The organism is Streptomyces sp. NPDC003697, assembly GCF_053587115.1.
On record NZ_JBSFNN010000021.1, the window covers coordinates 1 to 57,671 of the forward strand.

The following is a 57,671-nucleotide window of genomic DNA, read 5'->3' on the forward strand; positions in this document are numbered from 1 at the left end:
TTCGCGATCTCCCAAAGTCCCTCCGGAACAATCCAACTCCATGTACCCCGCCCCATACCGAGGTCAACGACGCCTCACCACGTAGGACACGGTCTAAGCCCAGCATGACAAATGACGCGGGGCTTCGACGCAGGTCACGTCGTTTCGCTACGGGAGAATCCGCACACCGGGCTGCCGTGATGTCAACGGACAGCAACGGCCAAGCTGACCACGTAGTGCTCCTCGACTGTGCCGCTCGGGAACACTTCGGTCAGAAGGTCGCGCTCAGCGGACAGGAACGTCCTGGTCCCGTTCTCGCCGAGAACAAGGAAGTCGGAATAGCTGAGTGAGCCGGTGAGGTAGTAGCCGGCGCCGGTGTAGACCAGCGACCGCTCCGTGTCAGCGGCGAGCCGCCTGGACGAGTTGGGTCACGCGGAAGCGAGTGCGGCGTGTGACCGTCGTCTGTCCGGCTCGGCGGCTCATGGCGGAGCAACCGGAGCCTCACCGATCAGAAACCGGATGCCCGAAGCAGGGATGAGGTAGGGAAAACGGGGCGCGGACCGCTTAGCGGGGTCGGCTCTGCACTCAGATAGGTCACAATCAGACTCGCAGGGTTCTGGTGACGGAGGCCGCGAGGTCTGCGCGGACTTGCTTGGAGGAATATGCCTTATCTGCGAGCAGAGCGTCGGGCGTGGTGCGCGGCCTGCCGCGGCCGAGTCGCGGGACTCGGATGTCACCCAGCAAGAGGGGGAGGACCTGCGCGTCGTGGACCTGGCCCGGAGTGACTACGACGGCCAGCGGGCGGCCGTCGCCGTCTACGGCGTGATGGATTTTGGTTGTCAGGCCCCCGCGGGATCGACCTATTGCGTGGCCCTCTGGCTCACCCTCGGTCGCAGGAGCTTGGCTCTTGCTGCGGCGGGCGGCACCGGTGTCTATCTCAGGGCGGGTCGTGTTCGTGGCGTGCTGGTGGGCCCGGTTGATTGTCGAGTCAACTGAGACCGTCCAGTCGATTCGGCCGATCGAGTCCGCCTGGGCGGTCAGCTGTGCCAGAGCCGTGTCCCAGGTGCCGTCAGCCGCCCACCTGCGATGACGCTTCCATACCGTCTGCCAGGGACCCAACTCTTCGCGGGGTAGATCCCTCCAGGGGATTCCAGTTCGGTACCGGTAGATGATCCCTTCGATGATGCGACGGTGGTCGGCGAACGGACGCCCTGTCTTCCCCGCGTTGCGGGGAAGACAGGGCGCCAGGCGTGCCCACTGCTCGTCGGTCAGCAGGCGCATGCGCCCGCTCGTGGTCACCGCTGCTGGTAGGCGGTTGCCAGCACGGAGACGGTGACCTGATCAGGCAGGAAGCGGCCATCGTTCAGGTCTGCGCGGCTCACGTGACGTGCGCTCGGCGTCATCGCTACCAGGTCCAGGGCATCCAGCCTGGACAGGGTCACGGGGTACTCCACCTGTTCGGTGACAGCGGCCTCGAAGAAGGGGTCCAGCGCCCGGTGCAGGCGCTGTTCCTTGGCCGGGTCGATCGTGACCATCCCAGGCAACCAGCCGCGCAGCTCAGCCAGGTGCCGCCCCGTGGGACGGACCACGATCAACCGGCCGGTCGGGCGCAGCACCCGGTGGAACTCGGCCGGGTTGCGCGGGGCGAACACGTTCAGCACGGCATCGGCCGCCCCGTCGACCAGTGGGAGGGGGCGGAAGACATCCCAGGCCACCGCGGCGCCTCGCTCGTGGGCCCGGGCTGCCGAGCGCAGTGCGCGTACTGATGTGTCCAGGCCCAGACCGCGGGCGAGAGGCAGGTGGTCGAGTACGCCTGCCAGGTAATAGCCCGTCCCGCACCCTACATCCACAATCGTGGCCTGCTCAGACACGGCGTCGGCCGCCAAGCGGGCTCCGACTTCGCGGATGGGCGCGTAGGTGCCAGCGGACAGGAATCGGTCCCGGGCCTGGACCATGGCCGCGTCATCGCCGCTGGTGGCGGGGGTGCCCGTCAGCAGGCCGGCGTAGCCGTGGCGGGCGATGTCGAAGGTGTGGCCCACCGGGCAGCGCAGTGCGCCGCGGTCTGGGTGCAGGGGGCGCGTGCGGCAGGTTGGGCAACGCAGCATGTCGAGGGACAGCTCGAGGGCAGGGGGAAGCGACACGGGCACGAGGCACTCCTGGCAAGGGTGAAGGGAAGAGTCCGTGCCTGCACGCGCGCTCAAAGTGTCACTGCCTCAGGAAGGAGCGGGCAGCGTTGGGAACGTGGTTCACGCAGCAGGCACGCCAAGGAGGGCGACGCCGTCCGGCATCGCCCTCAGCGCCTTCCGATCACAGGAAGCAGCAGTGCGGGGTGCTCATGAATGCCACGTCATCAGTCTACGAGAATCGGGAAGCCCCTCATGCCCCACCGAAGTTGGGAGACACAACCTAGTCCTGTACGCCCTGACCGACGCCCTCGCTCACAACCACCTCCTGGTCGGCACCCTCGCCGCCTACCTCCAGCGCCAGGACCTCGACGCCGATTTGCTGTGCCGGTACCTGCAGTCCCCGGACCCCGACCGCTACATCACCGTTGAGGCCGTCCAGCACCTCGACGGCCTCACCGGCCGTGCCCCAGGAAGCGGCGGAGCCGGTCTGGACCACCATCGGTCGGCACATCACCCGCGACGGCAGCTGACAAGTGGACCGGGCAGGACATCCATGCTCACGCCGCTCCACGAGCAGCCTCTGTCCGGAGGCGGCGAACGCCTCGGCCAGCGCGTCCGCCCCGACCTCCTGCGCCCCAGGCAGATACCGGCGACCAGGTGCACCATGCTCCTGAAGCCCGGCCCCTCTGCCTCGACCGGCACGTCCCCATCGGTTACGCGCGCCGCGCGCACCACCGCGGGGTTCGCCGCCCCGGGGCCGGAGGTCCTTCGTGCTGTCGACCTCGACGATCATCTGGCGCTGGTTGCCGCTGGTGTCCTGCTTGACGATCTTGTAGTGCGGGGTCTTCGCGGCGGGTTTGTCGGTCTTGCTGCTGGTGTCTTTGCTGCTGGTGCAGGCGGCGAGCCCTGCGAGCGTGGCGGCGGCGCAGAGTGCGGTGAGGGTGGTGCGGGTGTTCATGGTCCCCCCATGGACGTGTGGTGTGTTCGGGGGGACGTTACGCCGGTTGCGTCTGGTTCCGGGCATGTCAGATCTGCGGCCGGGATGCGGCATGATCAACTGGATATCAAACAAGGTTGAGGTTCAGGCGAGCATGCCCGCACCGAGGATGTGCTGTCTGAAGCCCTCGCAGTCGTCCTTGGACTGGAACCGCAGTGGCAGGGCGAAGCATGCGCCGTCTGCTTGGAGGAACGGCTGCCACGGGTTCCGTGAGTCGCGGTCTTCCTCGTTGCTCAGGTCGGCGAACCATCCGGTGTCGTGCATGGGGTCATCCTCGCGCGCGTGGGCCCCGCCGCGACGGGGGACGTGACGGCGGGGCCTCGAGTTGCCGGGCGCTACCCGCAGCGCAGCCACCAGTGTGGCAGCTATGGCGTGTCGTCGAGCGTGTCCTCCAGCATCTTGCTCTTGTCGAAGCTCCCCTCGTCGTCCTTCCAGCCCAAGTCGTCCCAGGTCTGCGACAGCAGTAGGGGCGTTGTAGTTGTCCTCCTTCAGCCCCTCGCAGGCCTTTTGGCTTCGACTTGTCGCCCTCAGCCTGCTCCGGGGCACCCCCGCGTCGGCGAGGAGGACCGGGCTCTGTGCCTGGTCTCGAATTGGTGAAACTTCAACGGGCCGAGCTTGTTCAACATCATCTGGCGGTAGCCTGCCGCTCCATCTCATCCCTGGGGGGACCATGACCAACCTGCCCGAGCAGCCCACCACCCCGCCGCAGCCCGCGGACCCGCCCACTCCGGGCGTCCCGCCGCAGCCGCCCATCCCGCCCGGGACGGCGAAGAGTAGACTCAGCCCGCTCGCCGCCGGGCTCCTCGGCCTCACCGTCGGCGCCGGCCTGATGGGTGGCATCTGGGTCATCACCGCCAACAGCGAACCGGGGACGTTCACGCTGACGGGGACGTTCTCCCTCACCGAAGACGCCCTCACCCTTGGCGACACTTGCAGTGGCACCGGCGGCTACGACGACATCAGCGAAGGCACGTCCGTCACCGTGTACGGGGCCAAGGGGGACGTCATCGCCACTGGGCGGCTCGGCGACAGCGAGAAGACCGGCTACAACTCGTGCGACTTCGCCGTCGAAGTCCCCGACGTACCGAGAGGCGAGCGCTTCTACAAGGTCGAGGTCTCGCACCGGGGCACGGTGCAGCTCACCGCAGAAGAAGCCGAGAACGGGGAGTTCGGCGCCAGCCTCGGCTAAGGCGTGTCCGGTGGATCATGTTCGGAGCCAGAGGTGGATGGCTGCGAGGGTGACGGTGCCGTGGAAGACGTAGGCGCGTTTGTCGTAGCGGGTGGCCACGGCACGGAAGGCTTTCAGCCGGTTGATCGTCCGCTCGACCTCGTTGCGGCGTTTGTACAACTCCTTGTCGAATCCCGCGGGTCGCCCGCCCCTGCTGCCCCGGCGTCGGCGGTTGGCCCTTTGGTCCTTCGGTTCCGGGATGGTGTGCTTGATGTGGCGTCTGCGCAGGTAGCTGCGGATGCTGCGGGACGAGTACGCCTAATGGGCAGTGAAGCGGGGCACCGCCAGGCCCACCCCGGCCCGTCGAGGCCCTGAAAGAGACTGCGGGCCCCGCTTCAGCAAGCGCCACACATCGTGGTGGTGATCGGTGCCGGGAAGCCGCAGAGTACGCCTGGGCCGTCGAGCCGTTGGACAAGCGCCGGCCCCGGCACCGTTCACCACCACGAGACCGGACGCAACTACCGCATCCAGTCCGACGATCGGATCGTTGAAGTCCGTGGTCCGAGCCACCTGCGGGGATCACCTCTTACAAAGCCTGGAGCCGCCGAGCTCCTGAGCAGACCGAGGGCCCCGCGGGCCGCTGGGGTCACGAACGGCTAATCGGATGCTGGGCCATCGAGCCCTTCCATTAGGGAGACGCGTGTCCCCGCACGGCTGTGACCAGCAGCAACAAGCCCGTGACCGAGAGGACGAAAACGATACGATGACCGTCACCTGCGGGATCGACTGGGCCAGCGACCACCACGACGTCGCCCTGGTCGACCACGAGGGAACCTTGTTAGCCCGGGCCCGGATCACCGACGACGCCGCGGGCCTGCAACAGCTCCTGGACCTTCTCATTACTCACGGCGCCAGCGAGGACGCCCCGATCCCGGTGGCGATCGAAACCTCCCGCGGCCTGCTCGTGGCCTGCCTTCGAGCCACCAAGCGTCCCGTCTACGCGATCGCCCGATGGCAGCTGCTCGCTATCGCGACCGGCACGCGGTCGCCCGCAAGGAGTCCGACCACCTCGACGCCATGGTGCTGGCGAACATCCTGCGCACCGACAGGGCCGCCCACCGACCGCTGCCCGGCGACAGCGAACTCGCCCAGGCCAATGCCGTCCTGGCCCGAGCCCAGCAGGACGCCGTCTGGGACCGCACTCAGGCCGGCAACAAACTTCGCTCCCACCTGCGCGAATACTTCCCAGGCTTCCTCGCAGCCTTCCAGCCCAGACGTGAAGGACTGTGCTCGAAGGCAGCCCGCGTCGTACTGGCTGCCGCGCCCACCCCGGAACAGGCCGCCAAGCTCACCCGCACTCAGCTGTGCTCGCTCCTGAAGAGGGCCGGCCGCCAGCGCGGCATCGAGGCGGAAGCCGAACGGCTCCGCCAGGCCCTCCGGGTCCCGCAGATGCGGCAGCTTCCGCAAGTCGAACAGGCCATGGGCCGCCAGGCCATCGCTCTGCTGAGACAGCTCGACGCCGCCTGCACCAGCGCAGACGATCTGACGGCGTGCAGTCACTCTACAAGGGCGGGCGCCGCGTGCCACGCCTTACGGCGGCCACCAGCCAGGCCCCCCGGCAAGTCCGGGAGCTGTCGTACGCGATGCGGCTTGCGTCGGAAATCGGCACGGGAGCAGAAAGGACGACCCTGCTCTCACGTCTGTCATGCGAGGTGCTTTGCGTGTTTCATAGAGGTGTGGTCTGCGGTGCGCGACCATCGCGGCACAGCACATTTTCCAGCTGGTGGTCGCCGTGGCGCGCTGATTGTGTGGGTCGACGGGCTCGGCACCAACAAAGCCAACGACGTCAAGAGCGGCAACCGGCAGGCAGAACACCGAGGCAGGAAGAAGGACGGGCATGTCCGGCAGTGAAAGCGAGAATCCGGCAATCCCTTCACCGACGCCCACACCGACTCGGCGGCTCAGGACGAACCGGGACTGGTGGCCGAATCAGCTGGACCTTCAGGTTCTCCACCAGCACTCGCCACGATCCAGCCCGATGGACGAGGACTTCGACTACGCGAAAGAATTCGCGACCCTCGACGTCGACGCGCTCAAGCGTGACGTCTTCGAGGTGATGACGACATCCCAGGACTGGTGGCCTGCGGACTACGGTCACTACGGGCCGCTCTTCATCCGGATGAGCTGGCATGCCGCGGGAACGTACCGCATCGCGGACGGCCGCGGCGGTGGCGGAAGCGGCGCACAGCGCTTCGCCCCCCTCAACAGCTGGCCGGACAACGCGAGCCTGGACAAGGCGCGCCGTCTACTTTGGCCGGTCAAACAGAAGTACGGCCGGAAGCTCTCCTGGGCCGATCTTCTGGTCTTCGCCGGAAACTGTGCCATGGAGTCCATGGGATTCGAGACGTTCGGGTTCGGTTTCGGGCGAAAGGACATCTGGGAACCCGAGGAGATCTTTTGGGGTCCCGAGGACACATGGCTCGGAGATGAGCGCTACAGCGGCGACAGGGAACTCACCGGTCCTTTCGCCGCCGTGCAGATGGGACTGATCTACGTCAATCCGGAGGGGCCCAATGGAAACCCGGACCCGATGGCTGCCGCCCGGGACATCCGGGAGACGTTCGCGCGCATGGCGATGAATGACGAGGAGACAGTCGCACTCATCGTCGGCGGCCACACCTTCGGCAAGTGTCATGGTGCGGTCGAAGCCAGTTATATCGGCCCGGAACCCGAGGCCGCCCCCATCGAGCAGCAGGGCCTCGGCTGGCGGAACACATACGGCAGCGGCATGGGCCCCCACACGCTCACCAGTGGTCTGGAGGGCGCATGGACCACCGAGCCGGCCAAGTGGGACAACGGGTACCTGGACAATCTCTACGAGTACGAGTGGGAGCTGACGAGCAGCCCTGCCGGCGCCCACCAGTGGACTCCGTCGGATCCCGCGGCCAGGAACGCCGTACGCGACGCCCATGATCCGTCGAAGCGGCACGCCCCCATGATGCTGACGACGGACCTCGCGCTGAAGGTGGACCCGGTCTACGGCCCGATCACGAAGAGGTTCCACGAAAACCCGGACGAGCTTGCGGTGGCGTTCGCCAAGGCGTGGTACAAACTGCTGCACCGCGACATGGGACCCCTCTCGCGTTACCTAGGCCCGTGGATTCCCGAGCCGCAGCTGTGGCAGGACCCCGTTCCCGACGTCGATCACGAATTGGTCGGGGACGAGGACATCGCTGCCCTCAAGAGCAGGATCCTTGCCTCGGGCCTCTCCATCGCCCAGCTGGTCACCACCGCCTGGGCATCGGCGGCAAGCTTCCGCGGCACCGACAAGCGCGGCGGAGCGAACGGGGCACGGATCCGGCTGGCGCCGCAGAAGGACTGGGAGCTCAACGACCTCCCCGAGGTGACCGAGGTGGTGCGCACGCTCGAGCGCATCCAGCAGGACTTCAACGTCTCTCAGACCGGCGGAACGCGGGTCTCCCTCGCCGACCTGATCGTCCTCGGCGGGTGCGCGGCCGTCGAGCAGGCCGCGCGGAAGGCCGGGCACGACGTCACGGTGCCGTTCGCACCGGGGCGTACGGACGCCTCGCAGGAGCAGACCGACTCGGCGTCGTTCGCCGTGCTGGAGCCCAAGGCGGATGCCTTCCGCAACTACCTTCCGGCTGGCGAGAAGTTGTCGCCGGAGACCCTCATGCTGGACCGCGCCAACCTGTTGACCCTGACCGCTCCCGAGTTGGCGGTGCTGATCGGCGGCATGCGGGCCCTGAACACCGGTTTCAAGGGGTCCCCCCACGGGGTCTTCACCCACCGGCCGGGAGTCTTGACCAACGACTTCTTCGTCAACCTGCTCGACATGCGCACGGAGTGGAAGGCGTCGGCTACGGAGGAGAACGTGTTCGAAGGCCGGGATCGCGCCACCGGCGAGGTCAAGTGGACCGCCACCGCCGTCGACCTGATCTTCGGTGCGCACTCCCAGCTCCGAGCCGTCTCGGAGGTCTACGCGTCCCAGGATGTGGGAGAGAAGTTCGTACGTGACTTCGTGGCAGCGTGGAACAAGGTGATGAATCTCGACCGGTTCGACCTCGTCTGAGAGGTTCTAGCAAAATAGGGTATTCGCGCTATCTCGGATGTGCTGGTCCGGATCCGTCCTGGCCGGGGAGGTGCACGATGTCCCGCCCCAAGCCCTGGGAAATCGGCGACGACCTGTGGGCGCTGATCGAGCCGCTGCTGCCAGTGGTCGAGCGCCGCCCCCCGACCATCCGGGCCGCAAGCGACTGGACGACCGCAAGGCCCTGCAGGGCATCCTGTTCGTGCTGGCAACCGACATCCAGTGGGAGTGGCTGCCGCAGGAGCTGGGCTTCGGCTCGGGCATGACCTGCTGGCGTCGGCTGCGGGACTGGAACGAGGCCGGCGTCTGGCAGAGGCTGCGGGAGATCCTGCTGGCGAAGTTGCGTGGCGCGGACCAGCTGGACTTCTCCCGCGCTGCCATCGACGCCTCCCACGTGCGGGCCCTGCGGGGTGGCCCAAAACCGGCCCGAGCCCGGTCGACCGCGCACGGCCGGGCTCGAAACACCACCTGATCACCGATGCGCGCGGAACTCCGCTCGCGGTCTCGCTCACCGGCGGCAATCGCAACGACGTCACCCAGCTGATGCCGCTGCTCAAGGCGATTCCCACGGTCCGCGGCCGCCGCGGACGTCCCCGGTTCCGGCCGCGTCGGCTGTATGCCGACCGCGGCTACGACCACGACCGCTACCGCAGCAAGGTCCGCACCCTGAGCAATCACCCCGGTCATCGCCCGCCGGGGGCAACCCCACGGCTCGGGCCTGGGCGTCCGCCGGTGGGTGGTCGAACGTGGCCTGTCGTGGCTGCATGGTTTCCGGCACCTGAGGGCCCGTTGGGAGCGCCGGGACGCCATCCACGACGGCTTCCTGCAGTTGGCGGTCTGCCTCATCCTGTACCGGCGCGTCCGAGCACTCTGTTAGCCTCGATCTTTCGTGAGGGTCCGTCGACGGAGTCGGCGGGCCTTTTCGTTTTCCGGGGCGGGTGGTGGGCAGGCCGGTGGCCCGGCTGTCGCGTCGGGTGGGCGCCGGGTTCCACTGCCCGGGGGTCGGGTGGTGCTGTCGTTGGGACGGGGAGTGTGCTGGTCAGCCCGGGTTGGGCAGGAGCGCGAGTCGTTCGAGGGCGCCTGTGATCTCGCCTGTCCAGGGCCAGTGCTTGGTGAGGCGGAGAATTCTGCGCCGGCCGGTGGTGACGAGCTGTCCGGCCGCGGAGAGCAGGCGAAAATCGCAGGCGGCGGGGTTCCCAGAGTCGGGCTTTGCCGGTCAGGGCGAGCATGGGTATCCAAGCCAGCAGGTCGAGAGCGATCTGGACGATCTCCAGCCAGACCTTGTTCTGCGCGGTGTGGTGGAGGGGCAGGTTGCGTAGGCCGGTGGACCGGGCGGCCCGGATCCGGTCCTCTGCCCGGGCCCGCAGCCGGTGCCGGAGTTCAAGCGCTGCGATCGGCAGGTCAGGGGTGCTGGTTGCGAAGCAGGTGATCCGCATGCCGTGCGCGTCCGTGATTCTCAACTGGGCTCCGGGATGCCGTCGTTCTTTTCGGACGATCAGCCGCATGCCCTTCGGTCAGCCGTCCAGCAGCTTGCCCGTGAGTTCGGCAACCCACGCCCCGTCGCGGTTCGTGCGCCAGTACGCCGCGACCAGCAGAGCGCGGTCTTCCAGGGGAAGGCTCCACGGCCGACCCTTGCGGACCGCGTCCGCACCCTGGCGCCGCAGAACCGTCACCAGCTTGCCGAACTGTCGCAGGCTCAACCCGGTGAACGGGGCTATCCAAGACGGCTCCGACGCCGCGATCACACCAGCCACACCAAGATCATCCCAGACCGGTTAGGGTGCCTTCTTCGAGCGGACGGACTGGAGACGGACGATGGAACAGGACGAAGCCCTGCAACTCGCGGTGGCGTTTCTCGCCCGCAGCCAGCGCGATGACGAGCCGCCTCTCGCCATCGACGCAGAGCGGGTCCGTGAGAGCAACGGGCTCCTAATCGTGCCCTACAACTCTGTGCAGTACCTCGCCTCGCGTTCCCTCACCCCGGTAGGTGGCCGAGGCCCGGTGCACTGCCAGGCCGGTGAGGTAGGCGACAGACTGATCGTGGGCGGTGAGCAGGCCGATCAGCAGGGCGGCGCCACCATGGTTGAGGTCGACGGCACACGAGGGAGGCCGATCCGCTCGCCATCGAGGGGGCCTGCGTCCTCACCTCGGCCGCGGAAACCCAGCAGTCTCTCTGCCTCGCGGAGGGCAGCGTCTTCACGCTGGCCCTTGTTGAGGTGCTCCGGGACGGGCTGAGGGGCGTGCTGTCAGACGGTCGCCGAGGTAATGAGCAGAGCCACCTCAGCACGGCCGACGTCTTCGCAGCCGTCCGAGCCCGGCTCGCGGAACGCATCGTGCACGATCTGCCCGTTCCCGTGCCCCGGATGGCCACGCGGGGCGACGGCCACAAGATCCCCCTGGCCCGCAACCGTGCGTTCACCGGCCCTCCGGCCCGCCCCGTCAACATGGCCCCGATAGATCTGTTGGGGCGACCCGTCCCGGACCCACTGGCCATGGTCATCGGCCAACACACTTTCGTGCAGGGGTTGGCCGGCTACCAGAAGAGCCTTACCCCTGAGCACCTTCCCTTCGTGTCTCCCGGTCCGAGCCATCCCTCGGAACCCCATGGGCTCTTCTGCCGCCTGCGGGACGTCGACGACCGTGGGGTGCTGCTGGTCGGCGCGGCAGGCGCGGGTAAGACGCGGACCGGCCTCGAGGTGGGCTGGATGGCGCTGCGCGAGGGCTGGCGGGTGTTCCACGTCTGCCGCAATCAAGGATCGTCTCTCACCATGCGGTTGACCCCCGCGGTTTTGGCGGAGAAGAGCCCCGTCTTGGTTGTGATCCACCATCTCAACGAGCACCTCGTGGACGACGAGAGCAACGGCGCCCAGCTCGACCTGACCGCACTGCATCACCTACTCCTGCCCGAAGCCCGCCGTAGGAACATCCAGGTGGCCCTGCTCGCCTGCGTGCGCCCCGGCTGGCTGCGCAAGGCGCGCCACATCCAGCTCCATGACTTGTTCGACGAGGTCGAACTGCGGCAGGACGACGACTTCCAGCGGTTGATCGCCGACCACGCGGTGGCCACTATGGCCCCCACTCTGGTGGCGCGCCTCGGCATGAAACGAAGCCGGGAAATGGTCGGTTATCGCCCCACCATCGCCGTGCTGATGGCCCGGGAGTTGGAGCACCGGGCCGTCCAGGGGCTCTCGATCCCCGACATGATCAGGCTGCGTACTGGAGGCACCCTCTGGAGCTGGGCGAGAGGCCGGCTTGAGGGGGACGACCTTCCCGTCGACGACCCCCACAGAACCGCCTTTGACGAGGTCACCGCCGCGGACTGGCTGGTGCCTGCCGCCGCCGCCGCGGCGGCCTGTCCCCAGCAGAAGGCCGATGTGATCGCGGCAGCCAACGCTGCGCTGGCCCGAACGTCGGGCGGGTCGCCGCCCGCTGATGGCGTAGTGAACACCCTCATCGACTCCGGCTGGCTGGAATACGAGGGGGACAGCGGCCTCCTGAACACCGTCCACAACGTAGTCTGCGACCAGCTCGTCGAGTCCGTCCTCCTGCCGGCACGTGGCCGCACTGCGAACCACGAAGGCACGCGTGCCCTCCTCGCCGGCTGCCTGACTAGTGCGCGTACTATCGGCCGCTACACCACCGCCCTCGCCCGGCTCGTGAACGACCTGGCCCTGGACAACCGCGCGGCAGCCCTTTCCGTGGTCCTCGACGAGTGGTTCGCCGATCACGCCCAGGCCCTTGGCGACGTCATACGTCTGGATGCCCATACCGGCGGTTACGCCCTCGACGTGCTCTGCTCGGGGCCACCCTGGACCAATGCCATGGTGCCCAACTGGCAGAAGGTCGCAGGACCCTGGCTGGAAAGGTTCGGAGACGACGCCAACGCCCACAACGTGCTCCGGTATGGCCTATCGAACCTGCCCGCTGCCGGTGGTGGGCCCCTCGTCTCCGTGGCGCTGCGATGGGTCGAGACCCATGGATGGCGTCGCGAAGCAAGCCACGTGCTGGGTCCGCTGCTCCGGCGGACCGACCTGACGGCGAAAGTGCAGGAGTTGGTCTCGCGCAAGGCGATGGGCTGGCTATGGCGCAACAGTGAGCTATTGGAAGCCGGCGTCGTCCTGTGTCAGCTGCTGGCCCGGCCTGAACCGGACGAGAGCCAAATGCGGCAAGCCGTCGCATTCGCGTTCCGCTGGCTGGACAACCATGTGATCACGGCCGAGGCTCACTTCACCCTCCGCGCGCTACTTGAGCACCCCGGCCTCACCAAACAGGAGATCCGCCGAGCGGCCGGCTACACCAACCAGTGGCTGCAATACCACCCCGAGGCGGAAGAGGCCACCTTCCTGACCATTCAGCTGGACGGGCGCCCTGACATGACTGACGATGCGCCCGGGTAGAGGTCTTCCGCATCGCCCGGCACCGGCTGGCTGCACGCCGGTCTGCCCAGCCGAGGTCTCCCGGCAGACCATCTCCATCATCACCGACAAGGTCCTCGAGGGCATGGCCGAGTGGCAGAGCAGGCCCCTCGACCCGGTCTATCCGGTCGTCTTCATCGACGCCATCCACGTGAAGATCCGCGACGGCGCGGTCGCCAACCGGCCTGTCCATGTCGCTCTGGCCGTCACGGCCGAGGGCCGGCGGGAGATCCTCGGGCTGTGTGCCGGGGACGGCGGCGAAGGTGTCAAGCACTGGCCGCGCATCCTCACCGAGATGAAGAACCGCGGCGTCGCCGACGTGCTGATGCTGGTCTGCGACGGGCTCAAGGGCCTGCCCGAAGCGGTGGAGACGATCTGGCCGCCGACGACAGGACACGATGCCCAGAGCCGTGTCCGGCCGACAGTGCACGCACGGCGGCCTTGGTTTCGGAGCGCGTCGAGGGCCTGCTCGCACGTGGCGGGACGGCATCGGTCTACAAGATCCGGACGGGGATCTCCTGGCGTGACCTGCCAGAACGCTACGGTCCGTGGAAGACGGTCTACACCCGCTTCCGCCGCTACGCCCTCGACGGCATCTTCACCTGGGCTCTGCAGCAGATGCAGGCCCGGGCGGATGAGGCCGGAGACATCGACTGGCTGCCGCAACCGGGGCCGTGACGGCGGTCGCCCGCCGCGGTTCGACCGGGAGATCTGCCGCCGGCGCAACAGCGTCGAACGCTGCTTCAACCGGCTCAAGAGCTTTCGCGGCATCGCTACCCGATATGACAAGACCGCCACCTCCCCTATGAGGCAGCGGTCTCCCTTGCCTCATTCCTGCTCTGGGCAAGATCCGTTTGAAGACGGACCCTAGTGGCGGCCCTCGGCCCGGGTGACAGTCGCATCATCGCCGTCACCCGCAAAAACCGTGGGATCTGCGGCTGAGCGTGCAGCCGTAGCCACCGCGGGGTAATCTAAAGTTACGCAGGGGGGTGGGTGCAGTCGCGGGGTCGTGATCTCTGATGTCGATGCATCAAGGACTCCCTCTTTCCCTGGTGTCACTCTCTCCTCTCATGGCGAGAAGCACAGGTGCGTCCGATCTACGAATAGGTCTCGTAGACGGGCCGGTCATGGTCAGCCATCCAGGGCTTTCCAACGCAAGGATCGAGTGGTTCTGTCCACGGGATGTGGCAGTACTCGAAGCGGATGATGCCGCCGCTGTGCATGCCACCTCCACTGCAGGCGTACTAGTGGCGGGGCGCAAGTCAGGTGCTTTGGGAATCTGCCCCGGAGTCACGCTGGTCATCCGGTCTGTCTTCCGTTCCCCCCCTGCTCGTTCCGCCGGTGCCGCCACGGGGACAGAACTGGCTGAGGCGCTGGTGAAGCTTGCAGACGCCGGCACACACATCGTGAACATGAGCCTTACGCTGGCGACCGGTACGTCCGAGGGACACCGCGCTGTGCAGGACGCGCTCGACTACATGGCTGCTCGTGGTGTGATCGTGGTGGCTGCAGCCGGCAACGAGGGCGCGATCGACGGCACGGTCGTGACGCGTCACCGGTCGGTCCTGCCAGTCGTGAGCTACAACCTGGAGGGCTGGCCGGGGCGGATGACCAATGTGGGACGGTCCATCGGCCAGCGAGGCATCGGCGTTGTGGCGGACGGTTTAATGAGCCTCGGCCAGCACGGAAGGATCCGACCGTTCGGCGGTACCAGCGCGGCGGCAGCCGTCGTCACCGGTGCTGTGGCTCTCATCTGGTCCGAGCTTCCGAAAGCCGCGCCTGAGGAACTGATCTGCGCATTGAACGGGGGCCCGTCGCGTCGCACATCGGTTGTGCCGCCCCTGATGAACGCCTGGCGTGCATTTGTATCGCTGCTCGCACCACGAAGCTGATGCCGTGCTGGTTTCAGCACCGAACAGCAAAGGAGCACCGAGCTCATGGAAGAACCCACGGTATCCGCCGCGGAGCCGGCCCCCGATGCGCCCGATTCATCGGTCGAGCGTGCAACGCGTAGCGAAGCCACTGGCGAGATATCCGATCCTGATCTGTACCTTGCTTCGTCGAAGGGCGCCGAATCCGTGCAGCCCCACGACAAGCCACCATGTGGCTGCGGTGGTTGCGGTCGGGCCGTCCCTGCGGGCCCTTTCGGAGGGTACCCTCCGTTCGTCTATGCGGTGGGTCGGCTTGATCCCCGCATACCTAGCCTCGGGATAGAGAAGGAGTTCGCACAAGCTACTGGTCGCGCCGAGACAGCCAACCTGACGGACAGGCAGGCTATGCACGCCATTCTGTCAGATCCTAGGAGTCGTTACCTCGCCAAGCATCTGTGTTACATACTGGCGATCCAGGGGATTGACACCTACATCCTGCGACCGCGCGATACCGCGGACTATGACCTGCTCGTTGACGCGGTCGGTGCGTCACCACGGGCAAGTGATCTGCATGTGGTGATCGGCTTACGAGGCCCACTCGCCCCGCCCGACCTCTGCAACGGTCTCATGCTTCCCCTGGTGTCGTTCGATCAGGTCTACGCGTTCGACACAGACGCGCTCGTCGCGGGTCTGCCCAAACCGGACGATCTCGACGAGGAGTCGTTCCGGTCGGCCTCTCGGGAGCTCTTCGAGCGGTTGATACAGATCGCCGACAACGCCGGCTCGTCCGATGAGCATCGTGCTCTTAATTACTGCGCGGTGCGGTACGCCCAAATCTACGCACACACCGCTCATGCCTTCGCATCGGGACTCGCCCTGACAGCCATTGAGACGCGGCCATCGCGGCTCAGCGGCAGCCGGACCATTCAAGACGTGGTGCTCTCCTACACTAACCGGACAACCGACGTGACAGAGAAGTACTTTGTCCGAGTGGATGTAACGGAAGAGTTCCCCTTCCTCGTCACCAAGCTGTCTCCGTATTACGACCGGTGACGGCAGGAGGAGGTCGGTTGACATGCCAGCCCCCACGGCTACGGCGCAGGCCTCTCTGTACCATACGAGCGGCTCGTATCGATCAGTCCCCCGGCTGGGCCCCGGCTCTAACGTCTCTCTGGCCGGCAGCTGCTACGACGACTGCATGACGGAATGTGACCCGCAGGACCCGGTGGAGAAGCTCGAATGTCAGGCGCAATGCCATAATAAGTGCACCGGGCCTCCACCTTGTCTGGGAGAACTCTGCTTGTTCGGCCCGCAGCGCCGCTGCTGCCCCTACGGAGCCACCTGCTGCTATGGCTACGAGTACCCGTCAGCGCGCCAGGTCATCGGCTGCTGTTCGCCCGGATGGGAATGCTGTGGGGAAGGCAAGTGCTGTGAACCCGGGCACGCATGCTGTAATCCGACGGGGTTTGTCGGTCCGAGCAAGTGCTGTCCACCCGACCAGAAATGCTGCGACGGCGTGTGTTACACGCCAGGCCCAGGGACCACCTGCTCAGACGGAATCATTTGTACTGAGGGCCGCGTCGCCTGTGGCGCAGGATGCTGTGCATCAGGGGAGACATGCCTAAGCGGCAAGTGCTGCAAGCCCGGTGTTCTCTGCAATGGCAGGCGTTGCTGCGAGGGGGAGCGTTGTACGCCAACGGGTTGCTGCCCCCAGGACCGGTACAACACAGCGACGCAGGATTGCTGCCCCCAGGGACGGGTCGCGTGCAAAGTGCGCGTGTGGCCGCCATCGGGACCGGACGACGATCCTGAACCGTACATTGTGGAGCAGTGTTGCCCACTCGGTCACTCCTGCTTCCGTGGGGAGTGCTGCCCGCCCGGCGACTGCTGCGAAAAGAACGCGGACTGCTTCCAGGGAAAACACTGCGACAAGGGGAAATGCTGCGCTCAGGGACAGAAAGCCAAATTCAACCCGACCACAGGAAAGCTGAGCTGCACCTGACTGAGAACGACAATTGTTCGCGGATGAGAGCGACTCCGGAAGCGACCTCCGGAGCCGACTTTCGAGGTGATGCTACTAGTTCGTAACCTCGTAGTAGAGGTCGTAGTCCGATCCGTCGCCGTTCATGCTCTCTGCCAACTCTCCGTCGCCCACCTGACTAACGGAGACCCAAAATGAACCGATGAGGTCGTCTGGGCTGGTGCTGTCGTAATCCTTCACGACCACCTTCGCCTTATCCGTGAAGGAAACTGACTTTTTGAGCTCCGCCGAGTCCCCGGCGTCGAAATTGTGGTAGTGTCCGTAAGCGCCATCCGGGTAAATATTGCCACCGTCTACCTGAATGTACACATCGTCGGAGCCGGGGCCGCTGGTCGTGTCGTGGCATTGCAGCGTATTTAGATTCAGTTTCGCCATCTCTGCACCATCTCCCTTGGCGAGAAGCCGTGCAATAATTGTCCTGCGGTGATGCGCTGGCTGCAACTTGGCGCGATCTATGCAAATGAGCAACTGTTGACGTATCATTCACCACGAGAGGGAGTGACTGACGAGCCAATCGCCGATCTTGGTGGGCAGCACAACAACAACCGAACCGCCAATCATTCACGGTAAAGCCTTTTTTGTCGCAGCACGTCTATCCAGGCAGTGATGTAACGAGGAAGCGACCGGGCGAAGGACGGAGGTGGACAACATGGTGGATGGCGGAGCTAGTCGACATGATGCGACGCATAGGCCGCTGCGGGTTCGGCTGCCTGGTTTCATCGACAACGAACTCGGCCTGGGCGACGTGGTCAAGAAGGTCACTTACCGCGCCGGGCTACGACCCTGCAGTGGCTGTGAACAACGCGCTGGCACACTGAATCGCTGGGTCGTGTTCTCCGGTCGAACGAAGCCACACTGAGGACAGAGTTTCCCCGGGTGGATCTGCGTCGGCGGATGCGGGACTACGTCCGCGGTCTGCTGGCGCCGGTGGGACGCAAGAACAGCTGGCAGTTGGCCGAGTGGGCCGGCCGCCGCGACCCGGCAGGCCTGCGGCATCTACTGGCGGCGCCCTCGGCCGGGGGGTCGGCAGTACACCGGCACCTCGGGAAAGATTGTCCGCCGCCGCTCGCCGGGCGGCGGCGCGTGCGTTGTTGAGAAACAGCCCTACGCGATACCCCGGCGTAGGTGGCGTCCGCCGGGGCCAGGAGGTGCCCGTGCTTTTGCGCCCGTCCGCGGGCGGCGGCGAGTCCTTCCTTCCCGGGCGACGTTTTCGTGCGACCAGACCATGCCCAGGGCGTCGAGCTGCGCCACGCGCTCGAAATCCATGCTGCCGCGGGCGTAGGCCCTTGGGGCGTCGGCGGCCCATTGTCCTGGCGGGAAGGCGGTGGGGGAGGTGGGTCACCGCCTCGGGTTTCGTGGCTTGGTCCTTGATGCCGGGCACCCGGTTGGTGAGGGGCGTGCGCGGGTCGCTGTGGTGTGGGTGGTAGGGGGTGGCGGTTTTGATGCCGGGCCGCCGGTGGGCGTGTTCGGGGTTGAGGACGCGGGGGTCGATTTTGCGCGGCCGGTTGTGCGGGGTCGCGGGGGGTGGGGAACTTCAGCAGTTTCCGGGCCGGCCCTGACAGCCGGTCTGCTTTTCGGCGTCCGGGTGCCCGGGGCGGGTCTGTGCGGCTCTGACACGGCGTCGTGCCCGGGGGTTCGGCGAAGGGCTTCCACGGGGGCGGGCGTCGTGCGCTTGCAGTGGCTTGAGGAGCTTCGCGGGCCCGCCGTGCGCGCGCCTGGTGGGCGTGCTGTGCACGGTCTTGCCGGCGGTGTGCTGGTGGGGGCTGTCGTGTTCGGCGTTTGTGGGGTGGCTGGGTGGCGTCTCTTTTGGCGTGTGTGGCCCGGTTGGAGGTTTTCTGGTTGGGTCTTTCCGTGTCATGGGTGGGGTTCAGGCCGCCCAGGGCGCCATCGGGTACCAGATCAGCTGCCGGACGGCCAGGATCCGTACGTCCCAGTACAGGATGAGGAACACGCCTGCCGCCAGGAAGCCGGTTGCCGTCAGGGCCGACGTGCGGCTGGGCCGCTGCGCCGTCCACCGGTGCAGCCGTTCCCCGAACAGGCCGGCCATCAGCAGGAACAGCACCGACATGACGGTGATGTTGCCGATCGACTGAAGACCGAACGCGGCCGCCCCGTATAGCGGGTTGTGGCTCTGGGCGGCGTCCCGGAACAGTTGGCGGAACAGCGGGAAGGGGCGGCCGATGACAAAGGCGCCGATCAGGCCGCCCATGAAGTACATCGGCGCGCCCGGGAACCGCCGCGACAGCCGGGCCAGCGGATCACGTACCACGCCCAGGGCGGCCAGGCCCAGATACGTCATCAGCAGGCCGATCAGCCCGAAGACCACCATCGCCTGCACCAGACGTCCGGAGAGGCCGCCGCTTTGGCTGTCGTCGAACTGCGCCATGCCCGTGCCGGCGAGGGACGCCACCGCCCCGTACAGGGCGGACACGACGACGGCACCGACGGCGAGCCGGCTCAGCGGGCTCAGCGCGGCGGCCATCCGGCCCCGCCGGGAGGCGGCGGGGCCGCCGGTCAGCGGCGCTACCGCGCTGAAGACGGCCACGTTGCACGCGGTGAACGTACCCGCGACCCCGGTGGCCAGCGCGAACGCCAGCCCCGCCAGCACACCCGCGATGGGCGTGCCCTTGGCGGCATGCCCGAGGAGGGTGTCCGCGACGTTGTCACCGATGGTCCGGTCCACGAACTGTGCGGACCACACCACCGTCAGGGCGAAACCTATGAGAGCGGCGGCCACGCCGACCAGCGCACGGCGGCGCGGCGCATGGCCATTGAAGAAGAACGAGGACGACGCCGGACCGCTGTCCGCGGCCGGCCGCGCTCGGGAGGGGGAGGCGGCAGGCCGCGGTTTTGACTGCGCCATGAGATGTCGCCTTTCGGGCAAGGGGTCGAGGTCGAATGCCAAACTAGGCCCGTAGGCACTGGCGGTGGCGGTCCGGGCCCCAGGCGAGCACGGTGGAAGAAGAACCCGCACACACTTCGTGAAGTCGCCCCGCCCCGCACCGCCCCGCCCCGCACCGCCCCGCGCCGCCCCGCACGGCCCCGCCCGCGCCCCCACCGTCACCGCAGCGGCGGCTCCTCGTCCCCCGAACCGGCCCCCAACCGCCGCCCGCTGCGGTTCCCGGCCACGGCGCAAGCGGCCGGTCTGTGTCCGGCACACCGTCGGCTGCGTCCACCGGCAAGCACCTGGACCGGCGTGCAGCAGCCCGTCGAAGTCCCTGTGATCCGCGCCCGGGCCGCGAGCGGTCGCAACCGCTCCCGTGTGCCGGTACCCGCGCCGGCGTCGGCAGGGGGGTCCTGGCCCGGCCTGCGGCGGTCAGCCGAGGGCTGCCGTGTCCGGAGCCGGCAGCCGCGGCCGGCTTCTCCGGCTCCGGGGCGGGCGCGAACGCGTACCGCTGCCCGGTCAGTTCCTCCGGCTGGTCCCACAGCCGGGCCTGTACCGACCGCGTGGTGCGCCGCCCGGCTCGAGAGCCGCGGGCATCGGTGTCCCGCGGCTCTCGAACCGCCGGGCAGGCCCCAGGTTGCCGGCTTGGGCCGCCCGTATGCCGTCACCGACCGCGGCCTGGTCGCGGCCTGCTTCGGCTCCCGGCCGGGTCCGCCGATGTCTGCCCGGTGCGCGCGGGGGCCCAGACGGTGACGGCCCTTGGGGTCGGGTACCGGGGCCGTCGAGGTCGAGCAGCAGCCTTGTCAGCGCCAATCGGCTCCCGGCCGGGTCCGCCGATGCCTGCCCGGTGCGCGCGGGGGCCGAGACGGTGACGGCCCTTGGAGTCGGGTACCGGGGCCGTCCAGGTCGAGCAGCAGCCTTGTCAGCGCCAAGTGGCCGGGGGGGCCCGCCGAGGGGAGCCTCGAAGCCGTCCTGGGTGCGCCGGTAGGGCGGGAAGATCACCCCGGCGTTGTGTGGTCGGCAGGTCCGGACGTCTGTGCCGGCCACGCCTGCAGCGCTGCCTCACGCGCAAAGGCGAGCGAGGCCAGGGGGAGCCGGATGCCCTCCGTGCTGGCGTCGATGCGCGAGGCCGCGGCCCGGCCCCGCTCCACGCTGCGGCAGGCGGGCTCCACATGCGCCCCGCCTGCCGCCAGGAACCGGGCCGTCCACAGGCCGATGCCGGACGCCGGTGACCAGGGCGGTCCTGCCACCCTGATCGGGAACGTGTGCGGGAGGCCGGGCCGTGGTGCCCTCCTGGGTCGGGCAGCGCGCACGGTTGCGGTGTCAGCGCGCGGCGCCGTACCCGTGGTTGACGATTCTTTCGGCCGTCACGTCGTAGAAGGACGGGTCGGCCGGGACGGCGGTGTCAAGCCCGTTCACGTACCGGTTGAACATGGCGAACGCGGCCGCGATCAGGACCGTGTCGTGGATATGGGTGTCCGTCGCGCCTTCGGCGCGGGCCGCGGCGACAGCCTCGTGAGACACGGGGGCCGCTTTCGCCTGCACCTCGCCGGCCACCCTCAGCAGCGCTCGGAGCAGCGAAGTGATCGGGGCCGTGTCGACGTCGGTGAACACGGCCGCGACCAGCTCGGCGCCGCCCTCCAGCTGTGCGGCGGCGAAAGCGCTGTGCGAACCGGCACAGAAGGGCGTGCGGTTCAGGTTCGACACATAGGCGGCGATCAGCTCCCGCTCGCCCCTGCTGAGCGGTGACGGGCCACTGCGTAGGAGCGTCTCGGCGAGCTCCGACAGCACCACGGCGGTGTCCGGGCGCTGGACGAACAGCCCGCTGATCCCGGGCAGAGCGTTTCTGATCTCGATGTGGGGCACCAGCACGTCCTTCTTCCCTGGGCAACAGGCGGGTGCCTCATGGTCCACACCCGCAAGCCCGCACGGCAACTCCCCACATGCGCAGCCTACTTGAGGGTCAAAAGCGAGGATGGCAGGGGAGTCCGCCGGTGGCCGGAAGAGCCGTCGCAGAGGCCACCGGCACCGGCACCCCGGCCCGCCGCACCACCTGGCGCGAGCTCCCAGGTGAGATCGATCGCCTGCCGCCGGCGGCGCCAGGGCCCGGCCGGGACCGCCGGCACGCACCGCCGGTGGAAGGCCCCCGGTAGGCATGCCCGCTTGGCGGCACTGAACGACCAGAGCAGCGCCGCACGAACGAAGTCGGCCGAGTCATTTCGCGCCTGCCCACGATGAAGGGTCCGCACCCCACTGACCACCAAAGGACACTCCGGTGCCGCACATCGAGATCGCCGGCGACCTCCCGGGCATCAGGGGACTGATGACCGACCGCCCCGACACGGCCATCCCCCTCCGCCACCTCGCACACTGCGAACCAGGCGCACTGCCGCGCCGTCATTGCCACCGTCGCCGGCGACTTCACCGAGCCCTTCGCGACTGGCTCGGCTACGGCCTCTTCGCGCCCCTGCTCGCAACCCGGTTCCACCCCTCCGACGCCCTCCTCACCTGTCTCCCGGCTCCCTCGCCGCACCACAGCGCGCCGTCCGCGGCCGGGCCGTCGACCGCCGACAACCGGCCTTTGCCGAGCCTTTGCCCGACGGCAGCACCGAAGGCCCCGGCGGCACCCGGCCGCCCGGGGCCTTCGGGAACAGCCGCTGGCCGATGCCGGGCGGCGGCCTGCGGCAGGCGTCCTCGGACCACCGGCGTCGCCCCGATTTTGTCGTGCACCGCCCAATCCGCCGGCGTGATCGCCGCCCGTTCCTTCCACCGTGCTGTTGTCGAAGCCCGCGACCACTGCGCCAAGTCACACGAGTCCACCCGCCCCCTAGGGCTGGCACGATGGTCGTATGACCAGACCACACCCCAGCGGATCCTTCCTCTGTCTCGGGTCGAAGGACTCGATCCTGTCCATCGGCTCCGTGGGATCCGTCCTTTCCGTCGGCTCTGTGGGCAGCGTCCTGTCCGTCGGATCGGTCGGCAGCGTCCTGTCCGCGGGAGCCATCGGTTCCGCCCTCTGCCTGCTCTCCACCGCCTCCTGGCTCAGCACCGGCTCACTGCTCTGCGCCCACTCCCGCTGGTCCGTCCTCTCCTGGCGCTCCCGGCACGGCTTCAGGGCGGTGGCAGCAGGTGCCGCTCACGTGCTCGGCAGCACAAGGCGAGGGCTTCCGGCAGTGTCCCCGTGAGGGTGGCATCTTCTTCTGTCTCCCACTCCTCGCACCACGGGCGCCCGGGGGGTGGCTGTGTACAGCTTCGCCGCAATCCTGCCTGGGCCACGCTCGGTGGCAGTGGGCGCGAAGCCACCGGTGTGAACGAGGCTGTCCTGGTGCTCCGCGGGTCGAGGGGGGCCGGGGGAGGCCCGGCGGCGCCTGCGGGGTGCTCTGGACGCGCACTGCCGGATGGCCGGCTGCGCCGAAAGCGGCTGGGAAGTCCCGGGCAGGGGGGAGGAGTCCACGACGACCGCCGGCGCAGTCCGTGCGCCTTCATGGCCAGGCGGTGCCCCGGCGCCGAAGGCCACCGCCGCCTCGTGTGCGCCCCCGTCGCATCCGGCCGCTCCCGCTCGCGCGGGATGCCCGGGCAGGCTCGGCCATCGGTGAGTGTCGATCAGTTCGGGGCTTCCCGGAGGTCTTGGTGTGCATGGAATCCGTGGAGTTCGGCCTGGGGCCGCTTGCGTTGGGCGCGGGGGTGTTTCTGGCCGATCAGCTGGCCGCGCTGCTCACGGCCCGCCCAGAGGCGGGGGTCGTCGTCTGTGATGTGTCTGCTGTGGAGCAGCCGCGGGCGGTCGACCTTGAGCACCTCTCCCGCTTGCGGTTGACCGCGCAGCGCGCCGGCCGGGCCCTGGTGCTGCGAGGTGTCGGGCCACGGTTGGGGCTGTTGCTGGCGTTGATTGGCCTGGGCGAGGTGTTCGTGGGGGACGTGGACCGGCCGTCAGCTGCTGATGGTGCCAAGGGTCAGCCGCGTGGGTAAGTCTTCGTGGCGGCAGCGCTCAACTGGTGTCTGCTGTCCTGGAACCGGTGGGCCTGGGCTTGGCTGGGCTGGTCTGTCTTCGGGGCTGGGGGGCAGTCCTGCGCGCCGCGGTGGAGGAGCGCAGGGGGAATCTTCGACAGCCGTGGCGGCTGGTGCGTGGGGTCGTGGTCTCACGGGCCCGGGGGGTGTGGGGGCTTGGGCGGCCGGCTCTTGGCGTATCTGTTGTACCGCGGAAGGCCGGGGAGGGCCGCAACGGTGTCGTGCATCTCCCTGTGGGTGGCGACGGCACCGCGGACGGTTGTCACTTCTGGCTCTTTCGCCCTCTTCGTCCATGGTGTTGGTCGGTGTCGGCGATGGCGAGGTGTTCTGCGGGTTGCGGGGAGGGGGCGGCCGTGGTGGGCGGCCCGGTGTCGGAGGCCTCCCCGGCATCCGAGGGGTTCCTGCCGGATCTCGCCGGCCTGGGCCGTTTCCCGGGGCGGTGCACCGCCGCGGATGCGGTGTGCGCGGTCGTGGTGGTGGGGGTGGCTTGTGTGTATGGGGGGCCGTTCGGCGTGCTGGGGGGTTGTGCAGTGGGCTGGTCTTGCCGGGGCGGTGGGAGGCCGGGAGTATCGCCCAGATCGTGGGTGGTGACTGTCTGGTAGATCTGGAACAGATGGCCGAGCAGGTCGCGCACGGTCCAGCCCAGGCAGGCGGGTACGGGAAGGTCCGTGTCCGCCGGGTGTTGCCGTGCATGGCTGGTCATGTTGATGCGGGCGGTGCGGTAGGGGGGTGGGGGGAGGGAGTCGGGTTGATGGGCCTCGGTCATGGGGAGGGGCCTTCTTCGGAGTCGGGAGCAATCGCAAAGGGGAGGGTCCTCGGTTCCGCAGCCGGTGGTGCTCGCCGCGCCGGCTCGCCGTCGCCCTGTCTGTCGGTCTCGGGCCGGTGGATGGTGTCGCCGATCGTGGCCGCCCGAGGCCGGGCCGGCGCGCCGCCCGGCCAGGCGCTCTCGGCCAGGGGCGTGGCGTAGGCGCGGGTGCAGACCGCGCCGTACTCGGCGGGGATGTGCCGGGGCTGCCTCTGGTGCCCGGGTCCGTGCGCCGCGCGAGTGGCGCCAGCAACGGCCCGGAAGGAAGAACGTGAGGGGTGTGCGGCCCGTGACCTCGCGGGCCGTGGGGAGGTGAGCGGGCGTCGTCGGGCAGTGGTGCGGGCCGCAGTGCCGGCCTTGTCGCCTTGCCGAGGTCGTGAGGGGGGCGGGCGCGGGACGCGGCGGTGTCCTGAGCCTCGCCGATCGGAAGGCTGCCGCGCTCCGCAGGGCAGCAGCCTCCATGGCTCGTCGCGCAGGCGTGTGTACTGGTCGTCGTCGACGGAGCGGAGGGCCGAGCGGCAGCGGGCGGGCAGCTGATCACCGCCACGAAAGTCCGCCTCCTGAGGGGCGTCGCGCGGTCGTCTCTGTGGCTGCTGTGGTGGCCGGGCAGGTCGCCCGGGGGGAGTGAGTGGAGTCCTCTGGTGAGGGGCTTTCGGGGCGGGAAGCTGGGGTGCGGGGTTGGGGTTCGGCTCGGTGGCCTGTGTGGTGGTCGTGCGTGTTCTGCTGTGTCTCGTGGTGCTGGTCGGGCGGATCGGCGTAGCAGGGCGTCGGTGTTCTTGAGGGGCCTGGCAGCGGCGGTTGTGTCGGTGGTGTCGTCCGCCGCGGTCTGCGGGGTGTCCGGTTTCTTTCCCCAGGGGTGTGCCTGTCTGTTCTCGTCGGGTCTGGAGGCGTCGTCATGGCTGGGAGGACATCAGTTCCTGGTGGATGTCCTCGAGTCCGCGGGCTTTGGTCTCGGGTCCGACGCGTAGAAAGACCACTGCCGCCAGGAGCAGGGGCACGGCGCCGATGACGGCGGTCGTGCCGATGGAGGGGACGGTCGCGGCTGCGACGGTGAGGGAGAGGATCAGTACGCCGCCGATCTTGGTCATGCCGGCCGCGAGGCCTGTGCCGCGGGAGCGCACGAGTGTGGGGTACACCTCGGCGGCGTAGCCCGCCATCACGGCCACGACGGAGCTGACTCCGGACAGGGGGACCACGAGGAGCAGGGAGAGCAGCAGGTGGTCCTCGGCCAGGGCATCGCCCGCCAGGATGAAGCCGATGAGTGTGAGTCCCGTGATGCCGGACACGGTGACGAGGGTTTTCCGGCTGCCCCAGGCGCCGTACATCCACGCGGCGAGCACGGTCAGGGGCAGGCCGATGAGTGCGCTGTTGCGGACGACGTAGTCCGAGTTCACTTCCGAGTAGCCGAGATGCTGCAGGTTGGTGGGCACCCATAGCTGGAAGCCGAAGGTCATCAGACCGGCGCCGAGGCCGAGGATGGTGATCGCGACGGTGGGCCACAGAAGAGGGCGGCGCAGCAGTGTCAGGTAGCTGCCGCGTTCGACCGCTTCGCGGACCGCGCTCTCCTGCTCGTCGCTCTCCTTCGCGACCGCGCCGTAGCGTGCGAGGACTTCTTCGGCGTCCTCGCGGCGGCCACGGGCCAGGAGGAACCGCGGTGATTCGGGGATCCACCGGTTCAGGGCGATGAAGAGCAGTCCGGTCGGCAGGCCGAGCAGCCAGAGGATCCGCCAGCTGTAGGTCGGGGTGAGCTCAGCGGCGAGCCAGCTCGTGATGACGTACGCGCCCGCGATGTCGCCGCCGATGAGCACCATCAGCCATCCTCGGTGCCGGGCCGGTACGGTCTCGGCGAGCAGGGTGAACGTGATGGGCAGCATGCCGCCGGCGCCGACGCCCATCAGCATGCACATCACCAGATTCCAGAAGAACCCCGGCATTGCGCCGCAGATGGAGGTGGTCACAAAGAGCATGCCGGCGAAGAGCAGGGACGCCCGGCGCCCGATTCGGTCTCCCAGCCACCCCCAGAGCAGGGAGCCGATCACCGTGCCGGTGATGCCGGCCAGTGGCAGCCAGGACACGGGGATGTGCCCGTGCGGGTTCATGGGCGACTTCAGGCCGTACTCCTGTGCGACGCCGGGTGCGACGAAGGACAGGCTGGTCGGCTTCATCACGTCGATCGTCACGGCGATCGCCAGGACGATCAGGAGTGCCACGTGCTGGCCCCTGATCGGCGCGTCGTCGAGGGCGTGGATCCGGATGCGCGCCGAACTGCGCCGGATCTCCTTCGCGTGGCGGGGCACGAGGCCGTACAGCACCGCGAGCAGTCCTGCGCCGATCAGCACCATCCCGACGATCATCGGTGTGTCGGGCCGCATGCCGTTCATGTGATAGCCCATGCTCCGGGCGCTCACATACATGGGCAGGTGCAGCAGGACACCTGCGGTGCAGGCGAGAGTGCCCGTCCAGAAGGCCAGCGGGTGCTCGAAGCCCCGGTGGGCCCTGCTGCGGCCAGGGGCTCCTCGTCCTGTGCCGGACACGAACACGGGCATCCTCCAGTCACGTACCGATGGGCTGGTGGAGCCGAGAACGTCGGCGCCGCTGTCATCGTCTGGCAACGCAGGGGGTGATGGCTTCTCACCGATTGCTCCGTGCGCTTCTTTTCGGGGCCCCGTTCCGGTCTGCGGGAGCTTCCTGCGCGCGCGGGCAGAGTGATCGCCCCTGTCCACCGAACGGCTCGCCCGGACCGCTCGCGGGCGTCGGCCGGCGCCAGCCGCGGCGCCCGCCAGGTCGCGGCCGCACGGGTCAGAGCAGGAGCCCGGGTCCTCGCGGTCGCCCCAACTGGCGGCGCGTTGGGGCCATGGTGTGCCGAACCGGGCGACGCATTCATCCCCGTGGCCGCAGGCGCGCCGCCGCTGCGGCCCCGACATGGGAAAGCCGTGGTCCACCTCGCGCCGACCGGCAGCCTCACCGCGCGCGAGGCGGACGGGGCGATGCCCACCCGGCCAGAGACACATCGGGATGCACCACGTGATGCGCTCACGCTGAACGCCCTCTCGGAAGCCGTCCGCATTTCCGTTCAGCGGTCTTGATCGGCCGAGCGATGAGTTTCTGCGGCCGGCCGGGTCGGTACGGACATGACTGCACTGAACATGCCGCCGGTCGTCTCCCGCACGGAGTGGCTGGCCGCGATCGACACCCTGCGCGCCCGGGAGAAGGCGCACACCCGGGAGGGCGATGCGATCGCCGCCGCGCGGCGACGGCTGCCCATGACCGAAGTGGACCCATCGACTCCGCTCGTCGGAGGCCGCGGAGCCGTCCCCCTGCTCGACGTCTTCGAGGGGCGCACCCAACTGTTCGTCTCGTATCACATGTGGCACGACGGCCGCCCCGCAGCCGACCAGTGTGAGGGCTGTACCTTCTTCACCGGCCAGGTCCGCGAACTGTCCTATCTGCACCAGCGTGACGTCACCTTCGCCGTCTTCTGCCAGGGCCCCTACGAGGAGTCCGACCGCTACCGACGCTTCATGGGCTGGGACATGCCCTGGTACTCCGTACCCGCCGAGTCTCACGAACGGCTCGTCGCCGGGCGCCACTTCGGGATGAAGGCGTGCTACCTGCGCGACGGCGACCGCGTCTACGAGACGTACTGGACCATCGGCCGCGGCGTCGAACCCATGGCGCCCTCCTACGGGATCCTCGACATGACCGTCCACGGACGGCAGGAGACCTGGGAGGACTCCCCGCCAGGCTGGCCGCAGCCGTACGAGATCCTCGGCCAGCAGTTCCGCAAGGACGGACGGCCGACCGCGCAATGGGCTCGGATCGCCGCCGGGCACGACGACGACATCCTCGGCGGACAGCCCGCCACGGGCGGCTCAGGCCGCTGCTGCTCCTGAAAAGCCGCAGCGGAAGGCGAAGCGGCCGCCACAGGCCGCCTCTCGCCGGCAAGGGGACTGGCCACCGCGGCTTGTGACACGCACGGTCGGACGTTGTCAGAACGGCGGCCGCTCCTGCAACGGCACGCGGCCCAGCAGGAGCGGCCCGGGCGGGATCGAGGTTTGCCGGGGCCGTCGGGGCAGCATCGAGGGGCAGGTCGCAGGGAAGCGGCAGCATCGTCCCACCGGCGTCGACCCCGACGTCACCGGGACCTGCCCCGACACGCACCCGGCGACCGTGCGGCTGTGGGAGGACTCCTGGGACGGCTCACGCCCCTGCTGCGTCTTCGACGCCCGGATCCGCCGGGTCGTCCGCACGGCCGACGCGACCGGGCCCGGCACCACCCGCATCCGACGGGCGGTGCCGGGCCCGCGGCCGCTTCCCACTCCAGGCAGCCGCGGTGGGATGCGTCTACCGCGCAGGCCTCTCAGCAGCCCGCGTCGGACTCAACCGCCGCCCCGGTTGCCTCATTGAGCTGACAGTCGCCGGTTCGGCAGGGGGACTGCTGCCCAACCGGCCGGGGCTCGGGGCCGGTGGTGACGCGGACTGCCGCAGCCGCCCGTCTCGTTTCTCGCGGCGTATGAGGACAAGGGGTCCCATGGGGCGTGATGCCGTTGAGAGCGAGGTCCCAGCTGCGCTGGAAGAGCGTGGACGGGTTGATGTTGGCGGTGAGGTGGAGGTGTTGGGTGCCGTTGAGCAGGAGAGTGATGAGGGTGGTGACGTCCTCCGGATGGGTGGTGCTGTTGAGTTGCCCGCTCCTGTGGGCATCGTGGGTGAGGCGGGTGGCCGCCGGGAGCCATAGATATGTCCAGTTGGTGCGGGCGCGTTCGTGAGACAGGCGTACGGCGCAGCGGACAAGTGGGTCGCTTTCGAGTAGCTGGCTGAGTGCGGTGACGAGGTCGGTGAGGCTCTGGAGGGGGGGTGCGGTTTGCGTGTTGATGCGCTGTACGACGGTGCGGGTGGTGCTCCAGCCGTCCTCTTCGACGGCGTCCGCGAGCGCGGCTTTGCTGGAGAAGTGGAATGTGAGTGCGCCCATGGAGATGTCGGCTGTTTTGCAGATCCGCGACAGGGAGGCGCCGTGGAAGCCGTCTGCGTTGAACGCGTGAGCGGCGGCTTTAATCAGGAGTGTGCGAGTGCGCAGCGCCCTCGCCTGCTTGGCCATCTACTCTCCGTATCTGTCCGGCTTTTGCGTAGGGATCAGACTGGTGGGCCCGGAGGGTCGGGGCAAGCCGAAGTTGGCTGAGTAGTACGGCGGAATGCCTATGGCGGACATGTGTGCCGAACGCGTTCGAAGTGGACCGGACAGGACATGGAGGGGGGTGAAAAAAAGAGAGCGCCCGCTATTCTTTTCAGGTGTTCGCCCGTCACCAGGCCGACAGGGGAGTTGCGCTGTGCTTACGTCTCGATCGCTACGGCCGCGGGCCTCGTCCTTCGACTTCGTGGAACAGGTTTTCGGCCATCTGCCGCGTGCTGACCAGCGCCGTTGGGCCCATGCCTACCTGGTGGCACTTCTGCGTACGCCCGGGAAGAAGTCGGTGCGCCGGCTTGCTCGGTCCCTGTCTGATTCGGCCACGGCGGCGCAGTCGTTGCATCAGTTCGTCAATGCCAGCCCCTGGCCGTGGGAGCCGGTGTGCCGGAAGCTGATGCGGTGGGCGGAGCAATGCACGGTTCCTCGTGCGTGGACTGTCGACGTGGCGGTACTGCGTAAGCGGGGGGAGCATTCTTGTGGTGTCCACCGGCGTTTCATCCCGGGCACCGGGCGATCGGTCAACTGTCAGATAGGCATTGGGGCCTTTTTAGCCACCGACCACGATGCGCTGCCGGTGGACTGGCGGCTGTTGCTGCCCAGGATCTGGATCGAGGATCCTCAGCGCCGTTCCCGCACGCGTATTCCGCAGGACGCTGCTACGCGGAGTCTTGAGGGGAGTGCCCTGGACCTCATCCGGGCGATGGGGGACCGGACTCAGCTGGCCGAGGTGCCGGTGGTCGCCGATCTGAGTATGCATTGCGGGAGCAGTACGCTGGCGCGTGGGTTGAGTCTGCAGGGGCGGGATTTTGTCATCGGGGTCCCGGCGAGTCTGCCGGTGGTCGCGAGCCGGCAGCTGCGAGTCCAGCAACAGGAGGGCAGTGGACCGCCGGCGGTCATGGATGCGGGCAAGCTCTTCGATCCTGTCCACAGTGAGCGCGCGGGCCTGGATGTGCACACCTCGCGCGAGGGGCGGGGGAGCTCCCCGCTCATCCAGTCCAGCATCGTGCGTCTTGCGGGACGGGGAACGGATCCTGCTGTCCAGCGCAGCTACCGCCTGCTCGGCATCCGTTCCCACCGGTCGGGTCGGCCGCTCAATCTCTGGCTGACCAGTATGGTGAACCGGCGTCTTGACGAGGTCGTGGAGCTGACGCAGTTGCAGACCCGGTCGGTGCAGACCCTCGAACGGCTCGAACAGGACTACGGACTGCTCGACTTCGAGGGCCGCTCGTATCCGGGCTGGCATCACCACATGGCGCTGATGTCCGCTGCCTACATACACCGCCGGCTCAACCTGCCGGATTCCTGAACGCCCCCGAGGTATCGACCGCGGGCGGGGCCGACGAGGCGGCCCCGCCCTGCCGGCGTGTTCGGCGATCCGTGATCACCCCGACCATGTCCGGCACCGCTTTGCGGCCCGGCAACGCGAACATGACGCGACGTCACGGACTACAGGCGGCAACCGGCGCGATCCCGCTTCATGCCGCGCGCTGACCGAGAAGAACGTGCCGTGCTCCGGTCCTCTCATCAAGCCCCCGCAGAACCCGGAACGCATTCCATCGGCGTCCCGTTCGCCATGCTCGGCGACAGTGCCCCCTGCGAGCCCACGCATCGCTCGACGAAGGACACAAACGCCCCTGCAGGGCAGCCGGCAGTGCTACGCCGCCGTGCGCCGCGCGGCCTCGCCGCCCGGCAACGCGAGCAGCACCGGCGGATCCAGCGGATCCACGGCACGCAGAACGATGTCGACAGGCATCACCCGCATCCCGGCACGCACGGTGACCGGACCATGGCGGCCGACAGCCAGGCTCTCGGGAGCGCTCCCTGCGCGCCCCGCAGGAGCGGACGGGGCCCCGTAGGGAACGGAATGAGCCAGCACATGCCAGGTCCCGGGAGGCACATCGTCGAGCTCGAAAGGACCGGGGCCGTCCATCACGACATACCGCACCGGCAGACCCTGGGGTATGGAGCTGGGGAACAGCCCGACAAAGACCTGCCCCAGAGCCCGGTCCCCGGGCAATACCACGCGGCCGCGGAGCGGCGCCACATGCGGTGAATCCGGGCCCGCCCCGGGGGCGGTGAGCAGTTCCACCACCCTCCCGCCCAACTCCCGGAACTTGCTCGGTGGAACACCTACACAAGCCTTGAAACGTGAGCTAAAGGTACCGATACTGCAATAGCCCACATGGCTGCTCACATCGGCCACGCTCAGATCCGTGCTGACCAGAAGACGCTTGGCCTCCTGCAGCCGCAGAGCGGACAAGAACCGGCGCGGAGAAGTACCTGTGACACTCCGGAACACGCGCGTGAAATGAAACTTGCTGAACATGGCTGTACGCGCCATGTCATCGATCGTCAACTCCTGACCCAGGTTGACATGCATTTCCTCGATTACCCGGAGAATGGCCTTTTCGACGGAGGAGGAAGTCATGGGTTTCCCTTCAGGGGCTCTCGGACCGGGACGAGAGGTGGGGCAGCACGTACTTCTCACTTGTTGCGAGAGGACCGCCTGTCGGACAACTCCTCAGCGAATCGCCGCCACGTGTCCGAACATTTCATCGCGATATCCGTAACGGCCTCGACGTCATGGGCAGGTATGGCATTGATCCGCCTGCGCCATGCCTCGTCGGTGAAGAAATGAGCGTGCAGCCAGCGGATGAATTCACGGCCCGACTCGGAATGCCGCAGGGACGGATCGCCGGCCAGCACACGCAACGTCTCCAGCGCACCCCGCGCCGTGGCCGACCTCGGCCGGCGGGCCGGCGGCTGCCCGCCGGCCTGCGGCACCGGTGCCTGCAGACCCCGATCGCCGGCCCGGCCCGCCGCGGCATCACTCCGCGGCGGCGCCCCCGGTGGGGGAACCGGCTCCTCGCCCCGCAGCAGCCGCTGCCGTACATCATGGGCGGTCCCCAGCGACAGTCCGGTCTCCTGAGCCACGGCTCGCAGCGGCATGCCCGGCCGACTGGTCATCAGTTCCGCAGCACGCCGGCGCTCCGCCGTGCGGTCCAGGGGATGCGCCCTGCCGTCCCGTCCCACACGGACGTTCGGCTGCGGATTCTCCACAGCTGAACGGCGCCGCACGTCGGCCACCGTCTTCGCATCCAGGCCGGTGTACACGGCGATACTCCGGTCGGACATGGCAGGGAACGACACCAGAATCCGCTCCGCCGCCGCCCGCCGATCCGCGATCGACAGCGGCAGACCATGGGCAATGTTGCGGGCGACCGACTGGATGAAGGCCTCGTCCTCCGGACCGTCGAAGAACTGGGCGTCGATGAACTCGACCCCCAGTGACGATGCCGCCCGAAGACGATGCATTCCATCGATCACTCTCATGGTCGGCCGGTGGACCAGGATCGGCGGCAGCGACTCGAATACTTCGGCGAGCCTCTGAGCATGCGCCTCGTCAATTCCATTGAGACGCGGCGTGTCCGCCGGCGCAAGATTGATGATCCGTACAGGCTGCGTGAAATGTGCCGGTAGGTCCATGACTCTTCCGGAAGAGCTGTTCAAGGACGCTCCATACAGAAGTAGCGAATTCGGATCCTGCATGCGGGACATGGCGCTGTGGTGAGATCGGCGACTGCGGTGGGAGGGGAGGACGTGAAACCGCCTAGAAGCCTACAGGGCAACCGGTCGGTAATAAGAGTTCGGTCAGGAGATGCGGAGACTCTGGCTAGTTTCCACCGTAAACTACCTCAACCGCTTGAACGGATAGACCCGTTGCTTGAACCGGCCGGGCCGACCTAGCGTTCTTATCGTTCGCAGAGTTCCGGCACATACGAGGGAGAAAGAAGTTGAATGGCGAAGCAGCCGGGGACGATCTGACCGAATACCGCACACTGACCCTCGAGGCTTACGCAGACACCATCGTTCCGGGCGAAAAGCGCGGACCGGGGGACCGGTCGGTCGCAGGTGCCGCCGCCGGAGGCGGCGCCGTCGCGGCCGGCGCCCTGGAACTGCTGCACTGGGACGCCACCGGCATCTCCGGCGATCTGGACACGCTGGCGGACCTGCTCAACGACCACGCCCGGCGCTACGCCGCACACGCGGGTATCGAACCCGACACCTCCGTGCCCCCCTTCGTGGCCCTGGAGTTCACCGACCGTGTCGCCCTGGTGCAGCAGCTGACCCGTCCCGGCCACCCGGAGAAGGATGTGTGGGTCCTGCTCGCCCTCTTCTCCAACATGGCCTACGACTCCGCCGCACACCGCAACACCGCCGAGGCGCTCGCCGAGGGCCACCCGGGTCTGACGGCCCTGGGAATCCCGCGGCCCGACCCGGACGGACTGTGGCGCTTCAAGGTCCCCGGCTACGGCCGGGAACTCGCTCGCCTCCACCCCGACACCACGCCCTCAGGGAGCCCGGCATGAGCACCAGCACCGAACACACCGACGTCCTGGTGGTCGGAAGCGGCTTCGGCGGGGCGATAACGGCCTACCACCTGGCCGCCGGCGGAGCCAAGGTCACCGTCCTGGAACGCGGCCCCTGGCTCAAGAACACCGACTTCGAGCACGACTACAAGCTCGGCTCCTCCTACACCCGGGCCTTCGACTTCGTGGTCGGCGACGGAATGAGCGTGCTCGGCGGCAACTGCGTGGGCGGCGGCAGCGTCGTGTACTTCGCCGCGATGCCCCGCGCCCCGCGCTTCGTCTTCGAACGCCACGGCAGCATCGGACGGCGCATGTGGCCCGCAGCGCTCAGCCGGGACACCCTCGACCCCTGGTACGACCGGGTGGCCGAGTCCATCTCGATCAGCAAGCAGGAGTGGAGCGACGTCAGCTACGCCGGCGGACTGTGGGCCGCTGCCTGCCACCACGCCGGCCGCACCGCCAACCCGCTGCCCACCGCGGTGGACAGCACCGCCTGCGTCAACTGCAACTGGATGATGGCCGGCTGCCGGTTCGACGCCAAGCAGTCCCTGCTGCTCAACTACCTCCCCGCCGCCCTCGCCCACGGCGCCCGGATCCGGCCCCTGCACGAAGTCCAGCACATCGCCCGGAACCACGACGGCTCCTACCGGGTCCACTACAACGTCATCGACGACGAGGACTATCGCATCCACACAGACGGCGGCACCATCGACGCGAAGATCGTCGTCCTCGCGGCCGGCGCCGGCGCCACCCCCGTCATCCTCCAGCGCAGCGAGCCCGCGCTCGGCCAGATGCCGCACGCCGTCGGACGCTACTTCTCCGGCAACGGCGAACGCCTCAACACCGCCGTCATCGACGAGAAGAAAGCCGCCGAACTCCTCGGCCTGGATCACACCGGCACTCCCGCCTACGCCGCCAACCACATCGGCAAGGGCCCCACCGTCGCCAGCTGGGACCGCCTGGACGGATCACTGCCCGAATACTCCCGCTACTCACTGGAGCAGCTGTACTTCCCGCCCGGCCTGGGCACCATCCTCGCCCAGGCACCCGACGCCACCGGGCCGACCTGGTTCGGCCCCGAGAAGAAGCAGCTCCTCGAACGGTGGACCTCCTGGCTGACGATCTTCACCATGATCGAGGACGACAACGAAGGCGTCTTCGGGCCGCCGCCGGCCACCGGCAACGCCCACCGCATCTCCCAGCAGATGCTCGGCCGGGGAAACCTCCGATACGACCCCACCGCCAACACCCTCGGCGCCTGGGCCCAGTCCGATGCCGAGGTCAAGGAGATCCTGGAGAAGGACGGGCTGGCCAAGGTCATGCCCTGGACGAACGATCTGGTCGGCGCCTACACCGTCCACCCGCTCGCCTCCTGCCGGATGGGAGACGACCCTCGCACCTCCGCCCTGGACGACCGCAACGAACTGCGCGGCCACCCCGGAATCTTCGTCACCGACGGCTCCGCCGTACCCGGCGCCCTGACCGTCAACCCGGCCATGACCATCGCCGCTCTCGCAGAGCGCGCCGTCCCCGGCATCGTGCAAGCGGCACAGCGCAGAGGAGTTCGCGTCAACTACGGCGCCCCGGCCCCCGACGGATCCCGCAGCGCCCGCGACAACGCCATGACCCAGCTTCCCACCCTGCTCGGCGCCGACTCGTAGGCGACCGCGGCAGCCCCCGCACACCGCCACGAGCCTTCAGGCCGCCCCGCACCCGGCCCGGTCGACGACTGCGAAGAGCACTGCGGAACGGACCAGGCCGGCCAACCCCGGCGAGTTTCTTTACGAGACCAGCCACCACGGCAGCAAGGACCAAGGATCACGGGCGACTACTTCGAGCAGGGCCCCACGGCCGGCTTCGAGGAGACCGGCCCAGGACGACCTCAAGCTGTTCACCCTGCAGGTCCGGACGATCGCCGGCCGGGCCGCACCACCTCGCTTCCCGTCATCGCCCGCACACTCCCGCACGCCGGGGCAGGCGCGTCAGCCCGACGCACCGTCCACCCCGGCCCGCCCGGTGGGCCGCATCCGGCACCACGCCTCGAACCGGCCCACAGCACATCCGACGCCGCCAGCCCAACCGAGGAGAACCAAGCCATGGCCACCCTGCAGGACACCCTCAAGGACCTGTCCGCCGACACCGAGGAGATCGCCCGCCTGGTGGCGAGCCTGGACGCTCCCGCCTGGCAGACTCCCACCCCGGCCCCCGGCTGGACCATCGCCGACCAGATCGCCCATCTGACGTTCATCTTCCGGCTGGCGAAGACCGCCGCCGCCGACCCGCAGACCTTCGCCTCCATCGCCGCCGGAGCCGCCCACGACTTCAACGGCGCCGTCAACGCCGCTCTCCAGCAGTTCAACGACATACCCCCGCAGCAAATGCTGGCCGCCTACCGGGCCGAGGGCGAGGCCTGCGTGCACGCCCTGGCCGCCGTCCCCGAGGACCAGATGGTGCCGTGGCTGGTCAACCCGCTTCCACCCGTCGTGCTCGCCTGCGCCGGCATCATGGAGCTCTTCGGCCACGGACAGGACATCGCCGATGCGCTCGGCGCCCGCAGGGAGCCCACCGACCGGCTGCGTCACCTGGCCGAGTTCGCCTTCCTCACCCGCGACTTCGGCTACCAGGCCCGTGGCATGACGGCCCCCTCCGAGCCGTTCCGCTTCGAACTCACCGCCCCCTCCGGGGAGATCTGGCGTATCGGCCCGGACGACGCCACGCAGACAGTGAGCGGCCCCGCCCACGACTTCTGCCTGCTGGTCACCCGCCGCCGGCACCGCGACGACCTGGCGCTGTCCGCCACCGGGCGGGACGCGGACCAGTGGCTCGACATCGCGCAGGCCTACCGCGGTCCCGCGGGGGAGGGCAGAATGCCCGGGCAGTTCGCAGACCACCGCGCATGAGCCGAGCACGTACCGGCCGCCCGACGCGGCAGCGCAGAAGCCCTCCAGGAGCAGATCATGATCCCTGTCGCACTGCACGGCGTCACCGTGATCGGCTGCGGACTGATCGGCACCTCGATCGCCCTGGCCCTGACCCGCGCAGGAGTGCAGGTCTCGCTCACCGATCACGAGGACGACGTCCTGGACCGAGCCTGGCGCATGGGAGCCGGAACACCCCTGGCCCACGACCAACGGCCCGCCGACCTCGTGGTGATCGCAACCCAGGCGTCCGCAGCCGTCGACACCCTCTACGAAGCCCAGGCCCGCGGCCTCGGCCACGCCTACACCGACATCGCCGGCTGCAAGCGGGACATCTGGCAGGAGGCCGAACTGCGCGCCTGCGACCTGTGGGGCTACCTGCCGGGACATCCCCTCGTGGGCCCCGACCTCCGCCACCCGGACGCGGCACGGGCGGACCTGTTCACCGAACGGCCCTGGATCCTGTGCCCCTATCCCCTCGTGGAACCGGCCGCGCTGGCCGCGGCGGACGAGCTCGTCTCCCTCTGCGGCGGGCGCCGCCGCGACATGACACTCACCGAGCACGACCGGTTCAGCGCAGCACAGCGCCGGCCGACCCACTCCGGCCCGCGTCGCCGGCACCGGCCGCCGGCCGGCGCACCGCGACGCGGGCCCTCACATTGAGTCGACCCACCGGCTCACCACGCCCCACGGCCCACCACCCCCACACGACACACCGAGCCTGCGTCCTGCCCGTCGGCCGCTCCACACCCAAGGGCCCCGGTCACCGACCGGGGCCCTTGGCTGCGGACACACGGCACGTGCGGCCCGGGACCCTCAAACCGGGCCGACGGCACCGGCACGGGCAACGCGCGCCCGGGCCCCGGCGGGCCACCACCGTCAGAACCGGTAGGTGACGCCGGTCAGCTCCTGCGACTCCCGCCACAGACGGCGCTGCATCCGCCCGTCCAGCGCCACCCGCCCCGGCCGGACCACCCCCGGGTGCCCCTTGGTCCCGGTCAGCCCGAGCGGGCCGTAGTACTGCCCGCCGCGAACGGCCGGGTCCGTCGCCGCCCGCAGACCGGGCAGCGCCCCCATCCGGGCCGGCTGCAGGAACAGGGGCCCGAACAGCGCACCGAACCTGCGGACCCCGCCCGGGATCTCCCGCCCCAGGCCGGTCGCGGCCAGCCCGGGGTGAGCGGCGACCGCGAGGATGCCGGCACCGGCCTGCTCCAGCCTGCGCTGCAACTCGAGAGTGAACATCAGGTTGGCCAGCTTGGAGCGGCTGTAGGCACCGAATCGGCTGTAGCGGCGGCCGGGCCGGGCCGGTGCGGCGCCGATACGGCCCAGCCGGTGCAGATGACTGCTGACCGTCACCACGCGCGCACCAGGAGCCGCCCGCAACGCATCCAGCAGCAGGCCGGTGAGGGCGAAGTGCCCCAGATGATTCACGCCGAACTGCAGCTCATGACCCTCCTCGGTGAGCGACTCGGGTGTCCACATCACACCGGCGTTGTTGATCAGCAGATCGATCCGCGGCCACTGGTGCCGCAGCTCCTTCGCAGCCGTGCGCACCGAGACCAGACTGGCCAGGTCGAGCGACTGCACGGACAGACCGGCCCCCGGCACCTGCGACCTGATCCGCTCCGCCGCGGCGCGCCCCCGGTCAGCATCCCGCACGGCCAGCACGACATGCGCACCCAGCTGCGCCAGCGCGCGCGCCGCCTCGAAGCCGATACCGGACGTGGCACCGGTCACCACCGCTGTGCGGCCACTCTGGTCCGGCGCATCGGCAACCGTCCAGTACGTCCTGGAACCCATCGGATCTCTCCTTTCCCGCGGCCGCGGCACGCCCGCGCCGCAGCACTTTGACCGCAGCCGTCCCAGGCGGCCCAGGCCCCGCGGGAGATGGCCCTGAGCCACGATCTGCAACGCCGCCGCCGGGTCGGCCGGCACCGCCTCCACCCCATCACGGCCGCCGGTCAACCAGGCTGCGGCAAAAGGACGGTGGGAAGCCGGGCAGAACTCCGTGCCGTTCAGCTCCGCTCCTTATGTCGCGATCAGGTCACGTCCGCCGCGCCCCAGCGGCGACGGCGCGTGCGCCGACGCGTCGGCGGACCGGCTCGACGGCTCACCGGTGTCGGGGCGGACGGGTCGCAAGAGGAGATCCCCGGCAGGCCGTTGCCGAGTTCGACGTGCGTCATCTCGCATTCCCTTCATCGACGCGACAAGGCGGCCTGCGGCGACAGCAGCTCCTGCACGAGAGCGAGAGGCGGTCTCTCGATCAGATAGAAATGGCCCCCGCCGACCGCACGGCTGCCGTAGGCACCGCGGGTCTGCCGTGACCAGGCGGTGGCGTCGTCCCGGCTGACCAGCGGATCGCTGTCCGCCACGATGGATGTGATCGGGCAGTCCAGCGGCGCACCGGGCCGGCAGGTGTACTCCCAGCAGATACGCAAGTCCGCCGCGACGTAGGGGAAGAACAGCTTCAGCAGGACGGGATGGGCCAGCAGCTCCGGATCCGTACCGCCCAGGCTGACCAGAGCCGCCGCCAGCGCCTCCTCGGACAGATCGCCCCGGCCACCGAACGCGTTGCCGGACGCCATCTGGGTCTGCGGGGCATGAGCGCTGGAGACGATGAGATGACTCACCGGGACGCCGCCGCGTTCCAGCAGCCGCGCGGTCTCGAAGGCGACCCAGGCGCCCATGCTGTGCCCGAACAGAGTGACCGGCCGGTCCGCAAGAGCACCGATCGCCCGCGCCGCCCCCGCAGCCAGTTCCCGCACACCGGTGGCATACGGCTCCGCCGCGCGCTCGGCGCGCCCCGGATAGCACACGGCATGCACTTCTGTGCCGGTGAACGCAGCGCCCCAGGACCGGAAGACCGACGCCGATCCTCCCGCGTGCGGAAAGCACACCAGGTGCCGTGCCGCGCCGGGCAGCGGCGACATACAGCTCAGCCAGGTCATTCCTGTTCCCCTCTTCCCCTCACCCGCGCCTGCGACGCATCGCGTCGTGGCTCTTTGAGGCGGCGGACAGCGCATCACGTTCCTGCCCGCCGAAAGTAGAAGGGCTGCTCGCCTCTGCAAAGACCCCACTCCACTCAGGCGACTTGTCCAGGTCGACGCGTCCGGCGGCGCGCTGCCGGCCGGCCCGGAGCATGCATGGGTGAAGACGTCGGCCCCCTGCGAGGCCCCCGCCGTCTCGGATGTGCGGGTGTGCCACAGCGGTGCGAATCGATCCTCATGTGTCATGGCCCGGTGTGGGCGAGCAGAGCCGTATCGGGCAACACCGCCTCCACTGAGGCGACTTGCCGGTATCGGGCCGAGGGCGGCTTCTGGCTGACCGAACGCAGCACGGGCGAAGATGTCTGTCTCCGGTCGGGGTGTCACGGTGGGGGAGCCCGGGCTGCAGGCTGTGGCTGCTGCGACCGGATCCGGAGAGCCCCGGGTACGGACACGTCGCCGGAGTGAACCCGAAAGGGAATCGGAATGGACATGCACATCGCCAGGCAGCCGTCACTTCAGAGAACTCAGGATGCGCCCATGGAGCAAGGCTGCCCGTTCGCCCTCGATCCCACCGGCCGGGACATACATGGCGAAGCCGCCCTACTGCGTTCCCAGGGCTCCGCCGTCCGGGTGGAGCTGCCCGGGGGCGTCCTCGCCTGGTCGCTGAACAGCCATGAAGTGATCAAGAAGGTGCTTGGTGACCCGCGGGTCACCAAGAGCGCCCGCAGTCACTGGCCCGCCTTCAGCAACGGCGAGATACCGCCTGACTGGGAACTGATCAGCTGGGTTGCGATGGACAACATGGTCACGGCCTACGGCAAGAACCACATCCGCCTGCGCAGGTTGGTGGGGAAGGCCTTCAGCCCACGCAGGACCGAGGCCTTCAGGCCCCGCGTGGAGGAGCTGACCGACCAGCTCCTGGACGCGCTGGAAGAGGCCGGCCCGGGCGAGGTGGTGGATCTGCGGGCGCGATTCGCCTATCCGCTGCCGGCCCGGTTGGTGGCGGACCTCATCGGTATGCCGGAGGAGGCCCGTGCCCGGACAGCCAAGGTGATCGACGCGATGGTGGACACCACCGTCACCCCCGATCAGGCCCAGGCGATCCTGACGGGCTGGCGCGGAGCGATGGCCGAACTGATCGCGGACAAGCGCAAGGAACCGGCCGAAGACATCACCAGCGACCTGGTCACTGCCCGGGACGAAGACGGCTCCAGGCTCTCCGAGGAAGAACTGACCGACACGATCTTCGCGATTCTCGGTGCCGGCTCCGAGACCACGATCAACTTCTTCGACAATGCCATCACCGCGCTGCTCAGCGATCCGCAGCAGCTGGAACTGGTCCGCTCGGGCGAGGCGACCTGGGACGATGTGATCGATGAGACCCTGCGGGTGGAGTCACCGCTGGCGCATCTGCCGCTGCGGTATGCCGCACAGGACATCGAGCTCGAAGGGGTGACCATTCCCAAGGGAGACCCGATCCTGGTCAACTACAGTGCGGTGGGCCGGGACCCGGAGCTGCACAGCCAGGTGCCCGACGTGTTCGACGTCCGCCGTGCCAGCAAGGAACACCTCTCCTTCGGCTACGGCCCGCACTACTGCCTGGGCGCCGGCATCGCACGTCTGGTGGCGAAGACCGGCCTGTCCCGGCTGTTTGACCGGTTCCCCGGCCTTGCGCTGGCGGTGCCGCGCGATGAGCTGCAGCCGCTGCCGACGTTCATCATGAACGGCCACCGCAGTCTCCCGGTGCGGCTCACCACGCCCGCGCAGAGTGAGCCTGCGGCGGTGGGACACAAATAGGTCCGTGCCAGGCGGACACAGCAGAGCCCTGGGGGTGGGTGCTCCGGCACCCACCCCCAGGGCTCTGCCCGTACCGGCCTCTACGCGCTGAGGGCGGCCTGTTTCGCTCCGCGCAGCACCCGGTACACCATGCGAGGACTCATGAGGGCCTGAGGCGGTTCGACAAAACCCGCCACCTTCATGAAAGTGCTGGTGACGCTGCTGTCCTGCGTCGCGGCGGCCTGCAGCTTCGCCATATACACGCCACCCACTCGCACCTTGGCCGTTCTGCGCCCTTCGACCTCCGGGTAGCCGAGGTCGCCGCCGGCGGAGAAGTCCCACGCCACGTCAATGACGCCGGCGATGTCCCGGAGGAACCGCAAGGGGACGGGCGTGCCCCGGCGCAGATGGTCGCGCAGGACCAGGGCCTCCAGCGTGGCGACGGTCATTCCCTGCCCGTAGACGGGGTTGAAGCTGCACACCGCGTCACCCAGCACCAGCAGCCGGTCCGGGAAGCGCTCCATGCGTTCGTAACGCCGCCTGACACTCGCGGGATAGCGGAACGTCACGCCCTCACCCACCGGTTCGGCGTCCGCGATGACCTCGTGCACATCCGGGACGGGCAGGGTTCGGGTCCAGGTAAGGAAGCCCTCGAGGTCGGTCGGCGCACGGTCGCCCAGGACCCCGGTGAGGGAGAGCACACACAGGCCGTCCTCGATCCGGGAGAAGAAGGCCCCGCGTGGATGGGACGGTGAGGAGACCGGGTTGATCGAGAGGTCCCCGCGCAGAATCGACTCGTCCGGCAGCCGGAAGCGCCGGGTGGTGTAGCTGAGGTCGATGTGGATGCGGTCCTCCGCCGGCCGCCCGTACCCGAACTCCTCCAGCCACACCGGGGTGCGCGAGCCGCGGCCCGTGGCGTCGACCACGAGGTCCGCCTCCAGCGTGTACGGCTCACCGCCTTCACCCTGCTGCACCCGCACCCCGGTGACCCGGCTGTGCGCCGCGTCGGTGACCAGCGCGGCGATGTCGTGCCGCTCCAGTATCTTGACCCCGGCCAGCTCCTGGACCCGCGCGCGGACACGACTCTCCAGCAGCGGCCGGGAGCCCGATATGCAGATCAGTCCGGTGGTGGCCGGGCGGAGCCGGCGCCCGTTGAAGTACCACCTCAGTTCGCCCAGGTCACCGGTGGGTATCCCGGCGTCGATCGCGTCCTGGGTGAATCCCGGGAACAGCTCCTCCAGGATCTGCTGGCCCCGGGCCAGCAGGCCGTGCACGTGCCGCCCCTGCGGGACTCCACGGCGCGGACCGCCGGCGCCCAGCCCGTCACGTTCCACGATCAGGACTTCCTGGTACGCCTCGGCCAGGACCCGCGCAGCGAGCAGCCCGGCCATGCTCGCCCCGAGTACTACCGCACGGTTGCCCACCTGAACGGCCATACTGCTTCCCTCCTCGAGGACGCGCCCGGTCAGGCAGCGTCGCGCGGGCTGTTCTGGTAGGCGGCGAGTGACCACGCGCCCTCGTGCTTGACGGCCACCCAGGAGGCGTTGACCGCCCGCTCGGCGCTGACCTCGCTCTCGCCCGGGGCGAGGACGCCGCCCTCGGTGACGAGGACAGCGACCCCCTCGCTCAGGAAGCGGATGCTGACAGGCGTACCGGTGACGCGGGTTCCCCGGTAGGGGCCCTCGAACGCGGCGGCCAGGAAGGACCGGATGGCGTCACGGCCCTTCTCGAAGACACCGGGCAGGATCAGCGTCCCGTCCGGGGTGAACACCGAGGCGAAGGCCTCGGCGTCGTGAGCCGCCCAGGCAGCGACGACGTGCTGGGGCAGCTCGGCGACAGCAGCCTTGTCCTCGTCGCTGGGGACGACGGCTGACGGGGAGGAGGTCGAAGCAGTCATGAGGATGCGTACTCCTTGGGATGACGGGCCGGCCGAGGACGACGCTCCGGCCGGCCCGGGGGTGAAAGGCCGCGGACTGGTCAGAGGTAGAGGGTGTCGGGCTCCTGACCGCACAGGACCCGGCCGTAGAGCTCGCTGTTGGTGTCCGGGTTCATCAGCGCATGAAGGTTGACGGCCTGGATGTCCCGTGCAATGCGCTGCATGGGAGCATCGCTGTAGACCGACGAGCCGCCGCTGGCACCTGCGAGGACGGCGACCGCCTCCTTGGCCAGCCGGCAGACCGCGCCCATGTCGGCGCGCGCCCGGGCACGCTCCTCCAGCGTCCACTCCGAGCCCGTTTCGCACTTGCCGTCCACCAGCGAGGCCAGACGGTGGGCGTGGAACTCCGCCTGGTCCGTCTTGAGGACGGCTTCGGCGACCTGATGGTGCGTCAAAGGCGCCTCGGCCTGCCGGCCGTAGCCGGTGTAGGTGATACCGCGGTGCGGCATCCGCTCGAAGAAGGCGTCCCTGGCCGCACGTGCCAGCCCAAGCGCAGTGCCGACCGAGGAGGCCGAGGCGACGGGCAGAAGAGGGGCGCGGTAGATCGGGGTGTCCGCGTTCAGCGGGGACGCGTGCTGCCCCTGCAGCACGGCTCCCAGCGGCATCACCCGTTCCTGCGGAACGAACAGGTCGTGGGCGACCGTACTGACGCTGCCGGTGCCGCGCAGGCCGAAGGTGTGCCAGTCGTCGACGATCTGCAGGTCCGAGACCGGAACCAGCGCCATGATCGGCTGCGGCGGCCCGTCGGCCTCCTGGACGACGGCCACGATCTCCTGCCACTGGCTGTGCAGGGCACCGCTGACAAAGCTCCACTTGCCGTTGACCACCACACCGCCGTCAGCCGGGACGGCCAGTGCCGACGGGCTGAGCGTGCCGCAGATGCGGACATCGGGGGTGGAGAACACCTCCTCCTGCACGTGCTCGGGGAACAGGCACGTCATCCAGGTGGGAATCCAGTACACCGAGGCCGTCCACGCCGCCGCCCCGTCCGCCCGGCCCAGCTCGGCCGCGACATCCACCAGGGTGCGAGCGTCGGCCTCGTACCCGCCGTAGCGCGCAGGCACCCGCATCCTGAAGATGCCCGCATCCGCCAGAGCCTCGATCGTCTCCTCATGCAGCCGCCGGTCCTGTTCCGACTGCTCCGCGTGTTTCTTCAGCACCGGCGCCAGATCCTTCGCACGCTGCACCAGCTGCGCGCGGGTCGGGGCCTCGGCAACTCGCATCATGTCCTCCCGGGACGTCACGCCTGAGATAAGGGCTCGCCTCTTCGCCGTCTTCCTGGCTGCCCGACCGTCACATCGACGGCCGCATCCAGGCACCTTCTGGATTGCCGAACTGGAGGCCCCAGAGCCCGCACAGGGGCACTGCGCTGCGCCCGGGGCCCTGCACAGCGGAGCAACCGAGCAACCGACGAAAAACCCCCCACAACCGTGGGGGCCTGGTGCCGCAGCGCCTGAGCACGTCGGCGGTGGTCGAAGCGCAGCCGTGTGGAAGGGCGCCTTCCCGCGGCCTGGGACTGCCCGCAGGCCGGCACCGAACGCAGCAACCTGGAGGATGCTCCGCCCCGGTGCGCCTGACAGGGTCGGGCATCCGAACCGTCAGCCTCCACCGATCATGCGGGAGTCGAAGTCACATGTCTGAAAGGCGCGCGTTCGCCCCTGCGCACACGGTGGCGGGGCTCCTCGGACGCCATCTGTGGGCAACGGCACTCAGTGTGGTGGCAGCGCTGGCGCTCGTCCTGCTCATCCCTGTTCCCGGGTTCCCGGCCCCGTCCAGCAGCGCCTCCCCCCAGGAGCCGGCTGCTCTCGACTCGTCGTTCACCCACGGAACCGTTCCGGTGGAGGGCGGCACCATCCACTATGTCCGCGGAGGGGACGGCCCGCCCCTCGTTCTTCTGCACGGCTGGGCGGAGACCTGGTGGGAGTGGCGCAAGGTCATGCTCGCACTGGCTGAGGACCGCACCGTGATCGCCGTGGACCTTCCCGGCCTGGGTGACTCCAGTCACCCCTCCGGCGGCTACGACAAGAAGACCACGGCGGCCCGGGTGCGCGAGGCTGTGCACAAGCTGGGATTCGACAAGGTCGAACTCCTCAGCCATGACATCGGCGCTCAGGTCGCATATCGCTATGCACGCGATTTCCCCGGCGAGGTGACCCGCCTCGCCGTGACGGAGACCATGCTCGCTGGTTACGGCGTCGAGGAGTCCTACTCGAAGACCTGGCACTACCGGTTCCTCGCATCGCCGGCCCCCTTCCCCGAGAAGATCGTGGACAACGCCGACGTGAAACCGTTCTTCAACTACTTCTACGACGGTATCGCCTATCACCCCGAAGCCATCGGACGGGAAGAGTACTTCCGGAAGAACGCGGACCCGGCCGACCGCTCGTCCGGCTACGACTACTACCGGGCGATCCCCCAGGACGCGGAGGACAACCGGAGCAACATCAGCGCGGAGCGGCTGCCCATGCCCGTCATGGCGATAGGCGGAGAATACCTTTTCGGAGAACGAGTGGGACAGGAGTTCGCCCGGGTCGCGGACGACGTCCGGACCGTTGTGGCGCCGGACGCCGGACACTACGTACCGGAAGAGAACCCGAAGTTCGTGGTCGACTGCGCGCGCCTGTTCTTCAAAATCACCGGACACAAGCCGAGCACGACGAGCTCCCAGCTGGAACACTGCGCCCCGTAGAGGGTGCTCCGGTCTCCGGCCCGGAAAGACATCGGGGCCGGAGACAGGTGCTCTACCGGTCATGCGCTCAAAACACACCGGATCCCCTTTTCCGTGATTCACCGCGGGGGACCGGCCCGCTGCCGGCGACCGCACCGGATAAAAATCAGGAACAGATCCTCCCGGACATAGTCGGAAACCTTCCAGTTTGCTGCAGGACCGGGAAGTGCTTGCCGCATGGCGAGACGGTCAGAGAAATCAGGCCACGACAGTCGGCCCTGTCGCCGGGAACTTCCGCCGCTTTCCGGAGGTTGTCTCCCTTCCGGCCGGTCCGCGGCATTCTTTCGTCAGGGGCGACCGGTGTCGCCGTACGGACAGTGCAGAGCAGAGAGGTCACCCGTGTCTCAGACCCTGAACACATCCGAACCCGCGGGCCCGGAGTCTCCCGACATCGAATCAGCTCAGCCGAACGGTCGCCGACGCCACATCTGGACGCTGGTTTTCTCCCTGATAGCACTGTGGTTCATCAACCACTCCCTGCCCGTCTATCTCAGCCTGGACCCCGACCAGGCGCGGATCCCCCACCTGCGGCGGGACATCCCCTGGCACTATCCGCTGCTGGTGGCGCATGTCTTCTCCGGAACCGTGGCCCTGGTGACCGTATGCCTGCAGGTGTGGCCCTGGCTGCGCCGGAATCATCCGGCCGTCCACCGGTGGTCCGGCCGAATCTACGTGTTCGCCGGGGCGATCCCCTCCGGACTGCTGGCCCTGGCCATCATGCCGTTCTCGGCCGGCCCGGCCGGCAACACGGTGGCCGCGGTCGCCTGGCTGGCCACGACCGTCGTGGGCCTGCGAGCGGCCCGTCAGCGCCGATACCGTGAGCACCGGCGCTGGATGGCATACAGCTTCGCGCTGACCCTGCAGATCATATGGGGCCGGGTCCTGCTCATCTACGTGCTGCCGCTGTTCGAGTACAACTTCGCCGACCCCGCCAAGCTCAACCTCGCCCTGGAAACAGCAACCTGGATCGGATTCGTGATCAACTTGCTGCTGGCCCAGTGGTGGCTGGAGCGGACGGCCCGGGATGCGACGCGGCGGTAAGAGGAAGTACAGGCAGCGCTCCTTTCACAGAACGGACCCCAAGGTATGCGCCCCTTTCGCGTAGAAGTGCCGCAGGAAGATCTTGACGACCTGAAGCGCAGGCTGGCCGAAACCCGTTGGCCGTCCGAGCTCCCGGGCACCGGGTGGACCCGGGGAGTTCCCCGTTCCTATCTGCAGGAGCTGGCCGAATACTGGCGTACGGAGTACGACTGGCGAACGGCGGAGAAGCAGCTCAATGCCTTCCCTCAGTACATGACCGTGATCGACGGCGCAGACATCCACTTCCTGCACGTACGGTCCCCGGAACCCGATGCGCTGCCGCTGATCCTCACCCACGGATGGCCGGGTTCCGTAGCGGAGTTCATGGACGTGATCGGCCCGCTGACGGATCCCCGCACTCACGGCGGAGACCCGGGCCAGGCCTTTCACCTGGTCATCCCCTCGCTGCCCGGATTCGGCTTCTCGGGCGCCGTCCGGGAGAGCGGATGGAACGTCCACCGCATCGCCCTGGCCTGGGCAGAACTCATGAACCGCCTGGGCTACGGCCGTTACCTTGCGCAAGGAGGAGACGCGGGATCACCCATTTCCCTCGAACTTGGACGGGTCGCACCAAACCGGGTGGTCGGCGTTCATGTGAACATGCTCATCGCGCCGCCCGCCGGCGCCCCCGAAGAGCTCAACGCCCTGACGGAATCCGATCAGTTCCGGCTTCTCGGCTTCTCCCGGTTCGATGCAGAACTCTCGGGCTACATGAAGATCATGTCCACCCGACCGCAAACCCTGGCGTATGCCCTGCATGACTCTCCGGTCGGCCAACTCGCCTGGATCGCCGAGAAATTCTACGAATGGACCGACGCTCACAGCGTCCCCGAAGACGCTGTGGACCGTGACCGCCTCCTCACCAACGTCTCCATCTACTGGCTGACGCGTACCGCAGCCTCCTCCGCGGGGTTCTACTACGAAGGTGCAGAGGAACGGCAGACGATGCCAGAACCCGTTCCCGTGCCGGTGGGAGTGGCGGTGTTCCCGCACGACATCTTCCTGCCGGTCCGGCGCTTCGCGGACCGCTTCCTGCCCCACATCTCCCACTGGAGCGAGTTCGACCGCGGCGGTCACTTCGCCGCCATGGAACAGCCCGACCTCCTCGTCGGGGACATCCGCTCCTTCGCCCGTCCGCTCAGGACGTCAGCCGCCACCCTCGAGAGCCGCTGACCACCGGCGCAGGGCAGGCCGCCCCCAGCGACCTCAGGGGGCCGGGAACCACCTGCCCGGCCCCCGGGCGGCCACCGGCGCGAACCGGGCAGGCAGCCCTGCCCGACAGGAATCACCGTGCCAGGGAGACGGCAGTGCGCATCGACGTTCAAGGACAGGCCAGGATCGCACATGCGACCCTGACGGAAGCGCTGGAACGGGACTGGCACGACCCCGCACACGACATCGACATCGTCAGGGTCCGACTGGCCGACCTGGAGCCACGCACGGAGCTGGAAGCCGCCGGCTTCCTCGTCAAACCGTCGTGGATCAACTGGATCGCACCCCTCACCGACTCAGCGGCCGCCTTCCGGCAACGCCTGTCGAGCAAGGAACGCAAGAGCCACCGCTACGCTGCCCGGACAGCCGAGAAGAGCGGCATCGAACTCCACGTCCTGCCCCGCGTCGGGGAAAAGGACGTGCACACCTTCCTCGACCTCTACGACCAACGGATCGCCGTCATGTCCAGCGGTGTGAACTACGCCAGGAGACAGGAACGCCACCTGCTGGGCCACCTGGACACCCTCCTGGGCGTGTTCGCGCACGCCGACGGTGTACTGGTCGGAGGCTGTCTCGGCCGGCTGCGGCCCGACCAGTCCCTCGTCCACCTGCAGTTCTCCGCGGTGACCGACACGGCCCGGCAGAGCATGCTCGCCCGACTCATGTACATGGCGGCGTTCGACGCAGCACGAGAACGCGGCTACATCTGGGCCTCACTCGGCAACGACCCCTCGCTGCTCGGACACACGGCCCAGCCCGGCCTCTTCGGATTCAAGGCTCGCCTGGGCTTCGTGCCGATCCCCACCCAGACGTTGCCCCCCAAGGTCACCGGGGACGAGGCGGAACTCATCGTACGCATGCGGGCACTGGCGCAGCCCTCCTTGTCGATCGCCTATCACGGACACCAGCCCGCCCCGAGCCAGGAGGGACTGCCGGCCTCGCTACCTCTCCGCGCGGTCCTTTACTCGGCCGAGCCGGACCCCCCTCAGCCCGTCTGGCTGCCGAGTTCCCCCCTCCCACTCGAGTACCGCCTCCTCGACGCCCTCCCCGAACAACAACGGCAGCCGCCGGCCACGACGAGCATGCCCCGTGACCCGCGCTCCTGACATACCGCACGCCCGGCCCGCCCGAGCCGCGCACTTCGCGGAGAGCCTCCTTCAGGACCGCGCGTGCGGCCCCGGTCCACACCCGGACACCGCAGCACCCGGGCCCACCGGCCCAGGCGGAAACGACAAGGGGCCCAAGTGCTCCGCCCAGGCTCGCACAACGGCATCTCCTCGCCAGTGCGATCCTCGTTCCCCACGCCATCACCTCCCGGGAGCCGGCTGACACACCGTCAGGCGGCCACCGACGCAGACGGCGGCCGCGAGCGCCGCCCACGAGGTGAGCTCGATCAGGGACCGGTCCGAGGGGTACCGCACCCGCACAGCGGCTACGTCCTCGGCCATCACTTGGTAGGGCGCGAACGCCGTCAGCAGCGCGAGCCGGGCAACAGCCCGATCCGGTACCGGCAGTTCGGACAGCACCTCCTCCAGCCACGCGCGGCTCGGCCCCACCGGCAGCCCGTCCCAGGCCGCAAGGCGCGCACGTACCAGCCCCCGTACCTGCTCCGGCAGCCACAGGGCCGCACCGTCCACGGCCGCCACGGCCCGGCCGAGCGCCTCGGCCACCACCGGATTCGGTTCGGCCCATTGCAGACCGGCGGGCAGCGGCGCCGCCGGCAGCAGTCTCAGGGAGCGACCAGGGACCACAGGCCCCCGATCACGGGGGCGCATGGCCCGCGCCACCGTCCGCATGATCGGCCCCCGCAGGAAGGAGGGGGTGCGCCGGGGCATCGGCGAGTCCGCAAGATAGATACTCACCATGCGGTTGAGGTAATGGAACGTGACGGCCACACCGAGCAGCTCCGGAGCCTCCTGCGCGGAGAACGGCGCCACAGCGGCATGCGGCCCCTGACCGCTGCCCCCGGCACTCCGAGCCCAGGCGGCCAGCGCAGCATCATCGTCAGAGGGCGACTGCAGCACGGCGTGGGCCGCCTGGTGGACGTCGACGCAGTAGGGACAGGCGTTGGCCCGTGACACACCGGCAGCGACCGATTCGCGTGCCGCCCGGCGGGTGATCCCGTCGGCCAGCAGGGTCTCCCTCAGCAGCAGCCACGCCGCGGCGAGCGCAGCGGGAGCGGGGGAGTGCAGAGCCAGCGGAGGCGCCAGCACACCGAAGTCCCGTCGGGCCTGGGCGTACACCTCGGCGACCGCCCCGCGCGCCTGTGCAGGCGGCACCACCTGCACATACCTCACCTGCTTGCGCGCACGGCGGAGCACTGTCCGCACAGCCATCCTCATCGCTCAGCCTCCCAGGCAGCGGCTGCCCGCCCGTCGTGGGCGACCCCGGCTGCATCGCAGCCTGCCAACCACCCCCTTCCCGGGTCATCTTCCGCCGTGCCTCCCCCCTCCCGGCCGGCTAAAGAGGCACGGCGGAAGATGCGCACCGCCCACACCGGTTGAACGCTGGATGGCCGCCACGCCCCTCGCACAGAACCACTTGCAGCTCCGGAGCACACAGACATGGAGATCCCCATCCGAGGAGGTGCCGTGTCAACTGATCGGTCCGCAGGACACAGGCGAGCGGGACTGACCGCGACACTGCGCAGCACCCTGCGCGAAGCGGCGGAGGAGTCCGCGCTCACCGGACGACCGAACACAGCAGCCCTTTCCGGCCTGCGGGAATCCGGACTGCTGGCCACGGCCGTCCCCAAGGAATACGGCGGCCTGGGAGGCAGCGCACCCGAGGTGAACCGGGTCGTCGAGCAACTCGCCGAGGTCAACCCGTCCATCGCGATCATCGCCTATCAGCACTGCTCCGTTGCCCTGCGGATCGCCGTCTGGGGCACACCGGCCCAGAAGGCCGGCCTGCTGCCCCGCCTCGCCGACGGCAGCTGGCTCGCCGCCTCAGCATGGAGCGAAGGCGCCTCAAGACCCGGCATCCGCCACGCGGACAGCACCGCCGTCCAAAGCGGCGACGGCCACTGGACGCTGCAGGGCGTGAAAGCCTTCACCACGGCCGCCTGCCTGGCCGACCTGTACCTGGTGCTCGTGCACACCCCACCTCCCACGACTGCGGCCGGGACCGGCCGGCGCGAACCGCGGACCTTCTTCCTCCTGCCCAGCAGCACACCGGGGCTCCACCCGGAGCTGAGCCTGGACCTCGCCGGCATGCGAGGCTCCGCAACCGGCGTCGTCTCGCTGCGCCGCTGCTCCGCGCCGGACGCCTGCCGCCTCGGTCCACCCGGCGACGCACAGGCGATCATCGCAGAGGGCCGCGCAACCGGGGCGACACTGGGCGCGGTGGCCGTCGGCATCGCGCAGGCCGCGATGGACCATGCCGTACAACACGCCACTCGCAGCGGCCTCTTGGCACGCCAGCTCGTACGGCACCGGCTGACCGACCTGGCCACCCGGCTGGAGGCCGCCCGAGGAATCGTCGAACGGGCCGGGGCCTGCACCGCGCCACGCCCAGAACTGACGACACTGCACAGCAAACTCTTCGCGTCCACAACAGCAGAGGAGTTGTGCCTCGAGGTGGCCCGTCTGCTGGGCTCGTCGGGCTACCGGTCCGGAGCCGTTCTCCCCCGACTGCTGGCAGACGCCCGCGGAGTGTCCCTGATGGGGCCGTCCAACGAGCTGTGCCGGCAACTGCTCGCCCTGTCCTGGCTGAACAAAGACGGCCCGAAGCCCAGCGCGTGACCCCCCCGGCTCGACAGCGTTCCGGCCCGCAGGCGCAGCACACCTCTCTCACCAGGCAACTCGCCCCGGAAACGGGGCCGGCCGCGCCTCCTGCCGTTCTCCCGCTCACCCACGTCGGCCAGGCGGCTTCTTCCGGCGTGCGCAGGCGCCCTGAAGCCGGCCCCGAATCCACAACCCGGAAGGTGCGGCAGCCGCAGGCACGGTGCAACGGTGGGGGCACCGCATCAGCGGCCCCGGCCGGGGAGCGCCGCCCGCAGGCACCGCTGCCCGGCCACATCAGCCCGCCCCCGAGGGAGCAGACATGAACCCGCACACCGCCAGTGGCAGCGACCAGATCCCCGACGCGGACAAAGCCGCCGTTGCGGCCCTGCCCCAGCGCATCGTCGACGCCTGGGCGGCCTACGACTCCGACGCCTTCGCCGAGGTGTTCACCACCGACGGCACACTTGTCCTGCCGGGCGTGTTCGAGAAAGGCCGCGCCGCCATCCGCGCCTTCGCCAAGACCGCGTTCAGCGGCCCCTACCAGGGCACCCGTGTCACAGGAACCCCGATCGACCTCCGCTTCCTGAACACCGAGGCGGCCATCCTCCTCACCCGCGGAGGCATCCTGGCCCCCGGCGAGACAGAGCCCGCGGCCGAGCGGGCGGTGCACGCCTCTTGGACCGCCGTCAAACAGGACGGCCAATGGCGGCTGGCCGCCTACCAGAACAGCCCCCGTCACGCCACCGCCTGAGGGGCCGCCGGCCACATTCTGCGCCGGCACACGCTTCGTATCGCCGGCACACACGGCGGATCCACAGGCCGAACGGCGCGCGCCGGTCAGGTCACAGGCGATGCGGAGAGCCGCACACCGCAACAGGCCCCCTCCTCTGAGGGGGGGCACACATTCGGGATACGGCAGCACGGTGCACGTACCAGCCCCACACCTTCACTGGGCCCACCCCGGGCGGGAACAGGCCCCGCCGACCGGGCCTGCGCGCTGCGCATCGTCCTCGTCCCCATCGAGGCCCTCCAGGAAACCAACCCTGCAGACCGACCGCCGGGACGCGACGGCAGCCTCGGCCTCAACGGCCGAACCGCCCCGTTCCGCATCGGCATTCTGCGCCGAGCCGACCGGCTGATCCTGATGCGACCATCCGTCAGGGCACCGGCCGTCAGCAGGCGTTGTGCGTGCCTGCCCGGCGTGGTTGGATCTGCTGGGTGAAGCTTCTGCTGACGTCGGGCGGCCTGCGCAACGAGACCTTGCGGGACGCGCTGCGGGACATGCTGGGAAAGCCGTTCGGAGCGGCGAACATCGTGTACCTCCCCACGGCGGCCGTCGCCGAGCCCGGAGACCACGGGTGGTTCGTCGCCAACATGAGCCAGCTGCACGCCCTGGGCTGGCGGGAGTTCGACATCCTGGAGCTGAACGGCCTGCCGCGGCAGACGGTGCTCGACCGGCTGCTCCACGCCGACGTCGTCTACGCCGAGGGGGGCAACCACTACCACCTCGCGCGCAGCATCACCGGCAACGGCCTGACCGCCGGCATCCTGGAAGCGCTTGAGAGCCGTGTCTACGTGGGAGTCAGCGCCGGGTCCATGATCTTCAGCCGGAATCTCACCGAGCACTCGGCCGACGTCATCGGGGATACCGCAGACCTGCATCGGCTCGGCGCGGTGACCGTTCGGCCGCCCTTCGGTCTTTTCGACTGGTATCTGAAGCCACACCTGTACTCGCCAGGTTTCCCGGAGCGGGACGACGCCTGGGCCGATCGCATCGTCGCCCGGGCGGACTTCCCGGTCTACTTCATCGACGACGAGACGGCTGTCCGCGTCAGCGACGACACGATGGACGTCATCTCCGAAGGCCGGTGGCGGTTCCACCCATGACACCACCCGCCAAGCGGCACCTCACCAGCTCTCCCTGAAGGCGGCACCACAACCGCAGCGGCCACACACCGCGGAGACCGGGACGCCCGAGGTAACCGCCCGCCTCCCGCACCACCCGCGCGGATCCTCCCGCACGCCGTCCCCAGCAGAGCCGATCACGGCGCACCGGCCCCCAAGGCGCGCGAGCCCCCGCCGCCCCAGATCGGGACATCACCGACCCCGGCACCCCACGCGGTGATCGATCCCGGGCTGCGGACGTCAGGCCACCACGGCCTCGGCGTCGGTCTCAATGGCGAACGTGCGGGCTGCCCGCAGACAGGTCTGGACGAGTTCTGCGGCGGTGTCCGCACCGAGCACCAGGTCCAAATACCACTCGGACGGGCTCGACAGCCGGGCCCGGTCACCGATCTGCCGGTGCCGGTGCCACGTGATCGTCCCGGGGAAGGCCCGGAGCTCGGCGTCGGACGGCGCGCCGGTGATGATCCCGGGCGCGGTCGGCCGAATGTGGATCGCCCCGACGTGCGGCCACGCCCGGTGCAGCGGCGCAGTGTCCTCGCCCAGCACGGTGTCGGCGAGCAGGGACCAGGTGGAACGACCGTGATAGGCGCCGATCATGTGCTGCATCCAGCCGCCGCCGGCACGCGAGGCGATCTCGGAGAAGACCAGGTCCCGGTCCGGCCGCTCGAACACCTCAAGATGCGTCGGCCCGTCGTGGATACCGAGCGCCGCATTGACCCGCGCGTGCATCTCCCGCAGCCGCGCGTACAGGTCCGGATGCTCCTCAGGCGCCACGATCACCGATCCGTCGAGCGCGCCCTCCAGGACCGTCATCCGCCGTCGCAGATAGCGCTGCACCACGAAGGTCAGCGCCTTCCCGCCGGACCAGACGGCGTCGACGCACAGATCCTCGCCCGGCACGAACTCCTCCACGATCAGCTGGCGGGACCGCTGCGCCGGGTCGAACGTCAGCCCGCTCGCCGCCGCACCCAGCCCTGCGGCGTCCACCTTCACGGTGGAACTGGCGCCGAAACCCGCCGCCGGTTTGACGATCAGCGGCGAGGTCAGTTCGCCCGCGACTGAGGCCACGGCGGCCTCGTCCCCAGCGTCCGCCAGCGACCGGAACTGCGTTACGGGCACGCCGGCCTCCCGGACCAGCTGCTTCATCAGCCGCTTGTCCCGGTGCGCGACATGATGCCTCGGGTCGGCCGGAGCGTCGTCGAGGAGCAGGCGCAGGTAGCCGGCGCCGAACTGGCTCAGCTCGTTCTGGTTGCATACCCGGACGACCGGCGGACAGGTCAGCCGCAGGTCGACGGCGACGGCGGACAGTTCGGCCAGCGAGTCGAAGCTGCCGACGGTGTAGACCTTCCGGCACCGCGCGAGCAGCTGCTGGTCCGGCGACTCGTACACGATGTCGGCACGTTCCAGGACCACGCAGACATCGACGTGGCGGCTGGTGCGTGCGGGGTGGTCCAGCAGCGCGGCAAGCAGCTCCGGCTGGTACCTGCACACGACGACGGTGCAGGGGCCGGTGTGGTCAGGACGCCTGACGGTCATCGGCCGTCTCCTCCAAGTGCAGCAGTTCCTTGATCCCCCGGCGGTCGGCTTTGCCCCCGGGGAGCAGCGGCAGAGCCGGCAGCGCCAGCACGCGGTCCGGCATGTCCGGGCCCAGGGCGTTGCGCAGCGGGCGGCGCAGTGCGGCGGCGGCGGCCGGATCGGGTCCCTCGACGACCAGGACGACGTCGCCGCTCGTCGTCAGCTGGACGCAGCACGCCGACCGGACCCCGGGCAGGCCGGCCGCGGCCGCCTCGATGGAGGCGATGTCCACGAACACGCCCCTGCGTTTGACGAGCGAGTCCGACCGACCGACGATCACCAGGTTTGCCGTGCCGTCCAGCAGGCCGCGGTCCTGGGTGCGGAAACGAGTCACGCCGCCGGTGCACAGCAGCCGGTTCCGGTCGTCGGCGGAGCAAGTGTCCGGCAGATACCCCAGCGAGCCGTCCGGTGTGGTGATGACAACCTGCTGAGCGTTTGTCGGTGTTCCCGCCGGCGCGGCGGGTTCGAGGCCTAGCACGGCGCCGGGCAGTGGGCGGCCGACCGGCTGCAGGCCGGGATCGCAGTCGGCGGGGACGCTGTAGTGGAACTTGGCGAGCGTGGTCTCCGACGGTCCGTAGAGGTTGACGACCGCCGTGGACGGTGCGGCAGACCGCCACCGCTGCACATGTCGCCCGTACAGCGGTTCCCCGGCGAACAGTGTGCAGCGCAGCGAATCGACGGTGGTCGACGGGGCGGCGGCGAGCCAACGCGCGCTCAGGCTCGGCACCGCGTGCAGCACCTCGACGGCGCTGCCGGCGAGCCAGGGAAGCACCGCGGCCGGGGTGGCGCGGACGGTGGGTGCGGCGATGTGCAGTTCGCCGCCGCAGCACAGCGGAAGCAGCAGGTCGCGGTAGACCACGTCGAACGACGGGGAGGTCAGCATCGCCACCCGGCTGCCGGGCCCCAGCCCCAGCGTGTTGATCTCCCAGTCGATGAAGGCCAGCAGCCCGGCGGCCCGGCCGATGATGCCCTTCGCGGTTCCCTGGCTGCCGGAGGAGAACACCACGTAGCCGGCGCCGGCCGGCAGGATGCGCCGGTCCGGCCCTGCGATCGGCTCGGCCTCGTCGCTCTCCGGCCGCAGCACGGCCGACGGCCGGGCCGCCGCCAGGACCGCGTCGACCCTGGCCGCCGGCTGCTGTACGTCGACGAGCAGGGGCACCAGCCCGGCGGCCCGGGCGCCGAGGAAGGCCGCAGGCCAGCTCGCCCCGCTGCCAGCGAGGACCGCGATCAGCGCCCCGGGCGGCAGCACGAGCGCTGCGCACCGCTCCTGCCACCGACCCACCTGACACCACAGCTCCCGATAGGTGAACCGCTCGGTCGCGGTGACCACCGCGGTGTGTTCGGGGTACCGCGCGGCGGTGCGCTCGACCCGGTCCACCACCGGGCACGCTGCGGTCCTGTCCACGGCGTTACCGGCCGCCGGTGTCGTTGATGCGCTGGACCAGGAGGGCGGCCAGTTCGGCCAGTGAGGTGGTGTCGAAGACGTCCACGATCGTGCAGTCGACGCCGAGTTCCTCCTCGAGGATGCTGGCCATCTCCACTGCGGCGATCGAGTCGAAACCGGCGGCGACCGGGTCGAGGGTCTCGTCGACGTCCTCGTGGTGGACGCGCCGGGCGGCGGCGAGTACCGCGGCGAGTACCTGCTGGCTGAGGTCGTTGCCCGTGGCGGTTTCCACTAGTTGTCCTTCCAGGTCTGATCAGGAGTGTGGGTGATGCGCAGGACCAGGTCGCGGAAGTCGTTGATCCAGCGATCGGCGGTGCCGGCCTCGAGCCGATCGGGGGAGTACTCGAGCTGACTGCGCAGCCCGCCGGACGGAAGCTCCCACATACCCCAGACGCACCAGCCGCCCCGTTCGAGTGGCATTTCCTGCCGGAAGG

At 69.0% G+C, this 57,671-nt stretch carries 44 protein-coding genes and 8 pseudogenes (1 of these 52 running past the window's edge); 28 read left to right on the forward strand and 24 right to left on the reverse strand.

Translation table 11 applies throughout. From position 1 onward, the window contains the following. Positions 1-588: 588 nt before the first annotated feature. The 4 genes and pseudogenes from ACWDNY_RS11455 to ACWDNY_RS11470 form a co-directional block, all read right to left on the reverse strand. Positions 589-1,278, reverse strand: a pseudogene (locus tag ACWDNY_RS11455) (IS5 family transposase); the annotation flags it as partial. Then, positions 1,275-2,126 (reverse strand): putative RNA methyltransferase, encoded by an 852-nt coding sequence (locus tag ACWDNY_RS11460; protein WP_451645525.1) that lies wholly within the window; start codon positions 2,124-2,126, stop codon positions 1,275-1,277. The gene ACWDNY_RS11460 and the pseudogene ACWDNY_RS11455, both read right to left, overlap by 4 nt. 259 nt (positions 2,127-2,385) lie before the next feature. After that, positions 2,386-3,063 (reverse strand): hypothetical protein, encoded by a 678-nt coding sequence (locus tag ACWDNY_RS11465; protein ID WP_451645526.1) that lies wholly within the window; start codon positions 3,061-3,063, stop codon positions 2,386-2,388. Between the two features lie 123 nt (positions 3,064-3,186). Then, complete coding sequence (locus ACWDNY_RS11470) at positions 3,187-3,366, reverse strand: hypothetical protein (RefSeq protein ID WP_451645527.1); 180 nt, start codon at positions 3,364-3,366, stop codon at positions 3,187-3,189. 406 nt (positions 3,367-3,772) lie between these two features. On the opposite strand from ACWDNY_RS11470, the gene ACWDNY_RS11475 reads away from it, so the two are divergent. Next, a complete protein-coding gene (locus ACWDNY_RS11475) occupies positions 3,773-4,291 on the forward strand; it encodes a hypothetical protein (protein WP_451645528.1) in 519 nt (172 codons plus the stop codon). A 15-nt stretch (positions 4,292-4,306) separates the two neighbouring features. Here ACWDNY_RS11475 and ACWDNY_RS11480 read toward each other — a convergent pair. Then, positions 4,307-4,588, reverse strand: a pseudogene (locus ACWDNY_RS11480) (transposase); the annotation flags it as partial. A gap of 445 nt (positions 4,589-5,033) precedes the next feature. On the opposite strand from ACWDNY_RS11480, the pseudogene ACWDNY_RS11485 reads away from it, so the two are divergent. The 4 genes and pseudogenes from ACWDNY_RS11485 to ACWDNY_RS11500 form a co-directional block, all read left to right on the forward strand. Then, a pseudogene (locus ACWDNY_RS11485) lies at positions 5,034-5,815 on the forward strand (IS110 family transposase); the annotation flags it as partial. A 201-nt stretch (positions 5,816-6,016) separates the two neighbouring features. Then, positions 6,017-6,181: a hypothetical protein gene (locus ACWDNY_RS11490; protein WP_451645592.1), complete on the forward strand. Its 165-nt coding sequence runs from the start codon at positions 6,017-6,019 to the stop codon at positions 6,179-6,181. After that, a complete protein-coding gene (gene katG, locus ACWDNY_RS11495; protein ID WP_451645529.1) occupies positions 6,168-8,360 on the forward strand; it encodes a catalase/peroxidase HPI in 2,193 nt (730 codons plus the stop codon). Before ACWDNY_RS11490 ends, katG begins: the two co-directional genes overlap by 14 nt. Positions 8,361-8,437: 77 nt before the next feature. Then, positions 8,438-9,255 (forward strand): annotated as a pseudogene (locus ACWDNY_RS11500) (IS5 family transposase). Here ACWDNY_RS11500 and ACWDNY_RS11505 read toward each other — a convergent pair. Together ACWDNY_RS11505 and ACWDNY_RS11510 are read right to left on the reverse strand one after the other, a co-directional pair. After that, positions 9,221-9,883, reverse strand: coding sequence for a transposase (locus tag ACWDNY_RS11505; RefSeq protein ID WP_451645530.1), 663 nt, complete (start codon positions 9,881-9,883; stop codon positions 9,221-9,223). The pseudogene ACWDNY_RS11500 and the gene ACWDNY_RS11505 overlap by 35 nt on opposite strands. Positions 9,884-9,910: 27 nt before the next feature. After that, positions 9,911-10,132, reverse strand: a pseudogene (locus tag ACWDNY_RS11510) (IS5/IS1182 family transposase); the annotation flags it as partial. Between the two features lie 579 nt (positions 10,133-10,711). Between ACWDNY_RS11510 and ACWDNY_RS11515 the strand changes: the two are divergent. The 6 genes and pseudogenes from ACWDNY_RS11515 to ACWDNY_RS11540 all read left to right on the forward strand — a co-directional run bounded on the left by ACWDNY_RS11515 (position 10,712) and on the right by ACWDNY_RS11540 (position 15,717). Beyond that, positions 10,712-12,775: a hypothetical protein gene (locus ACWDNY_RS11515; RefSeq protein ID WP_451645531.1), complete on the forward strand. Its 2,064-nt coding sequence runs from the start codon at positions 10,712-10,714 to the stop codon at positions 12,773-12,775. Then, positions 12,774-13,256 (forward strand): annotated as a pseudogene (locus tag ACWDNY_RS11520) (transposase); the annotation flags it as partial. The gene ACWDNY_RS11515 and the pseudogene ACWDNY_RS11520, both read left to right, overlap by 2 nt. Continuing rightward, positions 13,235-13,471: a transposase gene (locus ACWDNY_RS11525; protein WP_451645532.1), complete on the forward strand. Its 237-nt coding sequence runs from the start codon at positions 13,235-13,237 to the stop codon at positions 13,469-13,471. The pseudogene ACWDNY_RS11520 and the gene ACWDNY_RS11525, both read left to right, overlap by 22 nt. After that, positions 13,461-13,651: pseudogene (locus tag ACWDNY_RS11530) on the forward strand (transposase); the annotation flags it as partial. The gene ACWDNY_RS11525 and the pseudogene ACWDNY_RS11530, both read left to right, overlap by 11 nt. Before the next feature lie 212 nt (positions 13,652-13,863). Then, positions 13,864-14,685 (forward strand): S8 family serine peptidase, encoded by an 822-nt coding sequence (locus ACWDNY_RS11535; protein ID WP_451645533.1) that lies wholly within the window; start codon positions 13,864-13,866, stop codon positions 14,683-14,685. A 45-nt stretch (positions 14,686-14,730) separates the two neighbouring features. Continuing rightward, a complete protein-coding gene (locus ACWDNY_RS11540; RefSeq protein ID WP_451645534.1) occupies positions 14,731-15,717 on the forward strand; it encodes a cyanobactin maturation protease PatG family protein in 987 nt (328 codons plus the stop codon). Between the two features lie 1,024 nt (positions 15,718-16,741). On the opposite strand, the gene ACWDNY_RS11545 is transcribed toward ACWDNY_RS11540, so the two are convergent. After that, entirely contained in the window at positions 16,742-17,080 is a 339-nt protein-coding gene (locus tag ACWDNY_RS11545) for a hypothetical protein (protein ID WP_451645535.1), read from the reverse strand. A 447-nt stretch (positions 17,081-17,527) separates the two neighbouring features. Here ACWDNY_RS11545 and ACWDNY_RS11550 point away from each other — a divergent pair. Beyond that, positions 17,528-17,710, forward strand: a pseudogene (locus ACWDNY_RS11550) (IS701 family transposase); the annotation flags it as partial. A gap of 862 nt (positions 17,711-18,572) precedes the next feature. Here the strand turns inward: ACWDNY_RS11550 and ACWDNY_RS11555 are convergent. Continuing rightward, positions 18,573-19,568, reverse strand: a complete 996-nt coding sequence (locus ACWDNY_RS11555; RefSeq protein ID WP_451645536.1) for a hypothetical protein — start codon at positions 19,566-19,568, stop codon at positions 18,573-18,575. A 1,344-nt stretch (positions 19,569-20,912) separates the two neighbouring features. Beyond that, positions 20,913-21,455, reverse strand: a complete 543-nt coding sequence (locus tag ACWDNY_RS11560; RefSeq protein WP_451645585.1) for a carboxymuconolactone decarboxylase family protein — start codon at positions 21,453-21,455, stop codon at positions 20,913-20,915. A 983-nt stretch (positions 21,456-22,438) separates the two neighbouring features. Between ACWDNY_RS11560 and ACWDNY_RS11565 the strand changes: the two genes are divergently transcribed. Then, a complete protein-coding gene (locus ACWDNY_RS11565) occupies positions 22,439-22,774 on the forward strand; it encodes a hypothetical protein (RefSeq protein WP_451645537.1) in 336 nt (111 codons plus the stop codon). A 451-nt stretch (positions 22,775-23,225) separates the two neighbouring features. Further along, positions 23,226-23,555, forward strand: a complete 330-nt coding sequence (locus ACWDNY_RS11570; protein ID WP_451645538.1) for a hypothetical protein — start codon at positions 23,226-23,228, stop codon at positions 23,553-23,555. A gap of 1,737 nt (positions 23,556-25,292) precedes the next feature. Here the strand turns inward: ACWDNY_RS11570 and ACWDNY_RS11575 are convergent. Beyond that, positions 25,293-26,933: an MFS transporter gene (locus ACWDNY_RS11575; RefSeq protein ID WP_451645539.1), complete on the reverse strand. Its 1,641-nt coding sequence runs from the start codon at positions 26,931-26,933 to the stop codon at positions 25,293-25,295. A gap of 597 nt (positions 26,934-27,530) precedes the next feature. Between ACWDNY_RS11575 and ACWDNY_RS11580 the strand changes: the two genes are divergently transcribed. Further along, on the forward strand, positions 27,531-28,292 hold the full coding sequence (locus ACWDNY_RS11580) for a DUF899 family protein (RefSeq protein ID WP_451645540.1): 762 nt from the start codon (positions 27,531-27,533) through the stop codon (positions 28,290-28,292). A gap of 467 nt (positions 28,293-28,759) precedes the next feature. Here ACWDNY_RS11580 and ACWDNY_RS11585 read toward each other — a convergent pair whose 3' ends face one another. Beyond that, positions 28,760-29,494, reverse strand: coding sequence for a TetR family transcriptional regulator (locus tag ACWDNY_RS11585; protein ID WP_451645541.1), 735 nt, complete (start codon positions 29,492-29,494; stop codon positions 28,760-28,762). A 229-nt stretch (positions 29,495-29,723) separates the two neighbouring features. Between ACWDNY_RS11585 and ACWDNY_RS11590 the strand changes: the two genes are divergently transcribed. Then, positions 29,724-30,887 (forward strand): IS701 family transposase, encoded by a 1,164-nt coding sequence (locus tag ACWDNY_RS11590; protein WP_451645542.1) that lies wholly within the window; start codon positions 29,724-29,726, stop codon positions 30,885-30,887. 348 nt (positions 30,888-31,235) lie between these two features. On the opposite strand, the gene ACWDNY_RS11595 is transcribed toward ACWDNY_RS11590, so the two are convergent. Next, positions 31,236-32,009 carry a helix-turn-helix transcriptional regulator gene (locus ACWDNY_RS11595; RefSeq protein WP_451645543.1) on the reverse strand — a complete coding sequence of 258 codons (774 nt, stop codon included), beginning with the start codon at positions 32,007-32,009 and terminating at the stop codon, positions 31,236-31,238. A 56-nt stretch (positions 32,010-32,065) separates the two neighbouring features. After that, on the reverse strand, positions 32,066-33,091 hold the full coding sequence (locus ACWDNY_RS11600) for a ParB/RepB/Spo0J family partition protein (protein ID WP_451645544.1): 1,026 nt from the start codon (positions 33,089-33,091) through the stop codon (positions 32,066-32,068). 284 nt (positions 33,092-33,375) lie between these two features. On the opposite strand from ACWDNY_RS11600, the gene ACWDNY_RS11605 reads away from it, so the two are divergent. From ACWDNY_RS11605 to ACWDNY_RS11620, 4 genes are all read left to right on the forward strand, one after another. Continuing rightward, positions 33,376-33,951: a DUF5987 family protein gene (locus ACWDNY_RS11605; protein WP_451645545.1), complete on the forward strand. Its 576-nt coding sequence runs from the start codon at positions 33,376-33,378 to the stop codon at positions 33,949-33,951. Further along, positions 33,948-35,612 carry an FAD-dependent oxidoreductase gene (locus ACWDNY_RS11610; RefSeq protein ID WP_451645546.1) on the forward strand — a complete coding sequence of 555 codons (1,665 nt, stop codon included), beginning with the start codon at positions 33,948-33,950 and terminating at the stop codon, positions 35,610-35,612. Before ACWDNY_RS11605 ends, ACWDNY_RS11610 begins: the two co-directional genes overlap by 4 nt. 435 nt (positions 35,613-36,047) lie before the next feature. Further along, complete coding sequence (locus tag ACWDNY_RS11615; protein ID WP_451645547.1) at positions 36,048-36,851, forward strand: TIGR03084 family metal-binding protein; 804 nt, start codon at positions 36,048-36,050, stop codon at positions 36,849-36,851. Between the two features lie 57 nt (positions 36,852-36,908). Continuing rightward, positions 36,909-37,532, forward strand: coding sequence for a prephenate dehydrogenase/arogenate dehydrogenase family protein (locus ACWDNY_RS11620; RefSeq protein WP_451645548.1), 624 nt, complete (start codon positions 36,909-36,911; stop codon positions 37,530-37,532). 216 nt (positions 37,533-37,748) lie between these two features. Here the strand turns inward: ACWDNY_RS11620 and ACWDNY_RS11625 are convergent, their stop codons facing one another. Together ACWDNY_RS11625 and ACWDNY_RS11630 are read right to left on the reverse strand one after the other, a co-directional pair. Continuing rightward, on the reverse strand, positions 37,749-38,669 hold the full coding sequence (locus ACWDNY_RS11625) for an oxidoreductase (protein ID WP_451645549.1): 921 nt from the start codon (positions 38,667-38,669) through the stop codon (positions 37,749-37,751). A gap of 395 nt (positions 38,670-39,064) precedes the next feature. Next, positions 39,065-39,817: a thioesterase II family protein gene (locus ACWDNY_RS11630; protein ID WP_451645550.1), complete on the reverse strand. Its 753-nt coding sequence runs from the start codon at positions 39,815-39,817 to the stop codon at positions 39,065-39,067. Positions 39,818-40,393: 576 nt separating this feature from the next. Between ACWDNY_RS11630 and ACWDNY_RS11635 the strand changes: the two genes are divergently transcribed. Next, a complete protein-coding gene (locus ACWDNY_RS11635; RefSeq protein WP_451645586.1) occupies positions 40,394-41,653 on the forward strand; it encodes a cytochrome P450 family protein in 1,260 nt (419 codons plus the stop codon). An 80-nt stretch (positions 41,654-41,733) separates the two neighbouring features. Here the strand turns inward: ACWDNY_RS11635 and ACWDNY_RS11640 are convergent, their stop codons facing one another. From ACWDNY_RS11640 to ACWDNY_RS11650, 3 genes are all read right to left on the reverse strand, one after another. Then, on the reverse strand, positions 41,734-43,068 hold the full coding sequence (locus tag ACWDNY_RS11640) for an FAD-dependent oxidoreductase (RefSeq protein ID WP_451645551.1): 1,335 nt from the start codon (positions 43,066-43,068) through the stop codon (positions 41,734-41,736). A 29-nt stretch (positions 43,069-43,097) separates the two neighbouring features. After that, the gene (locus ACWDNY_RS11645) at positions 43,098-43,529 is read right to left on the reverse strand and encodes an SgcJ/EcaC family oxidoreductase (protein ID WP_451645552.1); all 432 of its coding nucleotides are present in this window, start codon (positions 43,527-43,529) and stop codon (positions 43,098-43,100) included. 80 nt (positions 43,530-43,609) lie between these two features. Continuing rightward, positions 43,610-44,791 carry an acyl-CoA dehydrogenase family protein gene (locus tag ACWDNY_RS11650; protein ID WP_451645587.1) on the reverse strand — a complete coding sequence of 394 codons (1,182 nt, stop codon included), beginning with the start codon at positions 44,789-44,791 and terminating at the stop codon, positions 43,610-43,612. Positions 44,792-45,201: 410 nt separating this feature from the next. Between ACWDNY_RS11650 and ACWDNY_RS11655 the strand changes: the two genes are divergently transcribed. The 4 genes from ACWDNY_RS11655 to ACWDNY_RS11670 all read left to right on the forward strand — a co-directional run bounded on the left by ACWDNY_RS11655 (position 45,202) and on the right by ACWDNY_RS11670 (position 49,694). Further along, positions 45,202-46,257, forward strand: a complete 1,056-nt coding sequence (locus ACWDNY_RS11655; RefSeq protein ID WP_451645553.1) for an alpha/beta fold hydrolase — start codon at positions 45,202-45,204, stop codon at positions 46,255-46,257. Positions 46,258-46,635: 378 nt separating this feature from the next. Further along, positions 46,636-47,337 (forward strand): DUF2306 domain-containing protein, encoded by a 702-nt coding sequence (locus ACWDNY_RS11660; RefSeq protein WP_451645554.1) that lies wholly within the window; start codon positions 46,636-46,638, stop codon positions 47,335-47,337. 45 nt (positions 47,338-47,382) lie between these two features. Beyond that, entirely contained in the window at positions 47,383-48,549 is a 1,167-nt protein-coding gene (locus ACWDNY_RS11665) for an epoxide hydrolase family protein (protein ID WP_451645555.1), read from the forward strand. A 134-nt stretch (positions 48,550-48,683) separates the two neighbouring features. Further along, the gene (locus tag ACWDNY_RS11670) at positions 48,684-49,694 is read left to right on the forward strand and encodes a GNAT family N-acetyltransferase (RefSeq protein WP_451645556.1); all 1,011 of its coding nucleotides are present in this window, start codon (positions 48,684-48,686) and stop codon (positions 49,692-49,694) included. A gap of 201 nt (positions 49,695-49,895) precedes the next feature. Here the strand turns inward: ACWDNY_RS11670 and ACWDNY_RS11675 are convergent, their stop codons facing one another. After that, a complete protein-coding gene (locus ACWDNY_RS11675) occupies positions 49,896-50,924 on the reverse strand; it encodes a carboxymuconolactone decarboxylase family protein (protein ID WP_451645588.1) in 1,029 nt (342 codons plus the stop codon). A gap of 255 nt (positions 50,925-51,179) precedes the next feature. Here ACWDNY_RS11675 and ACWDNY_RS11680 point away from each other — a divergent pair, with 255 nt between their 5' ends. The 3 genes from ACWDNY_RS11680 (at position 51,180) to ACWDNY_RS11690 (ending at position 54,200) form a co-directional block, all read left to right on the forward strand. Further along, positions 51,180-52,331: an acyl-CoA dehydrogenase family protein gene (locus tag ACWDNY_RS11680; protein ID WP_451645557.1), complete on the forward strand. Its 1,152-nt coding sequence runs from the start codon at positions 51,180-51,182 to the stop codon at positions 52,329-52,331. Between the two features lie 301 nt (positions 52,332-52,632). Then, positions 52,633-53,064: an SgcJ/EcaC family oxidoreductase gene (locus tag ACWDNY_RS11685; protein ID WP_451645558.1), complete on the forward strand. Its 432-nt coding sequence runs from the start codon at positions 52,633-52,635 to the stop codon at positions 53,062-53,064. A 467-nt stretch (positions 53,065-53,531) separates the two neighbouring features. Then, positions 53,532-54,200 (forward strand): Type 1 glutamine amidotransferase-like domain-containing protein, encoded by a 669-nt coding sequence (locus ACWDNY_RS11690; RefSeq protein ID WP_451645560.1) that lies wholly within the window; start codon positions 53,532-53,534, stop codon positions 54,198-54,200. A gap of 258 nt (positions 54,201-54,458) precedes the next feature. On the opposite strand, the gene ACWDNY_RS11695 is transcribed toward ACWDNY_RS11690, so the two are convergent. The 4 genes in view from ACWDNY_RS11695 to ACWDNY_RS11710 are tightly spaced (at most 4 nt apart) and all read right to left on the reverse strand, a layout consistent with a single transcriptional unit that may run on beyond the window. Continuing rightward, on the reverse strand, positions 54,459-55,754 hold the full coding sequence (locus ACWDNY_RS11695; protein ID WP_451645561.1) for an ATP-grasp domain-containing protein: 1,296 nt from the start codon (positions 55,752-55,754) through the stop codon (positions 54,459-54,461). After that, positions 55,735-57,198 carry an AMP-binding protein gene (locus ACWDNY_RS11700; protein ID WP_451645562.1) on the reverse strand — a complete coding sequence of 488 codons (1,464 nt, stop codon included), beginning with the start codon at positions 57,196-57,198 and terminating at the stop codon, positions 55,735-55,737. Before ACWDNY_RS11700 ends, ACWDNY_RS11695 begins: the two co-directional genes overlap by 20 nt. A 4-nt stretch (positions 57,199-57,202) precedes the next feature. Continuing rightward, a complete protein-coding gene (locus tag ACWDNY_RS11705; protein WP_451645563.1) occupies positions 57,203-57,469 on the reverse strand; it encodes an acyl carrier protein in 267 nt (88 codons plus the stop codon). Next, positions 57,469-57,671, reverse strand: partial view of a condensation domain-containing protein gene (locus ACWDNY_RS11710; protein WP_451645564.1) — the final stretch only. Its footprint extends 1,150 nt past the window's final position; 203 of the gene's 1,353 nt are visible here — the last part of the coding sequence; the start codon falls outside the window, past its right edge — the gene reads right to left on this strand; its stop codon occupies positions 57,469-57,471. The genes ACWDNY_RS11705 and ACWDNY_RS11710 overlap by 1 nt, the downstream gene beginning before the upstream one ends.

Bases quoted from the DNA above. Each gene is read 5' to 3' on its own strand.
- ACWDNY_RS11465 (WP_451645526.1), bottom strand. From the start codon at position 3,063: ATGAACACCCGCACCACCCTCACCGCACTCTGCGCCGCCGCCACGCTC.
- ACWDNY_RS11470 (WP_451645527.1), bottom strand. From the start codon at position 3,366: ATGCACGACACCGGATGGTTCGCCGACCTGAGCAACGAGGAAGACCGC.
- ACWDNY_RS11475 (WP_451645528.1), top strand. From the start codon at position 3,773: ATGACCAACCTGCCCGAGCAGCCCACCACCCCGCCGCAGCCCGCGGAC.
- katG (WP_451645529.1), top strand. From the start codon at position 6,168: ATGTCCGGCAGTGAAAGCGAGAATCCGGCAATCCCTTCACCGACGCCC.
- ACWDNY_RS11505 (WP_451645530.1), bottom strand. From the start codon at position 9,883: ATGCGGCTGATCGTCCGAAAAGAACGACGGCATCCCGGAGCCCAGTTG.
- ACWDNY_RS11535 (WP_451645533.1), top strand. From the start codon at position 13,864: ATGGCGAGAAGCACAGGTGCGTCCGATCTACGAATAGGTCTCGTAGAC.
- ACWDNY_RS11540 (WP_451645534.1), top strand. From the start codon at position 14,731: ATGGAAGAACCCACGGTATCCGCCGCGGAGCCGGCCCCCGATGCGCCC.
- ACWDNY_RS11545 (WP_451645535.1), bottom strand. From the start codon at position 17,080: ATGGCGAAACTGAATCTAAATACGCTGCAATGCCACGACACGACCAGC.
- ACWDNY_RS11555 (WP_451645536.1), bottom strand. From the start codon at position 19,568: ATGGCGCAGTCAAAACCGCGGCCTGCCGCCTCCCCCTCCCGAGCGCGG.
- ACWDNY_RS11565 (WP_451645537.1), top strand. From the start codon at position 22,439: ATGACCAGACCACACCCCAGCGGATCCTTCCTCTGTCTCGGGTCGAAG.
- ACWDNY_RS11570 (WP_451645538.1), top strand. From the start codon at position 23,226: ATGGAATCCGTGGAGTTCGGCCTGGGGCCGCTTGCGTTGGGCGCGGGG.
- ACWDNY_RS11580 (WP_451645540.1), top strand. From the start codon at position 27,531: ATGACTGCACTGAACATGCCGCCGGTCGTCTCCCGCACGGAGTGGCTG.
- ACWDNY_RS11585 (WP_451645541.1), bottom strand. From the start codon at position 29,494: ATGGCCAAGCAGGCGAGGGCGCTGCGCACTCGCACACTCCTGATTAAA.
- ACWDNY_RS11595 (WP_451645543.1), bottom strand. From the start codon at position 32,009: ATGACTTCCTCCTCCGTCGAAAAGGCCATTCTCCGGGTAATCGAGGAA.
- ACWDNY_RS11610 (WP_451645546.1), top strand. From the start codon at position 33,948: ATGAGCACCAGCACCGAACACACCGACGTCCTGGTGGTCGGAAGCGGC.
- ACWDNY_RS11615 (WP_451645547.1), top strand. From the start codon at position 36,048: ATGGCCACCCTGCAGGACACCCTCAAGGACCTGTCCGCCGACACCGAG.
- ACWDNY_RS11620 (WP_451645548.1), top strand. From the start codon at position 36,909: ATGATCCCTGTCGCACTGCACGGCGTCACCGTGATCGGCTGCGGACTG.
- ACWDNY_RS11625 (WP_451645549.1), bottom strand. From the start codon at position 38,669: ATGGGTTCCAGGACGTACTGGACGGTTGCCGATGCGCCGGACCAGAGT.
- ACWDNY_RS11630 (WP_451645550.1), bottom strand. From the start codon at position 39,817: ATGACCTGGCTGAGCTGTATGTCGCCGCTGCCCGGCGCGGCACGGCAC.
- ACWDNY_RS11635 (WP_451645586.1), top strand. From the start codon at position 40,394: ATGGAGCAAGGCTGCCCGTTCGCCCTCGATCCCACCGGCCGGGACATA.
- ACWDNY_RS11640 (WP_451645551.1), bottom strand. From the start codon at position 43,068: ATGGCCGTTCAGGTGGGCAACCGTGCGGTAGTACTCGGGGCGAGCATG.
- ACWDNY_RS11645 (WP_451645552.1), bottom strand. From the start codon at position 43,529: ATGACTGCTTCGACCTCCTCCCCGTCAGCCGTCGTCCCCAGCGACGAG.
- ACWDNY_RS11650 (WP_451645587.1), bottom strand. From the start codon at position 44,791: ATGCGAGTTGCCGAGGCCCCGACCCGCGCGCAGCTGGTGCAGCGTGCG.
- ACWDNY_RS11655 (WP_451645553.1), top strand. From the start codon at position 45,202: ATGTCTGAAAGGCGCGCGTTCGCCCCTGCGCACACGGTGGCGGGGCTC.
- ACWDNY_RS11665 (WP_451645555.1), top strand. From the start codon at position 47,383: ATGCGCCCCTTTCGCGTAGAAGTGCCGCAGGAAGATCTTGACGACCTG.
- ACWDNY_RS11675 (WP_451645588.1), bottom strand. From the start codon at position 50,924: ATGGCTGTGCGGACAGTGCTCCGCCGTGCGCGCAAGCAGGTGAGGTAT.
- ACWDNY_RS11685 (WP_451645558.1), top strand. From the start codon at position 52,633: ATGAACCCGCACACCGCCAGTGGCAGCGACCAGATCCCCGACGCGGAC.
- ACWDNY_RS11695 (WP_451645561.1), bottom strand. From the start codon at position 55,754: ATGACCGTCAGGCGTCCTGACCACACCGGCCCCTGCACCGTCGTCGTG.